50 protein-coding genes (2 of these 50 running past the window's edge) are annotated in these 57,671 nt (G+C 60.2%); 30 read left to right on the top strand and 20 right to left on the bottom strand.

Annotated elements, in window-relative coordinates:
* Positions 1–223: the 5' end (the start) of an ABCB family ABC transporter ATP-binding protein/permease gene (locus ACYVIA_RS16125; RefSeq protein WP_460842536.1), read on the bottom strand. The gene continues 1,622 nt to the left of window position 1, outside the view; 223 of the gene's 1,845 nt are visible here — the first part of the coding sequence; its start codon is at positions 221–223; its stop codon lies off the left edge, out of view.
* A gap of 394 nt (positions 224–617) precedes the next feature.
* Between ACYVIA_RS16125 and ACYVIA_RS16120 the strand changes: the two genes are divergently transcribed.
* From ACYVIA_RS16120 to ACYVIA_RS16085, 8 genes are all read left to right on the top strand, one after another.
* On the top strand, positions 618–1,829 hold the full coding sequence (locus ACYVIA_RS16120; RefSeq protein ID WP_460842534.1) for an Hsp20 family protein: 1,212 nt from the start codon (positions 618–620) through the stop codon (positions 1,827–1,829).
* A 135-nt stretch (positions 1,830–1,964) separates the two neighbouring features.
* Complete coding sequence (locus ACYVIA_RS16115; RefSeq protein WP_460842532.1) at positions 1,965–2,237, top strand: hypothetical protein; 273 nt, start codon at positions 1,965–1,967, stop codon at positions 2,235–2,237.
* A gap of 318 nt (positions 2,238–2,555) precedes the next feature.
* The gene (locus ACYVIA_RS16110; RefSeq protein ID WP_460842530.1) at positions 2,556–4,286 is read left to right on the top strand and encodes a carbamoyltransferase family protein; all 1,731 of its coding nucleotides are present in this window, start codon (positions 2,556–2,558) and stop codon (positions 4,284–4,286) included.
* Positions 4,283–5,389 carry a glycosyltransferase family 9 protein gene (locus ACYVIA_RS16105; RefSeq protein ID WP_460842528.1) on the top strand — a complete coding sequence of 369 codons (1,107 nt, stop codon included), beginning with the start codon at positions 4,283–4,285 and terminating at the stop codon, positions 5,387–5,389. Before ACYVIA_RS16110 ends, ACYVIA_RS16105 begins: the two co-directional genes overlap by 4 nt.
* On the top strand, positions 5,386–6,465 hold the full coding sequence (locus tag ACYVIA_RS16100) for a UDP-glucuronic acid decarboxylase family protein (RefSeq protein WP_460842526.1): 1,080 nt from the start codon (positions 5,386–5,388) through the stop codon (positions 6,463–6,465). Before ACYVIA_RS16105 ends, ACYVIA_RS16100 begins: the two co-directional genes overlap by 4 nt.
* Positions 6,462–6,686 (top strand): hypothetical protein, encoded by a 225-nt coding sequence (locus ACYVIA_RS16095; RefSeq protein ID WP_460842524.1) that lies wholly within the window; start codon positions 6,462–6,464, stop codon positions 6,684–6,686. The genes ACYVIA_RS16100 and ACYVIA_RS16095 overlap by 4 nt, the downstream gene beginning before the upstream one ends.
* Before the next feature lie 337 nt (positions 6,687–7,023).
* On the top strand, positions 7,024–7,683 hold the full coding sequence (locus ACYVIA_RS16090) for a dienelactone hydrolase family protein (RefSeq protein ID WP_460842522.1): 660 nt from the start codon (positions 7,024–7,026) through the stop codon (positions 7,681–7,683).
* A gap of 189 nt (positions 7,684–7,872) precedes the next feature.
* Positions 7,873–8,208: a BON domain-containing protein gene (locus ACYVIA_RS16085; protein WP_460842520.1), complete on the top strand. Its 336-nt coding sequence runs from the start codon at positions 7,873–7,875 to the stop codon at positions 8,206–8,208.
* A gap of 70 nt (positions 8,209–8,278) precedes the next feature.
* On the opposite strand, the gene ACYVIA_RS16080 is transcribed toward ACYVIA_RS16085, so the two are convergent.
* A complete protein-coding gene (locus ACYVIA_RS16080; RefSeq protein WP_460842560.1) occupies positions 8,279–8,587 on the bottom strand; it encodes a 2Fe-2S iron-sulfur cluster-binding protein in 309 nt (102 codons plus the stop codon).
* A gap of 79 nt (positions 8,588–8,666) precedes the next feature.
* On the bottom strand, positions 8,667–9,236 hold the full coding sequence (locus tag ACYVIA_RS16075; RefSeq protein WP_460842518.1) for a hypothetical protein: 570 nt from the start codon (positions 9,234–9,236) through the stop codon (positions 8,667–8,669).
* A 420-nt stretch (positions 9,237–9,656) separates the two neighbouring features.
* Here ACYVIA_RS16075 and ACYVIA_RS16070 point away from each other — a divergent pair, with 420 nt between their 5' ends.
* From ACYVIA_RS16070 to ACYVIA_RS16020, 11 genes are read left to right on the top strand one after another with little or no spacing between them, the layout of a single operon-like run.
* Positions 9,657–10,223: an acyl carrier protein gene (locus ACYVIA_RS16070; RefSeq protein WP_460842516.1), complete on the top strand. Its 567-nt coding sequence runs from the start codon at positions 9,657–9,659 to the stop codon at positions 10,221–10,223.
* Between the two features lie 6 nt (positions 10,224–10,229).
* Complete coding sequence (locus ACYVIA_RS16065) at positions 10,230–11,507, top strand: beta-ketoacyl-[acyl-carrier-protein] synthase family protein (protein WP_460842515.1); 1,278 nt, start codon at positions 10,230–10,232, stop codon at positions 11,505–11,507.
* Positions 11,508–11,524: 17 nt separating this feature from the next.
* Positions 11,525–12,652 carry a beta-ketoacyl synthase N-terminal-like domain-containing protein gene (locus tag ACYVIA_RS16060; protein WP_460842513.1) on the top strand — a complete coding sequence of 376 codons (1,128 nt, stop codon included), beginning with the start codon at positions 11,525–11,527 and terminating at the stop codon, positions 12,650–12,652.
* Positions 12,649–13,932, top strand: coding sequence for a beta-ketoacyl-[acyl-carrier-protein] synthase family protein (locus ACYVIA_RS16055; protein ID WP_460842511.1), 1,284 nt, complete (start codon positions 12,649–12,651; stop codon positions 13,930–13,932). The genes ACYVIA_RS16060 and ACYVIA_RS16055 overlap by 4 nt, the downstream gene beginning before the upstream one ends.
* Complete coding sequence (locus tag ACYVIA_RS16050; RefSeq protein ID WP_460842510.1) at positions 13,929–15,215, top strand: beta-ketoacyl synthase N-terminal-like domain-containing protein; 1,287 nt, start codon at positions 13,929–13,931, stop codon at positions 15,213–15,215. Before ACYVIA_RS16055 ends, ACYVIA_RS16050 begins: the two co-directional genes overlap by 4 nt.
* A gap of 16 nt (positions 15,216–15,231) precedes the next feature.
* Entirely contained in the window at positions 15,232–18,123 is a 2,892-nt protein-coding gene (locus tag ACYVIA_RS16045) for an aminotransferase class III-fold pyridoxal phosphate-dependent enzyme (protein WP_460842508.1), read from the top strand.
* 8 nt (positions 18,124–18,131) lie between these two features.
* The gene (locus ACYVIA_RS16040) at positions 18,132–18,887 is read left to right on the top strand and encodes a 3-oxoacyl-ACP reductase family protein (protein ID WP_460842506.1); all 756 of its coding nucleotides are present in this window, start codon (positions 18,132–18,134) and stop codon (positions 18,885–18,887) included.
* A 13-nt stretch (positions 18,888–18,900) separates the two neighbouring features.
* Entirely contained in the window at positions 18,901–19,671 is a 771-nt protein-coding gene (locus tag ACYVIA_RS16035) for an SDR family NAD(P)-dependent oxidoreductase (protein ID WP_460842504.1), read from the top strand.
* Entirely contained in the window at positions 19,659–20,930 is a 1,272-nt protein-coding gene (locus ACYVIA_RS16030; RefSeq protein WP_460842502.1) for a DUF1302 family protein, read from the top strand. The genes ACYVIA_RS16035 and ACYVIA_RS16030 overlap by 13 nt, the downstream gene beginning before the upstream one ends.
* Before the next feature lie 53 nt (positions 20,931–20,983).
* Entirely contained in the window at positions 20,984–21,808 is an 825-nt protein-coding gene (locus ACYVIA_RS16025) for an outer membrane lipoprotein-sorting protein (RefSeq protein ID WP_460842500.1), read from the top strand.
* Positions 21,783–24,383, top strand: coding sequence for an efflux RND transporter permease subunit (locus tag ACYVIA_RS16020; protein WP_460842498.1), 2,601 nt, complete (start codon positions 21,783–21,785; stop codon positions 24,381–24,383). The genes ACYVIA_RS16025 and ACYVIA_RS16020 overlap by 26 nt, the downstream gene beginning before the upstream one ends.
* Before the next feature lie 130 nt (positions 24,384–24,513).
* On the opposite strand, the gene ACYVIA_RS16015 is transcribed toward ACYVIA_RS16020, so the two are convergent.
* The 5 genes from ACYVIA_RS16015 to ACYVIA_RS15995 all read right to left on the bottom strand — a co-directional run bounded on the left by ACYVIA_RS16015 (position 24,514) and on the right by ACYVIA_RS15995 (position 29,493).
* Entirely contained in the window at positions 24,514–25,014 is a 501-nt protein-coding gene (locus ACYVIA_RS16015; protein WP_460842496.1) for a GNAT family N-acetyltransferase, read from the bottom strand.
* A 153-nt stretch (positions 25,015–25,167) separates the two neighbouring features.
* Positions 25,168–25,941 carry an N-formylglutamate amidohydrolase gene (locus ACYVIA_RS16010; protein ID WP_460842557.1) on the bottom strand — a complete coding sequence of 258 codons (774 nt, stop codon included), beginning with the start codon at positions 25,939–25,941 and terminating at the stop codon, positions 25,168–25,170.
* A gap of 95 nt (positions 25,942–26,036) precedes the next feature.
* Positions 26,037–27,305: a carboxylate-amine ligase gene (locus ACYVIA_RS16005; RefSeq protein WP_460842493.1), complete on the bottom strand. Its 1,269-nt coding sequence runs from the start codon at positions 27,303–27,305 to the stop codon at positions 26,037–26,039.
* On the bottom strand, positions 27,302–28,762 hold the full coding sequence (locus tag ACYVIA_RS16000) for a RimK family protein (protein WP_460842490.1): 1,461 nt from the start codon (positions 28,760–28,762) through the stop codon (positions 27,302–27,304). The genes ACYVIA_RS16005 and ACYVIA_RS16000 overlap by 4 nt, the downstream gene beginning before the upstream one ends.
* Positions 28,759–29,493 carry a cysteine peptidase family C39 domain-containing protein gene (locus tag ACYVIA_RS15995; RefSeq protein WP_460842488.1) on the bottom strand — a complete coding sequence of 245 codons (735 nt, stop codon included), beginning with the start codon at positions 29,491–29,493 and terminating at the stop codon, positions 28,759–28,761. The genes ACYVIA_RS16000 and ACYVIA_RS15995 overlap by 4 nt, the downstream gene beginning before the upstream one ends.
* 427 nt (positions 29,494–29,920) lie before the next feature.
* On the opposite strand from ACYVIA_RS15995, the gene ACYVIA_RS15990 reads away from it, so the two are divergent.
* On the top strand, positions 29,921–30,769 hold the full coding sequence (locus tag ACYVIA_RS15990) for a hypothetical protein (RefSeq protein ID WP_460842486.1): 849 nt from the start codon (positions 29,921–29,923) through the stop codon (positions 30,767–30,769).
* A 155-nt stretch (positions 30,770–30,924) separates the two neighbouring features.
* On the top strand, positions 30,925–32,067 hold the full coding sequence (locus ACYVIA_RS15985) for an AI-2E family transporter (RefSeq protein ID WP_460842483.1): 1,143 nt from the start codon (positions 30,925–30,927) through the stop codon (positions 32,065–32,067).
* A gap of 311 nt (positions 32,068–32,378) precedes the next feature.
* Here the strand turns inward: ACYVIA_RS15985 and ACYVIA_RS15980 are convergent, their stop codons facing one another.
* From ACYVIA_RS15980 to ACYVIA_RS15965, 4 genes are all read right to left on the bottom strand, one after another.
* The gene (locus ACYVIA_RS15980) at positions 32,379–32,561 is read right to left on the bottom strand and encodes an entericidin A/B family lipoprotein (protein WP_460842481.1); all 183 of its coding nucleotides are present in this window, start codon (positions 32,559–32,561) and stop codon (positions 32,379–32,381) included.
* 92 nt (positions 32,562–32,653) lie between these two features.
* Complete coding sequence (locus ACYVIA_RS15975; protein ID WP_460842479.1) at positions 32,654–33,109, bottom strand: hypothetical protein; 456 nt, start codon at positions 33,107–33,109, stop codon at positions 32,654–32,656.
* The gene (locus ACYVIA_RS15970) at positions 33,106–33,474 is read right to left on the bottom strand and encodes a phage holin family protein (RefSeq protein ID WP_460842477.1); all 369 of its coding nucleotides are present in this window, start codon (positions 33,472–33,474) and stop codon (positions 33,106–33,108) included. Before ACYVIA_RS15970 ends, ACYVIA_RS15975 begins: the two co-directional genes overlap by 4 nt.
* A gap of 60 nt (positions 33,475–33,534) precedes the next feature.
* A complete protein-coding gene (locus ACYVIA_RS15965; RefSeq protein ID WP_460842475.1) occupies positions 33,535–33,936 on the bottom strand; it encodes a glycine zipper domain-containing protein in 402 nt (133 codons plus the stop codon).
* A 496-nt stretch (positions 33,937–34,432) separates the two neighbouring features.
* Between ACYVIA_RS15965 and ACYVIA_RS15960 the strand changes: the two genes are divergently transcribed.
* The gene (locus ACYVIA_RS15960; RefSeq protein ID WP_460842473.1) at positions 34,433–35,614 is read left to right on the top strand and encodes a PilT/PilU family type 4a pilus ATPase; all 1,182 of its coding nucleotides are present in this window, start codon (positions 34,433–34,435) and stop codon (positions 35,612–35,614) included.
* 204 nt (positions 35,615–35,818) lie between these two features.
* Positions 35,819–37,933, top strand: coding sequence for a sensor domain-containing protein (locus ACYVIA_RS15955; protein ID WP_460842471.1), 2,115 nt, complete (start codon positions 35,819–35,821; stop codon positions 37,931–37,933).
* A 552-nt stretch (positions 37,934–38,485) separates the two neighbouring features.
* Here ACYVIA_RS15955 and ACYVIA_RS15950 read toward each other — a convergent pair.
* From ACYVIA_RS15950 to ACYVIA_RS15935, 4 genes are all read right to left on the bottom strand, one after another.
* On the bottom strand, positions 38,486–38,953 hold the full coding sequence (locus ACYVIA_RS15950) for a hypothetical protein (RefSeq protein ID WP_460842469.1): 468 nt from the start codon (positions 38,951–38,953) through the stop codon (positions 38,486–38,488).
* Between the two features lies 1 nt (position 38,954).
* Positions 38,955–39,692: a hypothetical protein gene (locus ACYVIA_RS15945; RefSeq protein ID WP_460842467.1), complete on the bottom strand. Its 738-nt coding sequence runs from the start codon at positions 39,690–39,692 to the stop codon at positions 38,955–38,957.
* Positions 39,693–39,882: 190 nt separating this feature from the next.
* Positions 39,883–40,677 (bottom strand): hypothetical protein, encoded by a 795-nt coding sequence (locus ACYVIA_RS15940; protein ID WP_460842465.1) that lies wholly within the window; start codon positions 40,675–40,677, stop codon positions 39,883–39,885.
* Between the two features lie 110 nt (positions 40,678–40,787).
* Positions 40,788–41,348 carry a DUF6160 family protein gene (locus ACYVIA_RS15935; RefSeq protein ID WP_460842464.1) on the bottom strand — a complete coding sequence of 187 codons (561 nt, stop codon included), beginning with the start codon at positions 41,346–41,348 and terminating at the stop codon, positions 40,788–40,790.
* Between the two features lie 572 nt (positions 41,349–41,920).
* On the opposite strand from ACYVIA_RS15935, the gene ACYVIA_RS15930 reads away from it, so the two are divergent.
* The 7 genes from ACYVIA_RS15930 to ACYVIA_RS15900 all read left to right on the top strand — a co-directional run bounded on the left by ACYVIA_RS15930 (position 41,921) and on the right by ACYVIA_RS15900 (position 52,165).
* Positions 41,921–44,638: a LuxR C-terminal-related transcriptional regulator gene (locus ACYVIA_RS15930; RefSeq protein WP_460842462.1), complete on the top strand. Its 2,718-nt coding sequence runs from the start codon at positions 41,921–41,923 to the stop codon at positions 44,636–44,638.
* 323 nt (positions 44,639–44,961) lie between these two features.
* Positions 44,962–45,837, top strand: a complete 876-nt coding sequence (locus ACYVIA_RS15925; protein ID WP_460842460.1) for a C39 family peptidase — start codon at positions 44,962–44,964, stop codon at positions 45,835–45,837.
* A gap of 53 nt (positions 45,838–45,890) precedes the next feature.
* On the top strand, positions 45,891–46,910 hold the full coding sequence (locus ACYVIA_RS15920) for a transporter (protein WP_460842457.1): 1,020 nt from the start codon (positions 45,891–45,893) through the stop codon (positions 46,908–46,910).
* A 15-nt stretch (positions 46,911–46,925) separates the two neighbouring features.
* Entirely contained in the window at positions 46,926–48,569 is a 1,644-nt protein-coding gene (locus tag ACYVIA_RS15915) for an OmpP1/FadL family transporter (protein WP_460842456.1), read from the top strand.
* A 67-nt stretch (positions 48,570–48,636) separates the two neighbouring features.
* The gene (locus tag ACYVIA_RS15910; protein ID WP_460842453.1) at positions 48,637–49,200 is read left to right on the top strand and encodes a DUF2059 domain-containing protein; all 564 of its coding nucleotides are present in this window, start codon (positions 48,637–48,639) and stop codon (positions 49,198–49,200) included.
* A 160-nt stretch (positions 49,201–49,360) separates the two neighbouring features.
* The gene (locus ACYVIA_RS15905; protein WP_460842451.1) at positions 49,361–50,443 is read left to right on the top strand and encodes an AraC family transcriptional regulator; all 1,083 of its coding nucleotides are present in this window, start codon (positions 49,361–49,363) and stop codon (positions 50,441–50,443) included.
* Positions 50,444–50,707: 264 nt separating this feature from the next.
* Positions 50,708–52,165 (top strand): tyrosinase family protein, encoded by a 1,458-nt coding sequence (locus ACYVIA_RS15900; protein ID WP_460842449.1) that lies wholly within the window; start codon positions 50,708–50,710, stop codon positions 52,163–52,165.
* 139 nt (positions 52,166–52,304) lie between these two features.
* Here ACYVIA_RS15900 and ACYVIA_RS15895 read toward each other — a convergent pair whose 3' ends face one another.
* The 4 genes from ACYVIA_RS15895 to ACYVIA_RS15880 all read right to left on the bottom strand — a co-directional run.
* Positions 52,305–53,426, bottom strand: a complete 1,122-nt coding sequence (locus ACYVIA_RS15895; protein ID WP_460842448.1) for a DUF294 nucleotidyltransferase-like domain-containing protein — start codon at positions 53,424–53,426, stop codon at positions 52,305–52,307.
* A gap of 18 nt (positions 53,427–53,444) precedes the next feature.
* Positions 53,445–55,598 carry a 3'-5' exonuclease gene (locus tag ACYVIA_RS15890; protein ID WP_460842446.1) on the bottom strand — a complete coding sequence of 718 codons (2,154 nt, stop codon included), beginning with the start codon at positions 55,596–55,598 and terminating at the stop codon, positions 53,445–53,447.
* Between the two features lie 114 nt (positions 55,599–55,712).
* Positions 55,713–57,377, bottom strand: a complete 1,665-nt coding sequence (locus ACYVIA_RS15885; RefSeq protein WP_460842445.1) for a cation acetate symporter — start codon at positions 57,375–57,377, stop codon at positions 55,713–55,715.
* Positions 57,377–57,671 carry the 3' portion of a DUF485 domain-containing protein gene (locus ACYVIA_RS15880; RefSeq protein ID WP_460842443.1) on the bottom strand. It continues 11 nt past the right edge of the window, so the window shows 295 of its 306 coding nt (coding positions 12–306); its start codon lies beyond the right edge, outside the window — the gene reads right to left on this strand; it ends in the stop codon at positions 57,377–57,379. Before ACYVIA_RS15880 ends, ACYVIA_RS15885 begins: the two co-directional genes overlap by 1 nt.

Genomic DNA, 57,671 nt, shown 5'->3' with positions numbered 1-57,671 from the left:
CGGGGCGCGACAGTTCGTCGACGATACGCTTGAGCGCCAGCGGTACGGAGACGACAGCGACTTTAGCCAGAACAAGGAAAATGACCGCGGCGGCAATGCGCCAGCGGAACGTGGACACGACTTGCCACAGGTCGTGCATGACAGACGCGGTACCGGAGCTGGCAGCGCTTGCGGCGTTGGTGTTTGTATTTCCGCTTTCTGTGGCGGCTTTTTCTTCACGCATCGGGGCGAAATCCTTTCCTGCTGCACGGGGCTTGCGGCGTGTGGAGCACGGGTGCGCGCAGCCGCACGGGCAGCTGTAATCTTTACTCCAACCAGTTGCAAAAACTGCTGGACTTGCATGCAAGAAAAGCGGGCATGCTGCCGTAGGTTTGAACCCGTACCCGCCGCCGTCTATCCTGAGGGAGGGCGCCGGGCCTGCAGTTCGGCATTCCAGTGGTATGGAAGTTGCAGACAGCCGCTCGCCAACGCATTCGCATCTTGCCGGCATGCAGCACACCGCAAGACCTTCATTAGCACTATTTATTCCACCGCAATGATCCCTGTTGCTGCCCGTCGGCCATCGATGATGGAGCCGGCGCATGCCGCTTTTGCAAAGAGGAAAAAGGAGAACCAGGATGGCAAGAATCGAACAGACAATTGAAGTCAACGCGCCGGTGCACGCCGCGTACAACCAGTTGACCCGGTTCGAGCAGTACCCCCGCTTTATCGATGATGTGCAGGAGGTGCGCCAGCTCGACGACAAGCACCTGCACTGGCACACGAAGGCAGGCGACCTCGACTTGGAATGGGATGCCGAGATCACGGAGCAGGTCCCCGACCGCTGCATTGCGTGGCGCACCACCAGCGGCCCGCATTACGAGGGAAAGATCGAGCTGAAACCCACGGAGCAGGACCGCACCCAGGTCACGCTGACAATGGAGTGCGATACGCGGCAGCAATTGCTTGCGCAACATGGCGACGCCGAGGATGCGCTCAGCCAGCGCACGGTGCATGACCTGGCGCGCTTCAAGAAATTCATTGAAAAGCTGGTGTCGGGCAAGGGCGAGGAAAGCCGGGCAGGTTCGCACACCGGCAAGCCAGCAAGCATGGGTTCCGGCGAGGAGCGCACCACCGGTGAAATGATCGGCAAGGCAATCGGGCAGACCGCCAGCGAGCGGCAGGAGGCGGCGCAGTCCGCCGGAATCGCGCAAGGCGGCCAACGCAACCGCCTGCAGCGGGCCGGACAGGCGGACAGCGTGGGTGAACAGGAAGGGCAGGACAGTTCGTCCGGACAGCGCGGGCAGTCTGACCGGCCTGGCCAGCCCGGCCAGCCAATCGGTGCCGATCTCGCGGCACGCATGCCGTGGCTGCCCGGTCTGCTGCAGGCGTGGAACGAGCCCTTTGGAATGATGCGCAGGATGACGGAAGAGATGGACCAGCTGATCCATCAGTACATCGGCCGTCCGCTCAACGACGCACGCCTGCGCGCCACATCAGCGACCTCGGCCACCGGCTGGACGCCGCCGATCGAAGTCGCGCAGCGCAACAGGAAGTTCGTGGTCTGCGCCGAGTTGCCGGGTGTCAGGCGCGAGGATGTGCAGGTCGAGGTCCAGCACGATCGCGTGACGATCGAAGGAGACCGGCGGCAGGAGCCGATGCACGAAGCAGGAGAATACCGGCGCTCAGAGCGCTCCTACGGCCACTTCTATCGCGTCATCGCGCTGCCGCCCGGCGCCGATCCGGACGCCGCCTCTGCATCGCTGAAGGATGGTGTGCTCGAAATCACCGTGCCGGTGCCGGGCAACACCCGGCAGGGCAGGCGGCTCGATATCGAGGTCGCGGGATAACGGCCACGCCACAAGGCAGTGTTGTACTGAAAAGACGTGCGCTGCGCGGGATGCAGCGCAGCGCACGATTGGACGTGCAATGCCGGCCGCCATCCATCCGGCGGCTGGCACGGCACAGTAAATGAAGGAGGAACAATGGGCACCGACATGGTGGGATGGGCCAGTGCATTCGTTCTGGTGATGACCATTTCGCGGCAGGTCTACTCGCAGTGGCGCAGCGGCAGCGTAGAAGGCGTGTCGAAATGGCTGTTCATCGGACAGATAACGGCGTCAGTCGGTTTTACCGTCTACAGCTACCTGGTGGAGAACTGGGTTTTTGTCTTCGCGAATTTCTTCATCCTCCTGACTGCGGTGGCAGGGCAGTTCGTGTATTTGCGCAACAAGAGAAAGGCGGGCACAGGGAAGTAAAAAGTACAGCGGGCGTTTTTTCTTATTTACATGGCGGTGTAAGACTTACTGCGGACCCGGCTTGGCCCGTATACGGTCGGGAAAGGCGCTCCGACACATCGGGATTCCACGGGGCCGCAGTTGCGGTGGCCAACTCGCGCCGGCTTTACATGCCGTTGCGACAGGTACAACGTTTGCTTAGTCGTTTTTGCAAGCCTGTATCCCTGCTGGAACGCCTTATCGAGTGCTGCCTGTAACCACAGCCTGGCAACTGCCTGCCAACTGGCCGGCAACGGTGCCGCCATTGTCGAACCGCCATTCTTCCCGGGAGGAGAAAACGTGTACACGTTAGGAATCAACGCCGCCTATCACGATTGTTCCGCCTGCCTGGTGCGCGATGGCGAAGTGATCGCCGCTGCGGAGGAAGAGCGCTTTACGCGCGTCAAGCACGGCAAGCGGCCGGTCCCCTTCACCACCTGGCAACTCCCGTTTCATGCGATCGATTACTGCCTGAAGGAGGCGGGCATCATGCTGGCCGATGTGCAGCATGTTGCCTATTCCTACGATCCGAAGCTGCTGCTCGGCCAGCATGTCGGCGAGGCGATGATACAGATTCCGCTCGAGCCGTCGGCCCATGCCTCCGGCGAGTGGCTGTCGCCCTGGGATCCGCTGTTCCTGTCGTATATCGTGAATGCGCCGCGGCAGCTGGCAAGCGGTGCACCGCATCACCTGAAGAAGCGCTTTCGCGGCGTGCGGCATGACGGACCCTACCAATGGCATTTCGTCGAGCACCATCTCGCGCATGAAGCCAGCGCCTGCCTCGCCGCGCCTTTCGAAGAATGCGCAGTGCTGTCCATGGACGGCCGCGGCGAACGGGCGACCACCAGCTACGGTTATTACCAGGACCGGCGCTACAAGCGCATCAAGCAGGTCAACCTGCCGCATTCGCTTGGCCTGCTGTACGAAGCCGTGACGGATTACCTCGGCTTCCTGCACTCGTCCGATGAGTACAAGGTGATGGCACTGGCGTCATTCGGCAAGCCGGTGTACGCGCCGCTGCTGCGCGAGGTGCTGCGCTACACGGGCGATGGCGACTATGAGGTCTCGCCTGCGCAATGGGACAAGCTGTTCGGCCCGGCGCGCGAGAGGGGGGCGGACTTCACGCAGAAACACATGGATATCGCCTCCTCGCTGCAGATCGTGCTGGAAGAGACGGTGCTGAAGATGGCCGACTGGCTGCACCAGCAGACCGGCGCCGAGAACCTGGCGATGGCCGGCGGCGTTGCGCTGAACTGCGTGATGAATGCGCGCGTGCGCGACCGTGGGCCGTTCAAGAACGTGTGGGTGCAGCCGGCCGCCGGCGATGCCGGCACATCCCTCGGCGCGGCGTTGTGGATCGACACGCAGGAAGCGCGCAAGAGCAGCGGCATCACGAAAGGCCACTGGCGCATGGAGCATGCCTTCCTCGGCCCGGCCTACGACGAAGCGGAAATCGAATCCTTCCTGCAGATGAGCAAGCTGCGCTACCGGCGTGCCGACAACCTCGCGTCCGAGGTCGCCGACCTGCTGTTGCAGAACAAGGTGATCGGCTGGTTCCAGGGGCGCATGGAGTTCGGCCCGCGCGCACTGGGTGCGCGCTCCATCCTCGCGTCGCCGCTGGACGCGGACATGCAGCACCGCCTCAATCACATCAAGGACCGCGAGGACTTCCGCCCGGTTGCGCCGGTGGTGCTGGAGGAAGAGGCGGCCAACTGGTTCGTCAACGGCGCAGTGTCGCCGTTCATGGTCTTTGTGTATGACGTGCGACCCGACAAGGCGGACCGCATACCGGCGGTGCGCCATGTGGACGGCACTGCGCGCATCCAGACCATCAACCGCGCGCAGAACCCGGCGTACTATGACCTGCTGAAAGCATTCGGCGAGAAGAGCGGCGTGCCGGTGCTGATCAACACCTCATTCAACACCCGTGGCGAGCCGGTCGTGTGCACCCCGCGCGACGCCGTGGAGTCGTATTGCACCACGCCGCTGGACGCGCTGGCCATCGGCCCCTTCATCCTGGAAAAGCCATGACGGCCGCGTATCCGCTGATGCCGCAGCATGGTCCGTTTGGCGACAAGCCGCCGCGCAAGATCGCCATCTTCCGCGCGCTGCAGCTCGGGGACATGCTGTGCGCCGTGCCGGCCTTGCGCGCCTTGCGGGCAGCCGCGCCGATGGCGCAGATCACGCTGGTCGGCTTGCCGTGGGCGAGCAGCTTCGTCAAGCGCTACGCGCGGTACATCGACAACCTGCTGGTGTTTCCGGGATTTCCCGGCATGCCGGAGCAGCCGTTGCACCTGCATTCGGTGCCGCACTTCCTCGCCGAGGCACAGCGCCAGCGCTTCGACCTCGTGCTGCAAATGCATGGCAACGGCAGCCTGACCAATCCGCTGGTGATGCTGTTCGGCGGCGAGCGCACCGCCGGGTTTTACCGCCCCGGCGATTTCTGCCCCGAGCCGCAAAGCTTCATGCCCTGGGATGAGCGCGCGCATGAAGTGCTGCGCTGCCTCGACCTGATGGAATACCTTGGCGTGCCGGCACAGGGCGACCGGCTGGAATTCCCGCTGACCGAGGCCGACTTCCGTACGCTGCAGCGCAGCCACCTGAGCCTGCCGGCACCCGGTACTTATGTCTGCGTGCATCCGGGCGCACGCATGCCGTCGCGGCGCTGGCTGCCGCAACGCTTCGCCGAAGTGGCGGACCGGCTGGCAGAACGCGGCATGCACATCGTGCTGACCGGTTCGCCCGACGAGGCCGATGTGGTGCGCGCAGTGCAGCGCGCCATGCGCATGCCCGCGCTCGATTTGTCCGGCAAGACCGAGCTGGGCGCGCTGGCCGCATTAATTGCGCAGGCGCGCCTTGTCGTATCCAACGATACCGGGATCTCGCATGTGGCGGCAGCGGTGGCAACACCGAGCGTCATCGTCGCCTGCGGCTCGGATCCGAAGCGCTGGGCGCCGCTCGACCGCGGACGCCACCATGTGATCAGCGCGATGGTGGATTGCCGCCCGTGCATGCACCGCGAATGCCCGACCGCCCATGAGTGCGCGCAGGACGTGCCGGCGGAGAAGGTCGCCTTCATGGCTGCCCGCCTGCTGGACAACATCTCCCATCCCCTCCCGGAAATGCAGCTATGAAAGATACCGGCAGCAAGCGCATTCTCGTCACCGGCGGCGCCGGCTTCCTCGGCTCGCACTTATGCGAATACCTGCTGGCGCAAGGTCATGATGTCTTGTGCGTCGACAACTTCTACACCGGCCGCAAGCGCAACATCGCGCACATGCTCGCGCACCCCGGCTTCGAACTGATGCGGCATGACGTGACCTTCCCGCTGTATGTGGAGGTGGACGAGATCTATAACTTGGCTTGTCCCGCGTCCCCCGTGCATTACCAGAACGATCCGGTGCAGACGACCAAGACCAGTGTGCATGGCGCCATCAACATGCTGGGTCTGGCCAAGCGCGTGAAGGCGCGCATTCTGCAGGCATCGACGAGCGAAGTGTATGGCGACCCGCAGGTGCATCCGCAGACCGAACCTTACTGGGGCCATGTCAACCCGATCGGCGTGCGCTCCTGTTACGACGAGGGAAAACGTTGCGCGGAAACGCTGTTCATGGATTACCGCCGGCAACACAACCTCACCGTAAAGATCGCGCGCATCTTCAATACCTATGGCCCGCGCATGCATCCCAATGACGGGCGCGTCGTGTCCAACTTCATCATGCAGGCGCTTTCCGGCCAGCCGATCACGATCTATGGCGACGGCTCCCAGACCCGCTCCTTCTGCTATGTCGATGACATGGTGGCGGCATTCGAGCGCCTGATGCAGACGCCGCACGCATTCTGCGGCCCGGTCAACCTCGGCAACCCGGTGGAGTACACCATGCTGGAGTTGGCAGAACGCATCATCGCGCTTTCCGGCTCCCGTTCTGCCATTGTCTTTCGTCCATTGCCCAGCGACGACCCGGTGCGCCGCCGCCCCGACATTTCCCTTGCGCGGACAGTCCTCAACTGGGAGCCCCGCGTTTCGCTTGATGAAGGCCTGGAGCGGACCATCGCCTATTTCCGCCAGCTCCGCGCAAGCGCGATCAGCGCAGCGGATGCCGACGAAGCGCAGGAACAGGGTTTGCATGTACACCCCGTGCCGCAGCCTGCGCTTGGCAGCGGAGCCTGGCGAGAGAAGGCCGAACACATCCGAAGGGGACCATCATGAAGCGAAGCGGTATACGGTTTCCAACATGCCTGAAAGGCGGCAGGCTGCCGCTGCTGGCGGCTGCAGTCGTGCTGCTGGGCGCCTGCAACAAGAATCCTGCGGATCCCGGCGGACCGCCGTCTGCACCGCCACGTCCGATTACCTTCGGCGGCGGCGAGGTGATCACCTCGCAACTGGACCTGCCGGCACGCCCGGTCGCTCCTCCTCCCGGAGAGATGTGATCCCGGATGCTCTTCATGTATGCCGGACATCCGGTGGCATGGAGCTTGCGTTGGCCCTGCCTGTATTAACCTCCCACACTCGCACGATGACTGATGGATGCCTGGTGTTTGCCCGCGCTCGCATGCAATGCGTCACTGAGCGTCGTTGTTTCACCTCCGCGTGGCGCACGCGGCCGCCGGACGCGGCGCGGCGAATCTTCAGCCGGCGATGCCGTTGCGCTTGCATGAGCCGGCATTGCACAGCTTTCTTTTCTTGTCATCGTTGCCGTCGCAGGCGTTTGCAGCGCCCGCGAGGCGAGTTGTCGGGTCATGCAGGCGTGGCGCCTGCCGGAGACAGATGATGGTATCAGCGATGCATATCGAACCATTGAGGATCGATGCAGGCAAGATGGAAATGGACGGCATGCTGTGGCTGCCGGCCGAACAAACCGGCGTGATTGTGTTCGCCAACGGCAGTACAGGAAGCCGCGTAAAACCGCCGAATGACTATGTCGCCAGCGTGTTGCGCAATGCGCGTCTCGGTACGCTCTGGCTGGACCTGTTATCGCCGCAGGAGGTCGGTAGCCAGGGACGGCCGGACGTCGACATGCTGACAGAGCGCCTCGGTGCCGCATGCGACTGGCTGCGGCAGAATGCAACAACGCGTGAATTGCCGATCGGGCTGTTCGGCGCGAGCTACGGCGCAGCTGCCGCTTTGCAACTGGCGGCGGCGCGCGGACGCGCGATTGCAGCGCTTGTGTTGCGCGGCGCTCGTCCGGACCTGGCCGGCAACGGCACGCTCGGCAAGGTCAGTGCACCGACCCTGCTGATCGTCGGCGGGCTGGACGAGAGCCTGATCGGGACGAACCGGGCGGCCTATGCGGCATTGCGCTGCAAGAAGCGGTTTGAAATCATACCGGGCGCAACGCACTCGTTCGAAGAACCGGGCGCCCCGGAAGTGGTGGCGCGGCTTGCGCGCGGCTGGTTTCTTCAGCATGCGGACACTGCGCATATCTGAACGCATTAGGCAACACGCCGCGGGCATCGATGTAAAACGGTTTGCGTACAAGCGAAATATTTACACTCGCCCGCCTGGACATCTGGAAGCTTTTAGCCGCGATCGACACGGATGCATTTGCTGCAATGTGAGCAGCAAGCTCATCCAGATCGTTTCATCCAACCTTCAATCGTGCCTGGAAAGACAACCATGAAAACAACCCGACGTCCCGCCTTGTGCCTGTCCCTGATCCTGTCCGCATTGCTGGCTGCCGGTTGCAGCAGCATGTACGGCACCAACGCGGACGGTTCGAAGAAAGCCACCGGCCAGGTCATTGACGATGCCACGATCACGTCGAAAGTGAAGACCGCCTTGCTGGCAGATTCCGACGTCAGCGGCCTGAAGATCAATGTCGACACCGCCGATGGCGTCGTCAAGCTCAAGGGCGAGGTCAAGACCATGGCCCTGCGCAAGAAAGCGGAATCGATTGCAAAAGGTGTGGATGGCGTGAAAAAGGTAGACAACCAGCTGGTCATCACCGGCTGACACCAGCTGACGTCATGAAAATTGCCTGACGAAAATCAAACGGTCCGGACGGATCGGGTGCGGTAGAGGCTTATGCCGGCTTCAGCAGGCGCGCGCCCGGAACATGGATGACGACGTCCGATTCGGGAAGGGCCACGCATGGCAAGATGTACCCGTCGCGCTTCTCCTCCGGACTGAGCCCCGGCCATTCGATGTTGTAACGGACACGGCCGCTGACGAGGGCGCACATGCAGGTGCGGCAGGTGCCGTTCCGGCAGGACGCTGGCAGATCGATGCCGGCGTCGCGTGCGGCCGACAGCAGCGACGCCGAACCGGGGGCATCAAACGCTATGCCGCCGGGCTGGATGACAACGGAAAAGGTGGCGTGCTTGGTGGTCATCTGTTGCGAGAAATCTCGGATCTTGCCCGCATGGCGGCTGCGGCTTGTGAATGCGAGTTGCGCCATGCGGGCTGAAGAGCTACTCCATCACCACGACGCTTCGGGTGTGCGGATCGAAGGTGGCGATCTCCTTCACGCGTCCCGCATCGTCAAACATCACCTGGAATTCGGCGAAGCTGCTTAACCAGAAACGCCATACCTTCGCATCGAGGTTCGGGTTTTCGCTGCTGACCGGATAACCGACGGACATGATCACCTGTTCGCGCGTCATGCCCGGACGGACGCGTGCCGTCTTGATCGCCTCACGCACTTTTTCCGGATAGCCCGCGATTTTTGCCTTGGGATCCGTCGCCACGATATACCGCTGCGCGAAAGCATCCATGCTCAGGTCGCGGCTGTAATCGTTGCCGATTGCCTGCGTGTCCCCCTCAAGCTCGACATAGACGCGAAAGCGTCCGTAATCCGCTCCTTTCACGGGTGTACCGACGGGGATCATGCGCTTGCCGGCTTCGGCGTAGTTGATATCGCTGATCCAGCTGCCATCGGTGCGCATGTTGCAGCAGAGAAATCCTTCCGAGATTGGTTGAGCGTGCACTTGTGCAGCCAAGGCTGCCGCGAGCGCGCTGCTCAGGGCGAGACGAACGAACATGAGAGCTCCCTTCTTTCTGGTTGTTGATTCTTCTTGTGTGTCTTTTTCTGATCTTCTGTTTCTGCAGCGCCTTATCGGCCACTCTGGGCCATGCTGGGCCACGCCGGCGGCGCGCTGCCGATTATACAAGCCCGCCATCGCCCTCCCCGCAGAAGGACTACAGAGCGGGAAGGGCATTGCTTGGCGGCGGGAGATTCAAGCGCTCCGGCCATCACGGAGCGAGGTTTTTTCGGCCGACCTGAAACCGACTTTCAAAGTGTGGTTATTGTTAGTTAAGAAACATTTCTTGATTGAATTAATGCAATTTAGTCAATATAATCGCGCTCCGTTAATGCAATTTTGATAACTTTCGTGGCAGTTGCAGCGGCTTCCGGCAGGAATCAAACCGCAGGTATTTCTTTCAATCACTTCAGGAACCCCATGAATAACCCGTTTACTCCCGCCGAAATGGTAACCACCGTTACCGATGTTCTTGCTACTGTGCTCGGCCTCACTCCAGAAGAAATCTCCGAAGACAGCGCCATCGCCGATGACCTTGGCGCCGATTCGCTCGATTTCGTCGATCTCAATGCGACGCTGGAAAAGCGCCTGAACATCGCATTGGCCAAAAAGGGGGCACTCGACCACGCCGAGAAAATTTCTGGTCGGCAAGATCTGTTCTATAACGCCAAGACCGGCCTGACGGCGGAAGGCGTCGAACTGCTGAAGAACAGCCTGTCGCAGTACACGCAGCTCCAGACCGGCATGACCGTCCACGACATCTTCAACGTGACCACGGTGAAGAACGTCGCCAACCTGTGCCACGCCCTGTTCGATTACCTTCCGTCCGCCTGCCCGGAGTGCGGCCACCAGGAGGCAAAGCTGTCTGCTGCCGGCAAGGTGGTGTGCGGCGGCTGCAGCGCCGGATTGCGCCCGGTACATGGCGACGAGGCACAGGTGCTGAGCATCTCGCAATATCTCCAAGAAAAATCCCTGAAGGCAGCCTGACCCGCGATGCGCAACGAAGTCGTCGTCACCGGCGTTGGCGTCATCTGCAGTCAGGCGAACTCGCCGCAAGAACTGTTCGCCCGCCTGAAGAACAAGCAATCCTCGGTTCGCAATCATCCTCAATACGCTGCGTACGGGCTGCCCGGTCCGGCATGTGCGTATATTGACGAAGAAGTGTGGCGCCAGCTTGAGGCCGCCCAGGCCGGACGGTTCGCCTATCCGCTCGGCCCGCAGGCGCGGCTTGCCGTCTGCGCGGCGGAGCAGGCCGTTGCGGAGAGCGGCATCGACCTCGGTGCCGTCGAGCGCAAGGGATTGTTCGTCGCATCGAACAAATTCACGCTCACCGGCGAGGACCTGCTTTCGCTGGGCCGGCACTACGAGCCGGACACCGACCGCATTGACCTGGACGGCTTCCTGCGCAAGGAAAGTCACGACGCCTCAGCGCATTTCCACAAGCGCCAGGATGTCGCGGCACTGGCGCTGGCGGAGTGCTACGGTTTCGATGACTTCGTGATGACGCCGGGCGATGCCTGTGCCGCCGGCGGAATTGCAGTCGGCACCGGATATCGTCACATCATGCATGGCGAGCTCGACCTTGCATTGGTTGGCGGCACGGAAGCGATGTGCAATTACGTGCCGTTGATCGCGTTCTCTGCGCTCGGCGCACTCTCGTCGGTCGCCACCGATCAGCCGGAAACCGTCAGCCGGCCGTTCGATAAGAATCGCAGCGGCTTCGTGATGGGCGAAGGAAGCGCTTTCCTGGTGCTCGAATCGCTCGAACATGCAAAGCGCCGCGGCGCCGCGATCCTGGCGCGCATCAGCGGGTTTTCCAAACAGGCCGAGGCATGGCGCATCACCGCGAGCCCGCCGGACGGCTCGCAATACGCGCGCTGCATCCATGCGGCAATTGCCGATGCCGGGCTCGCTGCGGACGCGATCGACCACATCAACGCGCATGGCACATCGACACCGAACAACGACGCCTGCGAAAGTGCGGCGATCCGTCGCGTGTTCGCGGACCGCACATCAACCATTCCAGTGACGTCGAATAAATCCGCACTTGGCCACTCCCTGGCCGCAAGCGGTGCCATCGAGGCGGTGCTGTCGGTCATGTCGCTTCGTGAGCAGATGCTTCTTCCCACCTTGAACTTCGAGGAGCCGGATGCCGGCACGGACGGGCTGGACATCGTTCGCGAGGCCCGGCCGGAAGGCATCAACCACATCCTGTCGAATTCTTTCGGATTCGGCGGCGAAAACTGCGCGCTGGTGATTAGCAAGACCTGACCAATTTTTCCCATCGAATGAAACGTACTGTCTATATAGAAGACGGCGGGGCCTGCTGCGCCGCCGGAGAACGGATCGAGGCCATCTGGCGCCACCTCGCGTCGGGTACGCGGGTCCTTTCCGACCTGCCTTGTCCCGCGTTCGCAGGCTGGCCATGGCCACGAGTGTTCACCATGGAAGAGCCGTCCGCCGCCGAACTCGACGTCGACCGCAAGCTGTTGCGGACGATGGAAAAGCAGGCAAAGCTCGCACTGCGCGGTGCCGGCCTGGCGCTGCGGGATTCTGCGCTGTTTGGCGTGTACGAGAAGAGCCGCATCGGCCTCTATCTCGGCACGCCGACCGTTGATGAACCGGTGCCGACATGGTCTTCACTCGAAGCGCTGCACGAAGGCGGGCAGGAGGCCAGCCTGTCCGAGGTCTTCCTGCGCGAGACGCCGCCCTTCACCGGCCTGTCACAGCTCAACAGCAGCGCATGCGCGCACATCGCTGGCACGTTCGGCATGACCGGCGCAATGGGCGCCTATTCGCCGTTCGCCGATGCCGGCCTGCAGGCCGTGATCGAGGCAGCGCTGTCAATCACCAGCGGCGAGAATGATGTCGCACTCGCCGGCGGCGTTAGCCCGAAGATCAATCCGATGCTTGTGCTGCAGTACGACCATTTTGGCTGGACTGCAGACGAGGAACGCATTCCGGGTGAAGGTGCGGCATTCATCCTGCTTGACGGCAGCGGAAGGGGAAAGCGCCGCATCCGCCTGTCCGGCTATGCGCGCGGGTTTTCAACCGGCGGGCAAGGGCAGCGCGGCGTATTGCAGCGCGCATTCGACATGGCCGGCATCTCCGCTGGTGACCTCGGCTGGATCCTGACCTGCGACGGCGGCGACCATGGTGTCCTCCAGTCCTTGTATGGCGGAGCGTCGCTCCCGCTGGGTGGCTGCCAGGACGCCACTGGCGCGCTCGGCCCTGCGCAACCCATCCTCAACCTTCTCCTCGCGCAGCATGGCATGCGTGAAAACAAGCGGCTCTTGCGTGGACAGTCCGGAAGCCCCCATTCGGAACAGGACGCATGCATCAACCATGCACTCATCACCGCTGTCGGCCCGGAAGGGCAATACGTGGCGGTCATTCTTTCAACGGAGCGCACATGACACAACGCGTGGTCGTCACCGGGCTCGGCATTGTCTGCGGGCTGGGCTTTGACTGGGAAACATTCTGGAACGCGCTGGTCGCGGGCGAATCCGCGATACGCCGCTGGCAGGTGGACAGTGCGGTCGGCTTTCCGGTGCAGTATGCGGCACCGGTCGATGATGCCGCATTCGCGCAAGAGATAGCGGATATGCCCGAATTGCGTCAGCCGATGGAGCGCCGCAGCCGTTTCGGCCTGCTTGCCGCGCATCGTGCATTGCGCGATGCAGGTCTCGCCGCGCAAGGCAGCCGCATCGGCGTCGCCGTGGGATCCGGTGTGCCGGAGCGGAGTGCCGCCGACATGATGCTTGCCCTTGGCGAGGACGGCCCGCGATGGGATCGTCTGTATGCGCGGCGAGGTGAGCGCGATCCTTCACTACGCAACGGCAATGATCATCTCGCGGCTCTGATCGCCCGTCGCCACGGCGTTCTCGGGCCGGTAATGAACTTCAGTACCGCCTGCGCCGGCGCCGCGCATGCGATCGGCAGTGGCTTCCGCATGATCCGCAACGGCGAAGTCGACTGCATGGTGGCCGGTGGCGCGGACTCGGTGCTCAACCTGCCGACCATGGTTGGCCTCAACCTCCTCGGCGCACCGTCGACATCGGAAAAGCATGGCGACAGATTGTGCCGCCCGTTCGACATCGAGCGCAGCGGCTTTGTCGCGGCCGAAGGAGCGGGCATCATTGTGCTGGAGAGCGAGGAACATGCGCGCCGGCGTGGCGCCCGCATCTACGCGGAGATCTGCGGCTTCGGCAGCTCGCTGGATGCCTACCGCATCACCGCGCCCCATCCGGAAGGTGTCGGCGCCGCGCTCGCCATGCAAAAGGCATTGCGGGATGCCGACATGCTTCCCAGAGAGGTCGGTTATATCAATGCCCACGGAACCTCTACCCATCTGAACGACACGGCGGAGACCAAGGCGATCAGGAACGTATTCGCGGACGACGAACACTATCGCAAGCTGGTCGTCAACGCGAACAAATCGCAGATCGGCCACCTGATTGCCGCCGCGGGAGCACCGGAATTCATCGCCACTGCGCTTGCGCTGAAACATGGCGTCGTGCCGCCGACACTCAACCTCGATGATCCCGATCCCGAGTGCGATCTCGACTATGTTCCGCATCGCGCGCGGGAAGTGCGTCTGAATGCGGCGTTGTCCAACTCGTTCGGTTTCGGCGGGTTGAATGCATCACTTGCATTGCGCCGCTATGCCGGCAGCCAGCAGGAGCAACGGCAATGAGCCCGACGTCCGACAACGCCGTCGTCATTACCGGCGCCGGATGCGTGCTGCCGGGATGTAACACCACCGAGGAGTTCTGGCAGCGGCTGCTGACGGCGGACAGCGCCATCACGCCATACCGCGACGCGCACATCGACAGCAGCCTCATCCCTTGCTTTGGTGCGATTTCGCAGGAGCAGCGCGCAATGGCCAGCGAGGCGGTGCCGTTCAAGTTGCGTCGCTACAGTGCGCCGACCGCGCAGTGGGCAGTCAAGGCAGCGCGGGAGGCGCTTGCGCAGGCGGGGTTGGACCTGCAACAGGTTCCGGAAGACCGCAGGGGACTGTTTACGGCGCAAGGCGATTTCACTTTCCCGTCGACGCCGTCGTTCGCCCGCGGCATTGCTGGTGCACAGGAGAAGCGATCCCTTGACCTCGTGACGCTGACCAACGAGTGCATGCACCTGCGTGGCGTCGATCCGTTCATGGCGATCAAGTGCCTTGCAAACAATGTCCTCGCGATTGCCAGCCTGAGCTTCGAAATGCGCGGTGATGCTGCCGCCTTTGTGCAGGACGACAGCGCCATTCCCGCTGCGTTGCGCAGCGCAGTGTTCAGCCTGCAGCAGGGGTATTCCGACATGGCGCTGCTGCTCTTCGCGGGGAGCTATAACGAAGCGCTCACGCTGGCGGAGCTGTACAGGCTGGAATACCTGAGCGCATGCAACGACGGTGCCGCCTCTCTTCGACCGTTCGACCTGCGACGGGACGGCACGATTCCCGGCGAGGGGGCCATCGCGCTGGTACTTGAAACGGCCAGCCATGCACGGCGGCGCCATGCCTTGCCCTTGGCACAGGTCCGGGGCATCGGCAATGCCATCGATGCGCCTGCCAGGCCGGCTGGTGTCGACGCCTACCAGCGCTGCGTGCGCCCGGCGCTCGCTGCCGCAGGCGTCGGCCTCGACGACATCGATGTCATCGTCGCTTCTGGCAAGGGCAGTTATCAGCACGACCACCGCGAGGCGGCCAGGCTGGTGGCCTTGCAGGACAGCATCGCGATGCTGCCGGTGACCTGCGCCACGGCGATCACCGGGACGGTGCCGGCCTGTCCGACGCAATGGCTGGCCGCACTCGGCATCCTGCAAACAGGTGTGGTGCCCCACGTCGCGCATCTTGAACAGTCGCTGGAGCCGCGCCTGGACCTGGTCCGCGACGTACCGCGACAAACTCCCTCGCGGCATGTGCTCGCGCTCGACGCAGGATTTGCGGGCAGCCATTCCGCCGTGCTTTTTTCACATTCGCTAGCCTGATTGATACAAGGTTTCCATGTCTTACTACCAACAACACGTCAAAAGCCATCTTTCCGAGATATTTACCGCGCTCGGACTGGATGTTGCCTACACCCGCGCCGCGGGCAACACCTTGTACTATCGCGACCGCAAGGGCGACGAAGTGCCCGTGCTCGACCTGCTCGGCGGCTACGGGGCGCTGATCTTCGGGCACAACCATCCGCGCATCAATGCCGCCGCGCAGCAGCTGATCGACCACCAGGTCCCGGTGCATGCGCAATTCTCGCTGCGTGAGCGTGCCGGTGAACTTGCGCACCGGCTCAATCAGATTTTCCGTCGCGAACTCGGCGGCACCGACGATTTCAATGTGACGTTCGCCAACAGCGGGGCAGAGGCGATCGAGGCGGCGATCAAGCATGCCGAGCTGGAACGGGTGCTGAAGCTGGAAGAGCTGCTCGAAGAGATCACCCTCAATATCGAACGCGTGCGCCGGGCGATCCGGCAGGGTGAGGCAGCGATTCCGGAAAACATCTACAGCCATGGCCCGCTCCGGGAGAAGGTTTTCGATGTGCGCAACTTCGACGACCTGATCGTCGGCCTCATCAACCACAATTCCGACCAGCTGGTGAAAAGACCGGTTTTCCTTGTGCTGGAAAAATCCTTCCACGGCAAGCTGATCGGGAGCGTTCAGCTCACCTATAACAAGAACTTCCGCCGCCCCTTCCAGTACTTCGGACTTAAGACGCGATTCGTGTCACCTTCCGACCCCGATCAGCTGCAGCGTGTGGTCGACGAAGAGCGCTTGTACCTGTATGACCTCGACGTGCAGGACGGCGTAGTGCGCATCGTGGAGCGCGAACTCCCGATCTTCGCGGCTTTCCTGGTCGAGCCGATCCAGGGCGAGGGCGGCGTGCATATGCTCAAACCGACCTTCGCGCAACTGATCCGCAAAACCTGCAACGAACTTGGCTGCCCGCTCATCCTCGATGAAATCCAGAGCGGCATGGGCCGTACCGGCACTTTCCTTGCCAGTACACAGATCCCGCTGAAGGGGGATTACTACACATTGTCGAAGTCCCTCGGTGGCGGCATAGCCAAGATTTCCGCGACGCTGATCAGGAAGGGTCGCTTGCGCAAGGAATTCGGCCTGATCCACAGTTCGACCTTTGCCGAAGACGATTTCTCCGCCGGCGTCGCATTGCAGGTGCTGGACATGATGGAGGAAGACAATGGCCGCGCCTACCGCCTGGTGCAGGAAAGCAGTGCGAAGCTGTTCGCTGCGCTGGACAGGGTCAGGCAGGCCTATCCGGACGTCATCAAGGAGGTGCGCGGAAAAGGCCTGTTCATCGGCGTCGAGTTCCATAGCCAGAAGGACGCAAGCTCCACCATCATCCGCGGTACGTCGTACAGTGACTCGTTCGGTTACATGATGTCCGGCTATCTGTTGCGCGAGGAACGGATTCGCATCGCCCCGCCTGGCAGCGCGCCGAATGTGCTGCGCATTGAACCGTCGATGTACCTCACCGACGCCGACATCGCGCACGTGGAGCAGGCGTTCGGCCGCCTGTGCGAGATCGTCCGCAAGCAGGATGCGCTGCATCTTGTATTCCCGCTGACCGATTCGTCGCGCCGCAAGCCGCGCAGCGAGGTTCTCGACTTCCGTGATGCGTTCCCGCCGCAGCCGCAGGCATCCAGCCAGTTCCGCGGGACGCGGCCGGTGCGCAAGGTGGCATTCATCAATCACCTGATTACGCCGGACTTCCTGTGCCAGGTCGATCCGTCACTGAAGGAACTCAGTTCCGAGGAATTGCGCCAGTTTGTCCTGAAAATGTCGCCGAACAAGAAGGCCGCACCTTATGCGCCGGTGCGCATCCATTCTCCGCTTGGCAGCGCGGTGGACTTCATCCTGTACCCGCTTTGCGTGTCTTCGGAGCAAATGGGGACGTATCTTGCCGAGGGCAACCTGGACAAGATCCGTGACGAGGTCGAGGACAGGGTGAATGCCGCGCTGGAAGATGGCTGCGAGATCGCCGGCCTTGGCATGTACACCTCCATCGTCACCAACAACTGCACGTCCCTGCGGGTGCCCGACATGGCGCTCACCTCCGGCAACGCGCTGACGGTCGCCATGGCACTCCAGGCGATCGACAAGGCGGTGACGGATGCGAGGCTCAACATGGAACAGATGACGGTCGCCGTGGTCGGAGCTGCCGGGAACATCGCGTCGACTTACGCATCGCTGCTGAGCGAACGGACGACGCGCATCATCTTGCTGGGAAGCGAGCGCGAAGGATCGCTGAATCGCCTGCACAAGACCGCACATGCGATTTATGACGATGCCTGGCAGGATATCTGTTTCCTGCCGCGCGAGCGGCTTGGCGTACTTGCCCGCCGTCTGCTCGATGAAAGCCTGGTGCAGGAATGGCTGGAGCGCGGTAGCGCGCCCAGGCGCGATTGCGGCCGCCAGATTGCTCAACACTTGCGCGAGCGTTACGGCGCCGACCCGTACCTGCAGGTATCCACGGACCGTGCCCTGATCCGCGAAGGGCATATCGTGCTGTGCGCAGCGAACAGTCCCGAGCCGTTCCTGACGGCGGAAGACTTCCGTGAAGGGGCGATCATCTGTGATATTGCCGTCCCGAACAATGTCGCACCCGACGTGCCTGCGAACCGCCCGGATCTCGTTTATCAGCAGGGTGGCATCGTCGCCACGCCAAACGGCGAGAGCCTGCATCCCGGCGCGCGCGCCTTCCTGAAGTCCGGCCAGCTGTTTGCCTGCATGGCAGAGACAGTGATTCTCGGCCTGTCCGGTTTCAATCGCCACTACTCCTATGGCCCGATCTCCAAGCAACAGGTGAGCGAGATCGCCGCGCTGGCACGTGCGCACGGTTTCAGCCTGGCTGAATCGAAAACCGGAAATTCCTTGTGAGGCCATCCATGACGACCATGACACTAGAAAACCAGGTAGCGCTCGTCACCGGTGCCAGCCGCGGCATCGGGCGCGAGATTGCGCGCATCTTTGCAGAGCAGGGCGCAGACGTTGCAATCAACTATCGTGGCGACGAAGCAGCCGCACGCGAGACAGCTGCTGCCGTCGAGCAGTGGGGCCGGCGGGCGCTGTTAATCCGCGCCGATGTCTCCGATCCGGCGCAGGCCGACGCCATGGTTGCCGGCGTGCTGGAAAGCTTCGGGCGTATCGACATCCTCGTCAACAATGCCGGCATCACCAGAGACAACCTGCTCGCAAGCATGGAGCCCGATGACATTGAAGCCGTGATCCGGACCAATCTCCTCGGCGTGATCTATCCGACGCAGGCGGTTACCCGGGCGATGATGCGGCAGCGATCCGGCCGCATTGTCAACATTTCGTCTTCGGCGGCAAGCAAGCCAGGGCGGGGACAGTCCAACTACGCTGCGGCCAAGGGCGGCGTCGAAGCGTTCACCAAGGCGATGGCAGTCGAGCTCGCGCCGCGCAACGTACTGGTCAACGCGGTCGCGCCCGGCGTGATCGTTACCGACATGTCGGAGCAGATCCGCAGGCATGGCGAGGATGAAATCATGTCGCGCCTGCTGCTCAAACGCTATGCGGAACCACGCGAAGTCGCGGAAGCAGTGCTGTTCCTTGCCAGTCCGACCAACCGTTACCTGACCGGCGAGATATTGCATCTCGACGGCGGATTGAAAATGGCATAGGGCGGCAATGGAATTGCGTCATAAAAATGCACTGGTCTCCGGCGCGGGAAATGGCATCGGTGCCGCAACTGCACGATGGCTGCATGAGAACAAGATCGGCGGACTGGTCCTGCTCGACCTGTCCGCACAGGCCATCGAAAGCCTTGCCGAGGAGCTGCGCCGTGGAGAGGATCCACCGCGCGTTTTCTGTTGCGCCGCTGATATCTCCAACCGCGCCGGTGTGCACTCTGCGCTGCAGCCGGCACTCGCGGAGCTTGGCCGCATCGATTTGCTGGTCAACAGCGCGGGCATTGCCGACGAGAACGAGCCGGAGCAGGAAGATATCTGGCATCGCGTCCTGAACGTCAACCTGAACGGCACCTATCACGTCACGCTGGAGGCGCTTGCAGCCATGCCGGATGGGGGACGCATTGTCAATGTGTCCTCCGTTCTCGGACGCGCCGGCAAGCGCCGCAATACTGCCTATTGCACATCCAAGCATGCGCTGCTCGGCTTTACCAAGAGCCTCGCGCTGGATCTCGCCCCGCGCCGGATTACGGTCAATGCCGTTCTCCCCGCATGGATCGACACGCCGATGTTGCGCCACGAAGTGGCGCTGCAGGCGGACAGCCTCGGATTGCCTGCCGAGCAATTGCTGCGCAATGCGCGCAAGCAGATTCCGCTGCGGCGCTTCCTCGCGGCGAAGGAGGTGGCGTCCCTGATCGGCTTCCTCGCATCCGACGATGCCGCAGGAATCACCGCACAGAGCTATACCATCGATGGAGGCTTCACATGCGGCGTGTAAACCTCCTCTGCATCCTTCTATCCCTTGCGGCGCCGGCAGCCGCACTGGAGCTGAATGCCGACATCTCCGCCGGCTATGCAGGCCACCTGCATTCCACCGATCCGCGTACGACCGAGCGCGGCATGAAGCTGCAGGGCAAGCTCACGCACGACGAACAACACTTCGGCATTCGCGCCGAAGGCCGCTTGCGCTGGAACGACGCCTACCGGAGCGACGCCTACAGTGAGGTTGCACGCGACGCCTACCGCTTCAGCGGCGACTGGCGGGAACTGTATGCCACGTCGTACGTCGGCGGATGGAATGTCTCGTTGGGCTTGCAGCAGGTGGTGTGGGGCAAGGCGGACAACCTGCGTGTGGTCGATCAGGTCAACCCGGTGGACTTGCGGGAATTCGTGCTCCCGGACCTGAACGACTACCGCAAGCCGGTGATGATGCTGCGCGGCGTGCGCATGCTCGGCGACTGGAGCCTCGAGATGCTGTACCTGCCGCGCTTCAAGCCGACATCGTTTGCAAAGCCGGGGAGTGAATACGACATCCCTCTGCTCGACCCGCAAACGCTGCAATCCGTGCTGCTCCTCCCTGAAAAACGTCCCTCAAATCGCTTCAGCAACGGCGAAGTCGGCATGCACCTGTCCCGCAGCTTCGAGGCACTGGACCTGAGCCTGTTTGCGTTTCATACCTGGGACGACAATCCGGTCTACCGCACGATCATGCTCGCGGATGCCGCGGGCAATCCGGTTCCTGCCCTGCAGGCGGAATACAGGCGACAGTTCATGACCGGGCTTTCCGCCGCGCGCGCGATCGGACACGGCATGGTGATTCGCGCCGAACTCGCCTACGTGCCGAACTATGCCTACATGGTCAGTTCCGGAAGCGCGGACGGCCTGGCCGAAAGCGCGACACTGACCGGCCTGGTCGGTCTCGACTACAACTGGCGCGACTGGCTGCTCGCGGTGCAGACCAGTGACCGCTACATCGAGGACTGGAACCGCGCCTACGCAGTTCGCAAGCATGCGCAGGTTGTCACCTTCTCCGCGACGGGAAGCTCTTTGTCCGGGCGGCTGGACTCACGCATTGCCTATACGACCTTCCCTGACAGTCGCGACGGCAACTGGCTGCAACTGAAAAGCACCTGGAAGCCTGACGACAACTGGGCCTATTCCGCAGGTATCGATCTGTTTGGCGGACCACGGGAAGGTCTCTTCGGGCAGTTCCGTGACAAGGACCGGCTGTGGCTGGAGGTCAAGCGCCGCTTCTGATTCTGATTCAACCGCCTTCCACGTTTATCCAATTCATCTAAAAGGACTCACGCATGAAATACAGGCAGTTAATGCGGCTGGGCGCCAGCCTCTTCCTGGCACTGGCGACATCCGCCGGCGCGACCACATTGAGCGCAGACCAGATCCTCGAGAGGGTCCGTAACCGCCCCGACGGCACGGACATTTACTCGGACGTCAACATGGTGCTGACGGAAAGCAATGGCAAGACGCGTACGCGCGACCTGATCTTCCTGGAGCGGGACTACGGGAAGGATGAAAAGCTGACGCTCTACTTCACCGGGCCGGCAGAGGTCAAAAGTGTTGCACTGCAGGCCGTCAACTACGACGAAGCCGTCGACAAGGAGGACGAGCAATGGATGTACTTGCCCGCCTTCCGCCAGGTGCGACGCATTTCCGCGACCGACAAGCGCGGTTCCTTCATGGGCAGCCAGTTTGCCTACATTGATCTCGACCGGCTGCGCGTGACCGACTATATGCAGAAGCTCCTGGGGGAAGAAAAGGTGATGGACCGCGACTGCTTTGTGATCGAACGCATCCCGGCGTCCGAAAAGATCATCAACAAGACCGGCTATTACAAGACCCGCGTGTGGGTCGACAAGGAACGCTTCATTGTCCTCAAGCAGACTTACTTCGACGCGCGCGGCGTGCAGTTCAAGCAATTGACGGTGAAGAAGCTGGAAAAGATCCAGGACATCTGGACCGTGACAGAGAGCGAGATGCAGGATTTCGTCAACCAGCGCAGCTCCACCCTCCATTTCAACAATTCCCGCTACAACACCGGGCTGGGCGACCAGCTGTTCCAACAAAACATCATGAAAACTGGAGTAAACCGTGGAAACCTACCTGCGCTTCGTTGACCGCTGGTCGAAGCTGATCCTGGCCGTGCTCGGCCTGGTCACCGTGTTCTTTGTCCTCCAGCTTGGCAAGCTGACGAATGACAGCAACCCTTATCTCCTGTCCGAGTCGCATCCGGCCCGCAAGCCGATCCTCGACATGCAGAAAGAGTTTTCCGGGACCTACGATGCGGCGTTGATTGCGCTGTACAACAAGGACGGCGTGTTCAACCGCGACACGCTCGACGCCGTGCTCGACATGACACAGGCGGCGCGCCGCATCATTCTCGTCAACGACGACGACAAGGCGTATCTGACGGCGCTGGGCGAGCGGTACGGCGCACAGCATCCGTCCTTCAAGGCAGCGGTCGACGGCATTCTGGAAGGCGGCCTGGAGCAGAACGATTACTTTGCAGCGCAACAGCTGCAGGAACTCGCAGGAACCGTGGAACTGTCGCAGGCCGAGCGCGCCTTCCTGTCGTACTTTCCGCACCGCCTGAACCCGGTAAAGGAAATGGCCGGTCTGGCAGCCAGCGACAACATCCTTTCGCGTGACGGCACGCTGCATGTGACCAAGAGCCTGCGCGACAAAACGACTTCGCCGGAGCAGATCCGGACGGAGATCCTGAACAATGAAATGATGCTCAACAGCGTCGTCTCCAGGGATGGAACGGTCGCGCTGATCACCATCGAGTTTGCGATCAAGCAGGATGATGCGGATGGCCAGGTCCGCGGCTACGATGCGCTGCGCACGATTGTGGACGACTACCGCAAGGCGCACCCGGAGCTGAAGGATGAGGTGTATATCGCCGGCGTCCCCATCTTCATGGCGGAGCAGAAGAAGCTGACCGACCGCGACCTCGCCACGCTGTTTCCGCTGGTGATTGCCGTGGTGGGGGCGATCCTGATCGGCTTTTTCCGCAAACCGCTCGGCTTTGTGCTGCCGATGCTGAATGTCGTGATGTGCACCATCTGGACGCTCGGGATGATGAGCGTGCTCCGCGTTCCCATGGATCTCATCACCAGCACCTTGCCGGTATTCCTGATCACGATCTGCGGCGCGGATGCCATCCACATGATGAATGAGTACTACACGCAGAAGGGAACCGGGATTGCGACGAAGGAAGCGGTCAAGCGGACGCTGCGGGAAATGCTCTCGCCGATCGTGCTGACAACGGTGACCACGGTTGCCGGCTTCCTGTTCTCGACATCGACCAACATTTCCAGCATCCAGTCCTTCGGCCTGTTCATGGCGGTCGGCCTTATCAGCGCGCAGATCATCTCGCTGCTGCTGATCCCGGCGTGGCTGAACCTCATGGGCGGCAGCAGGATTACCGTGAATGCGCCGGGCAAACAGCAGGGCGAGTGGCTTGGCATGGCACTGGCCGCCATGTTCGGCCTGCTGATCCGCAACCGGAAACCGGTGCTGGCGGGTTTCCTTGCGCTGATGGCGGGTTGTGCCTTCCTGATGACGCGCATCGTGGTCGAGGATGCCGGATCGAACTACTTTGCCGAGAACAACGAGTTCCGCAAGGCGGACGAATTCGTCAACACGCATATTGCCGGCACCAGCCCCGGATGGATTCGGATCGAGGGCGACAAGCCCAATTCCGTGATGACGACCGAGACGCTGGCCTTCATCGACAAGCTGGACCAGTTCCTACTGTCGCAGCCTAATGTCACCTATACCTATTCTCTGGCGACCTATGTCAAGCGCATGCATCTTGCATTGAACGACATGAATCCCGAGTACAACCGCTTGCCCAACGCAACGGAATCGATCCGCAGTACGGATGTCGCCACGGGCAAGCCGACGGTGGAACAGGTCGACGGCAACGAGCTAGTGTCGCAGCTGGTGCTGATGTATGAAAACGGCGGCGGCAATGACCTGAACAACGTGCTCGCACGCGACTTCTCCAAGGCAGCGACCCTATTTACGATGAATACCACCCGGGCGAGTGAGTACAAGATATTGCTTGCCAGCCTGGAACAGTGGCTGCAGGCGAACAAGCCCGTGCATCTGAAAGTCAGTGTGGCCGGCACGCCGGTGATCTGGTCGGGCGTGCTCGACGAAATCATCAAGGGGCAGTTCGTCAGCTTTATCCTGGCATTTTCCGCGGTGTGCGTGGTGCTCGTTGTCTGGCTGCGTTCGGTACGGGAAGGCATCCTTGCGGCACTGCCGCTGGCAGCGACCATGGTGGCTTATTACGGCGTGATGGCACTGCTCGGGATTGAGCTGAATATTGGCACGGCACTGATCTCGTTCATTGTGGTCGGCATTGTCGATTACTCCGTGCATTACCTGCAGCGGATCAAGTCACGCCTTGCTACCGGCGACACCCTCGATCATTCCTTGCTGTATGCGATCCGCCATTCCGGCATGTCGATCGCGTTCAACGTGGCGGTGTTTTCGCTCGGATTCCTGACCCTGCTGTTTTCGGAATTCAAGCCGATTGCGTATCTCGGCGGGCTGGTCGCGCTGGCCCTGTTCATCAGCGGTTTCATGTCGTTGTTCCTGATCTCGATGCTTGCGCCGTTCTTCCTGAAAGAGGAGCCCACGACAAAGCTCGCGCCCGGCATCCAGACGGCGGAAAGCTGAATTCACTCCGGCCGCAAAGGTTGCGGCCGGATGGCCATCTGCCTGCGCCGGATGAGGTATCAAGATCGAGCCGCGCCTCTTTCGGGCGCGGTTTTTTTCTTGTCTCTGCCGTTATGGGATATCCCGGCTCTCAACCCAGCTGGCAAACGAGATAGGCGGGTTTGCCTGGGTAGGTGTCGAGATGCTTTCGTTGCGGGTCTTCCAGGGAATCGCATGTCGCATATCCATGCCTGAACCAGAACGGCAGCGAATCCTGGATGGACACCAGGGAAGAGTAAGGAAGGCCGTTCCGCTGGGCCATGGTCAATGCCGCTTGCACCAGCCTTGTGCCGACATTCCGGCCGGCGGCCCGGCGGGACACGGCAAGGTCATGAAGGTACAGGCTGTTGGGCGTATCGGACGGCACAAAGCCGCTTCCCAGCGGGGTCACCTTCCCAAGTTCGGATAGATAGCCCACCAAGTACGCGCATACTCCGTGCTCGTCCTCCGCCACCCAGGCAGTGTCAGGCGATGACACCAGGCGTGCACGGATGGTTGCTTCGCACTCGATCGCGTCGGCGCTGTAGCATTCGCTCTGGATCGAAATGACAAAGGGGAGATCGGCCGTTGACATGGGGCGGATGGTCGGCATTGCTTTGATTTCTTTGCAGTGAGTGACATGAAGGATAGGCAACAGACGCTTATCCATGCGGGAAGCATCTGTCGATGACGAGCGCGGTTCCATGCATAGGCTCCGCCGCATCGACCGCAGTATATCGGAGCAAGTGCTAGTTTCAACAGCCTGCTAAACCGGAACGGACCGCGTTGCAGCAGCTGACGCACGGACCGGGATGTGATGCGCTGCTTCCCTGGAAACCGGTACCGCGTCATGAAACGCCTCGATGATGGCGTTGCGTACCTGACGCCAGTGATCGCCGCGCGCCAGGACGTGTTTCTGGTTGACCTCCAGCTCGATGCCAAGATAGGCGTGAGGGGGAAAGCGGCGGCGCAGATAAACCGTGAAGCCGTCGGAAATGCCGGTGTACGGATAGTTCATGCGCGTCTTCAGCGTCCGGGCATACACCTTTAATGCGGTTTGCCAGCGGCGGCACAAGCTGGCTTCCGAAAGACGGGACGGGTCGTACAGGAGTCCGATATCGGCATTGCGCACTTCGCCGTTCAGTTCCGGGGTGAAGCTGTGGCAGGAAATGTGGACCACGCGCGCACCGCAAGCAACGGCCTGCGTGATCTGTGTCTCGACCTTGGTGCGGTAGGGCTGGTAATACCGCTTGAAAATTTCCTGTTTGATGTCGTTCGGGGCGTCGCGCGTCGCCTCGGAGTAGAGCTTCGGATGACTGGGGGAGCGGTTGAGCTCGATCAGCAAACGGCTGATGGTCGACGCGACGAGCGGCGCGGACAAGGCGGCAGCAAGCTCGCGTGCAACGCGCAGGGCACCAACGTCGTATCCGCGATGCGTGCGCAAAAACGCCTCCCGCCCGCGAAAGAAATCATGGTAGCGGGATGGAACGCGGTTGCCGCCATGTTCACAGGTGATCAGGAAAAAGTTTTTCGTCTCCACGGTCGTCAAGGTCTTTCAGCATCGCGGTTCAGCACCACATTGAGCGCCGTCTTTCAACATGCAGGGAACGCCGCGATGGCGTTCATCTAGCCCTGTCAAACCTGCCCTTCAAACATGCGTCCTTCCTGCAGGCAGTCGGAGAGTTCGCGGTACACCGCATGCAGCTGCGGACGGGAATAGTCGCTGCCAACCGCCTGCAGGATTCGCCGTGCGAGTGTTCCCTTGCGTAATATCGTCTGCAACGGAGTGCGCCAGCGCGCGGTCTCGTAATCATTCTCTTCCATCATCCGCTCGACAAGGCATTCCCACAATTCTTCGGCACGGCAGCACCGCCCGGGAAAGCCGAGCAGCCGCAGGTAATCGGCGTTGTCCAGCACAGTCTGATCGGCGTCGCGTATACAGTCCTGCAGGATCGCGGCCAGTGTGTTGGTTGGCATCTCCTGCTGTTCTACCAGCGGCGCCTGCCCGGCCTGATAAAGCAGCTTCACCGCTGCGCGCGTGGCTGCGGCCACGGCAAGATCGGCTTGCGGACATTCCTGCGTGTCGATCACGCGGATTTCAATCGCACTGCGGTCGAAGCGCGCGATGGCACCGCGCGAATTCAGCCACTCATGCTGCAATACCCGGTCCGGATCAAATGGCGCAATGTCCTTGTACATGCGCGCCAGGATGCGCTGCTCGTAGTCGGCGCGGCTGGTGATCGTCTCCGGAATCACCATTCCCGCGATGGACGGAATCGAGGGTGCATTGTCGCAATACACGCGCATGCGATAGTCGGCCCAGCCGGTCACGCAACCGTCAGCAATGGGCGAGCTGGCGGCGAGCGCCGGCAGGATGGGCAGCACCAGGCGGACTGCCGCATGCAGACGCGTAAATTCCTCGTCGCCTGCAAAAGGCAGGTTCACGTGCATGCTCTGCAGGTTCGACCAGCCATGGTTGCGGCTGCCGAAGATGGCGTCGTAGGCGCGATAGATAGCCTGGTTGTCATGCGGCCAGAGATGGGTTTCCGTCTGCGGATCCATCCATGGGTGCATTGCGCCTGGCATCAGGCATGCGCCGCGCAGTTCGAGCAAGGTATTGATGTGCCGCACTTCTGCATGGAAGGCACCAGGCAACTCCGACAGCGATGCGACTGGGTGCCGGTTCTTGATCTCGACGAGATGCAGCACCAGTTCGTTCGACCACCCGAGCAGGCCGCGGTCGACTTCATTGCCACTGCTGCCCGGCGTTTCACGGATCAGCCGGTCGGCAATCGGCCGGATCGACAGGCTTTCTCTGTCGACGATCATGTATTCCAGCTCGATGCCGATGCCGTCGAAGGCATGCAGGATCGGTGGCGTCTGCGGTTCTTCCTCGTCGCTCATGGTGCAACACTTCCTCGGCGCGCCTCGATGCGTTTGCGGAACACGCCCATCACTTCGCGATACAACGCATCGCTCAGCACGGCGTCTTCATTGCCGGCATCGACGTTGGGGTTGTCGTTGATTTCGATGACGTAGTACTGGTTGCCGACCTGCTTCAGGTCCACGCCATAGAAACCGTCGCCGATCAGGTTGGCGGCCTGCACCGCAATGCTGACTACCTCGTCCGGCACCTCGCCAACCGACAGCGCCTCGGTGCGGCCTTCGCACATGCGCTGCTGTTCATGCTTGATGATCTGCCAGTGCCCCGGCGCCATATAGTATTTGCAGACGAACAGCGGCCGCTGGTCCAGCACGCCAATGCGCCAGTCGAATCCGGTGGGCAGGAATTCCTGCGCCAGCACCAGATCCGACTCCTTCAGCAGGGCATGGACCTTGGCCGTCAATTCCTGCTCGGACTCGACCTTCATCACGCCCAGCGAAAACGCGCTGTCCGGCTGCTTCAGGATGCAGGGAAAGCCGAGCGTCGCTGCGATCTGGTCGACATTGCCCTTGTGAATGATCAGCGTCTTCGGCGTCGGAATATGGTGCCGTGTCAGCAGCTCGGTCAGGTAGATCTTGTCGGTGCAGCGCAGGATGGAATCCGGATCGTCGATCACCACCATGCCGGCATCGGTCGCCTGGCGTGACAGCTGATAGGTGTAGTGATCGATGCTGGTGGTGTCGCGCAGGAACAGGGCATCGAATTTTTCCAGCCAGCGCGCGTCCTTGGGCGTGATCAGCTCGGCCGTCATGCCCACCGCTTCGGCCGCTTCAAGGAACTTGCGCAATGCGTCCGGGTTGGATGGCGACTCCGCGCGCTGCGGATCGTGCAGGATCGCGAGCGATGGTTTGCGCGCGACGCTGGGGCCGATCTTCTGTTCCTTCAGATGGTCGATCGCGGCCTGCGTGGCAAATTCGCGGTGATGAGCCGGGATGTCGCGCACGCTGCCGGGGTAGATGCTGCACAGATGCCAGCGGTCATTGGCACGCTCGAAGCGGGCGTGCAACACCGGCGTGCGCAGCATCTTGAACAGTTGCTCGCTCAGGTGCGGAAGCTGCTGCACGGCATCGCGGCCGAAATAGATGTTGAGGTCGGCCACCTCATCGGTCGCGCGTGCGAACGAGCAATCGATCAGGTCGCCGAGCTTGTCGGAGAGTTCCGCCACGACGTGGCCGGCATGCAGTTCCTTCATGGCCTGGACGTCGGGCACCGGATGGTGGCCGCGCGCTTCTGCAAGGAGGGAGACGTAGTAGCCGAGGCTTTGGTAGCGATAGGTGCGGCAGAGGTTGAAGACTTTGGTGGATTTGCTGTCCCCGTAGGCGGGGTCCATCAGGTAGGTTTGAGCAGGTATCACGGTGACACCGGGTATGTCGTTAGGCCAATCCTGCGGCTGACTGACGACGAAGAGGATGTTCATGGTACTTCCTGTCGCGGCGGACACCGCGGATGGATGATTAACAGGTTGGCGTCATGCGTCACAATGCCTAGCAGCACCGCATTCACGACCCTGTCCACGCTCAGCCAGTATTCATGCGAGCTGGCGTAGGGATTCTTTTGATACGGATCGACCACCAGCACCTTGCGCCGCTCGCGGTCGTAGCCGGCGATGATGACGAAGTGGCCGGAAGGCAGGCCGCGCACATCATCCGGCTGATCATCGGGGCCATATTCGCGCGGCACCCGATACAGGTAGGTGGAGCTCAGGCCGGTGATGATTGGCAGCCGGCGACGCAGGATGCCGCGAATCAGGTAGCGCGACAGGTCCAGCAGGCGCAGGCGCCCGCCAAGGCTGAGGAATTCCAGATAACCGGTGGTCGCATGTTGCAGGCGGTAATCCATTTTCGTTTCACGCTGCCGTTGCAGGCGATCGGCAATGTCGACACCGGGCTGGGTAAACCAGGTCGGGTCGAACACCGTCAGGTTGTAGGTATAAATGGTCGCACTGTAACCCCTGCGTAGTGCATCGCACGCAAGGAAGACGGCGAAGGTGCCGCCATGCTCGAGCCGGCCGGCACGTTCGATGACGCCAGTCAGCGCCTCCTCGTCGCCCCAGTAGCGGTAGACCGCATGCAGGCAGGTCGGGCCGCAGGTCGTTTCGTCCGGTTGCGGAAGGATCTTGACGGGCAATTGCAGGATCGGATGGGTCACGGGGGTGTGCAGTTGTGATGTCGGAATATTGGTCAGCAGAAAGTCGGTACGTTCAAGCTCAATCCAGGCGGCACGTACGGCTTATGGCGGCAGCTAGCATTTTCGGTGCCAGTGCAGCGCACAATGCGTGCAAACGGAGCTGCCGAATCCATTGCAAAACGACTTCTTGCACCATTTTCCGCTCGATGATTCAACGTGGTTTTAGAGACTTGCCCATCTTGTAAAAGTTTCCATCGCTTGCAGCTCTTTCCCATTAATTGCGGCTACGCGGCACGGCTTGCGCCGCCGGGCCCACGGGCATGAATGATGCATAGGCAAACCTGATCCGTGCGCGGATATGTATTCATATTGCCGTTCGCTCGGCTCGCTTTCGTACTGGTGTACTCGTGTACTTGCATGCTTGCGTTTGCGTCAGGAGATTTCAGAGATGATTGCTTCAAAACGTTTGCTGATCGCATTGGGCATCGTGTCCCACGCCGCCTTGGCACAGGCACAGCCGATGTCGCAGGAACCGCAGCCGCCTGCAGATGTGCAGATGCAGCCGGGCCCGATGTCTCCTTCCTTGCCTGACCGGACGTCGCAACCCGGCATGGCGCCTTCGGAACCGGGATCATCGGGCGCCTCGGACGCCTCGCCGGGAACCTCTTCCAGTTCGTCTTCCGGCACTTCTTCGGATACGCCGAGCGGCGGTGCCGATACGCCCGCAGAGACTCAGGCGGGCACTGTCCCGGATCCTTCTTCCGGCGGAGTCAACGGCATGCAGTCGGAAGCCGGCATGGAGTTGCGCGCAGCATCACCATCGACTGCGGAACTCAAGCCTGTCGTGCAGGGCGACGTGACTTACCTGTGCGGCGGCGTGGGTGAGGACGAGGAAGCCTTCATGAAGCAGGAGGCCAAGGGATATGACCTGATGCTCACTTTCGCAGCACGCAATGGCGCTTATCTTGCCGACGTCAATGTCGACATCGCCGACGCGAAAGGCAATTCGGTCCTGCAGGCGACTTGCGATGGTCCGATCATGCTGGTCGACCTCCCACGCAGCGGAAGCTACCGCGTGAACGCCGATGCCGCAGGCTACACGCTGCAGCAGACCGTGAAGGTTTCAGCGGCAAAGAAGACGCGGCGCAGCGTGGCATCGGCATCGCTCGTCTGGCCGCAGCAGGTTGCGGAAGGCCTGCCGTCATCCGAGACAGCGACCGGCGCCAGTGGTAGTGAGGAGGAGAGCGAGGGCGAGGGCAGCGGCGCATCGGGCAGCAGTGACAGTGGTGTCCGTTGAACATGCCAGCCAGACCGGATTCACGACGTCCACTTACTGCCGCTGACACACTAGCCGCGTCGCCGGCAAACTCCGACACACAAGGGCCGGACGCTTCACAGGATGTGGGCCGCCGCCGACGCTATGCCGATAGGGCCGCCGTGGATAGGGCCGCCGTGGATACGGCCGCCGTGGATACGGCTGCTATCGATAAGGCCGCCGTGGATGCTGCGCGCGCCGCTGCGCGAGAACTGTCACAGGAACTTGATTACCAGTCCCAGCCGGAGCTGAGCGACACGCAGTTCTTCTGGCGCACCGTGCTGGTGATGAGCCTGGTGATTTTCACCGGCATGGTATTGACGCTGATCTGGTATGCGTCCGATGTCTTCCTTGTTCTGTTTGCCGGCATCCTGCTCGCCGTGCTGCTGCGTGCGCCGACGAATTGGCTCGCCGAGAACACCCGGCTGAGCGAGCGTGCTGCGCTCGGCATTTCGATCGGCGCGCTGGTCGCCCTGCTGGCGCTGACGGTGTACATGTTCGCCGTGCCGCTCGCCGAGCAGCTCGGTCAATTGATGGAAAACGTGCCGCAAGGCTTTGCCAGGCTGCGAAAACTCGTGCGGCAATATGAATGGGCGAAGCCCTTCCAGCCCCTCGTGGCGGAACTGGCACGCTTCCGCCTTGATGCCCATTTCCTCGGCCGCGCCGGCTTTCTCCTGACGTCGACCGTGTCCGCCGTTGGCGGTGGAGTGGTCGTGCTCTTCATTGGCATCTACCTTGCCGCACAGCCTCGCCTGTACCAGCGTGGCTTCATGCATCTGCTGCCGAGGACGGGGCGGCCGCGCGCCTACGAAGTGCTGGATGAAATCGGCAGCGTGCTGCGGCGCTGGCTCGTCGGCAGGCTGTTCACGATGGCAGCCGTCGGCGCAGCCGCCAGCATCGGGCTATGGGTGCTTGGCGTGCCGCTGGCCTTCACGCTCGGGATACTGAGCGGCCTTCTGGAATTTGTCTCCTACGTCGGCCCGATCATGGCGGCCATTCCTGCGCTGCTGATCGCCTTTAACGTCGACCCGCTGCTCGCCTTCTACGTGGCCTTGCTGTACGCCGGGATCCAGGCTGCGGAAAACTACCTGCTTACACCACTCGTGGAGCAGCGTGCAGTTGCGCTGCCCCCGGCACTCGTTATTTTTGCGACGCTGCTTCTGGGGGTGCTGGCCGGGCCGCTGGGCGTGATACTTGCATCGCCGCTGACGGCGACCGGCATCGTCGCCGTGAAGCGGCTCTACGTACAGGACGTGGTCGAACAACCGAAGAAAAGCTGACGCCTGCCTGTCCCCTTGCACGCGGACGGTGCGCGAGGCAGGGAGCAAGCGGGGGAGCCTGTGCCGAAAGTCTTGGCAGGCATGACAGGTCAGACGAGAACTTGGAGTGAGGCCCATCAAGGCCAGATCACAACGGCTGGTACGGAAGGGGGCCACAATCCCGCACCAGAACCACTGCCAGGAAGGGCGCCAGAACGGACGCATATTGCGGACGCAAACTGCGGACGCAACAAGTAGCGCCGCAAAAGCAAAAAGCGCGAGCCGGAGCATGTCCGGTCGCGCTTGTGGCGAACTGCGCGAGCAGCGTTCGCTTAGCGGCTGGGGCTGCTTGAGCTTCCGCTGCCTGAAGAATCTCCCTTGCGGGCGCCTTCAGCGGAATTTTGCATCTTTTCCCCGCCGCGTTCGATGTCCTTGCCGACGCCCTTCATCGTATTGCAAGCAGACAAGCCAGCGCTGAACATCAGGATGCTGAGGATGGAGATGACTTTTTTCATGGTCTTATCCTTTCATGTGAACGAACTTGGTTTTTAAACATTGCAATGTTCATGCCCGAATGCTGCAAGGCATGCTCCGGTTGTTGCAACTGCTACTTGGTCCGACCCTGCACGTACGCACCGATCATCGTCAGCAGGCGACCAGCCAGGTCCACATTGGACTGATTGCCCATGACGGTGGTGATTGCCGTTCCACCGGTGGTGACGGTACGCAGAATGCGCTTGGGGCCGATTGCAACCAGGGCAGCAACCCCGGCCGCGACCAGGAACGGATGCTCGGCAAGCACCCGCAGCACCGGATTACGCGGAGTGAGGCTGCGTGTGGCTGCGTATCCCGTTCGGTGATAGGCGTGCATCCTTTCCCCGCCAGGCAGCGCGCCATGCGTCAGCGCATGCGTGGCCGGATAGGGACTTGCCGTGTGCGGCTCGACCAATACGGCATCGTCGAGGTCTGCACCATCCGTCAGCATGCGTCGGTAGCGCTCCCGCCGCGCTTGCATGCGGTCGAGAATGGCCTGCCTTTCCATTTCAAGAGAGTGACCGCTCATATGCTTTCCTTGATGACGTCGATATCGCGCTGCAACTGACTGCGCAGGTTGGTGGTGATCGGCGGCGAACGGAAATGCTTCAGGCACAGGTTGAGGCTGATACCGGCAATGGCGCCGTAGAGGATCACGACGAACCAGGCCGCGAGTGCGCGGTACTCAGTCCCCCAGAAACTGACGATGATCGCCAGCCCGAGGAATACCGTTGCCAGCAAGGCGAACAGGCCAGCGACGGCGAAGCCGGCAATGCGCAGTGCGATCTGGTGCTCGCGGATCTTCATCTCGACCCGCAATAGATCCATGTAATCGCCAAGCCGATCCAGGGTGATGAGGTAGAGCTGTTTGGATTTGTGAAGGGCTGCAAACATGGCGGTATTTCCTATGCAAGGTCGATTGAATCAGTGGCCTGGCCGAGTGGCGGCAGGGCACTAGCGCCGGTTAAACAACAGGCCGAGCAGCAGCCCGGTGCCCACCGCAACGGCGACCGATTGCATGGGTTTGCCCTTCACATACTCGGTCGTGGTCTCCATGCCGCGGTTGAGCTGGCGCGATGCTTCGCTGGCGATGCCCTTGGCGGCGTAACGCATGGTGCTGAATTTCGCCATCATCTGGGCATGCGCCTTGGTCAGTTCGTCGTCGGACATCGTGGAAGAACGGTTGACCAGCGCGTCCAGTTCGTTCTTCAGGCTCGACAGGTCGCTGCGCAGTGCAGCGGCGGTGCGTTGCGTTGCTCCGCTTTTCGCTTCGCTAAACGTCCCCGTGGACTGGGTGGCGGCAGAGGCCTTGTCGCTACCGTTGCCGGTCGTACGGGATGTGAAATCAGTTTCCATGAATCGCTCCTTGACGAGGTTGGTCGAAATCCGCAGTCAAAGTCACTACGGCGCACACGATAAAAACGAGGGACGTATTTTTTGCGCTCCGGCCCCGCCTGCAGCCCCCGGCATGACAGCGGGCAGCAGCAATTCAGCGCGCGAAAAATGCGCTGGCGCTCGTTGGCAACGGACCTCCTTTTTATGGTCTGCCCTTGTGCGGTGCAAACGTTGTGCCAACTGTCCCTCGCGGCCCGGACGCACGGTAATCAGCGCCGGGCAGAGGCAAAGCGGGAACAGTGATGTGCCTGAATGTGTAATCCGGTAAAAAGCGCGCGGCGTTTTTGTACACATTGCATGTAATTCTTGCAACGCGGCTCCGCGATTACGGCGAAGAAAGGTCTTGCGAAATGTATCCGTGCGGAAACATAATTGGACCCGACTTTTCGCCGAGCATGCGCGCGCTGTTCGCGCCTGCGTGTTTCGGCTATTGAAAGATTTGCATTGAAAGGCTTTTATGTCGTCCAGCTTTGGCCCCGATGAGGCCCGTGCCTATATGCATCAGTTGCTGAAGCTGATGCACCAAGCCGGTGGTTCGGACCTGTTCATTTCCGCCGACTTTCCACCCAGCATGAAGCACCAGGGCGCAATGAAGCCCTTGAGCCAGCAGAAGCTGAACGGCGACATCACGAAGAAGTTGGCGCTGTCGCTGATGAATGAAAAACAGCGCACGGAATTCGAGGCTGAGCTGGAATGCAATTTTGCGATTTCGATCCCGAACGTGTGCCGCTTCCGCGTCAATGTCTTCGTCCAGCAGCAGCAGACGGGCATGGTAATCCGCACCATCGCCGCCGAGATCCCGAGCTTCGAGAAGCTGCAACTGCCGGAGATCCTCAAAGACGTGATCATGACCAAGCGCGGTCTCGTGCTGGTCGTCGGCGGCACTGGGTCCGGCAAGTCGACCACGCTGGCGGCCATGATTGACCACCGCAATGCGAGCTCTTCCGGCCACATCATCACGGTGGAGGATCCGGTCGAGTATGTCCACAAGAACAAGTCCTGCCTGATCACGCATCGCGAGGTCGGCGTGGATACGCATTCCTGGCACCACGCGCTGAAGAACACGCTGCGCCAGGCGCCGGACGTGATCCTGATCGGCGAGATCCGCGATACCGAGACGATGGAGCACGCCATTGCCTTTGCCGAGACAGGGCATCTGTGCCTCGGCACGTTGCATGCCAATAACGCCAACCAGACCATCGACCGCATCATCAACTTCTTCCCCGAGGAGCGCCGCGCGCAATTGCTCGGCGACCTGTCGTCCAACCTGCGGGCCATCGTATCGCAGCGCCTCGTGCGCACGGAGGACGGCAAGGGCCGCAAGGCCGCGATCGAAATCCTGATGAACACGCCGACGATCGCAGAACAGATCCTGAAAGGCCAGTTCCACGGCATCAAGGAAACCATGGCGAAGTCGCGCGAGCTCGGCATGTGCACCTTCGACCAGGCATTGTTCGACCTGTACAACGCCGGCCACATCAGCTACGACGAAGCCATCCGCAATGCCGACTCTGCCAACGAGCTGCGCCTGCAGATCAAGCTGCGGGGTACGCGGGGCGCGGCCGGCGAGGGCGGTGCCGGCGGGCTCAACCTCGTGATGGACGCGGAAAAGGAAGAGGAAGCGGCAGAAGCAAAGTAATTCTGCCGGCCTCAGGTACCAGGCAGCCGCGCCGGCTGCCGGTCCGTTCTCAAATGACTGCGACCCGTTCCTGCTTTCTCTCGCCAATTCACGCCTGCGCTTGCGGGTGCGTTTTGCAATTGGTCCGGTAATGGCGGCATCGCTTAGGCATTACGTGGGCATCGCTTAGGCGTCGACTGTAAGCAGCCTGATTTTTATTGATTCATGCACAAACCACTTACCCGTGCCGCCGGTTCATTGACCGAAAGCCCGACGCTGGCGCAACAGCGTTTCGAATCCCTGGTCAACAGCATTGAAGGCATCGTCTGGGAATCAGACCCGGTGACCTTCTGCTTCAGCTTTGTCAGCGCGCATGCCGAGCGCATCCTCGGCTATCCCGTCGAAGCGTGGTACGAGGAAGGCTTTTGGGCTGCCCATGTCCATCCCGACGACCGTGACGAGACTGCGCGTTTTTGTTCCGAGCAAATTGAACTTGGCGCAAACCATACGTCCGAGTACCGGATGCGCGCGAAAGACGGACGTATTGTCTGGCTCAGGGATTCTGTCAGCGTCTCTATGCGCGATGGGCATCCGGTACTGCTGCGCGGCATCATGGTCGACATTACGGAGCTCAAGCGCGCCGAAGAAGCGTTGCGCCTGTCCGCCACGGTATTCGAAAACAGCGCGCAGGGCATTGCGATCATGGATGCCGAACGACACATCCTGAAAGTCAACAATGCCTTCTGCGCCATCACCGGCTACCGAGAAGAGGAAGTCATCGGCCGCCGGCACGGCATCTTCCTGCCGGAATCCGAGGACAAGGCGCCGGATAAAGCCCTGGATAAGACCATGTGGCAGGCGGTTGAAGAACAGGGGTTCTGGAGCGGCGAAATCACCACCCGCCGCAAGTCAGGCGACGACTTCTCGGAACAGCTCTCCCTGCGCCAGGTGCGCGATGCGGACGGCAAGGTGACAAACTACATCGGCATCTTTAGCGACGTTTCTCATGCCAAGGCAGCGCAGGACGAGATTGCGCGCCTGTCGTACTTTGACGGCCTGACAGGTTTGCCGAACAGGGCCTTGCTGCACGACCGCCTCCAGCATGCCTTGCTGAAAGCAGGGCATCATCACCATCGCGTCGCCTTGCTCGCCATCGATGTGAACCGTCTGGCGCATATCAATGAAGTGCTGGGGCATCACATCGGGGACCGCCTGCTGGTCGCGGTGGCGGATCGCCTGCGCACACTGATGAGCGACTCCGATACCGTGTCCCGGCACATCGGCGATGAATTCACCGTCGTGCTGGAGGAGCTGGACGACGCACAGTCGGCTGCCGGACTGGCGGAGCGCGTCCTGGCGGACCTCGGCCGCAGCTTCATGCTGGAAGGCCATGAAGTGCGTGTGAGTGCGAGTATCGGCATCAGCATTTATCCGGAAGACGGGGAGACGCCACAACTCTTGCTCAAACATGCAGACGTTGCGCTGCATCACGCCAAAGACAGCGGAGAGGGCAGCATCCAGTTCTTCCGCGAAGAGATGAACCGCGCTTCGGTCGAGCGTCTTCAGATCGAGAGCAATCTGCGTCATGCATTGCAGCGGCAGGAGTTCCACCTGGTGTACCAGCCGCAAGTGGATCTTGGCAGCGGCCGTGTCACCGGCATGGAAGCGCTGGTTCGCTGGCGGCATCCGACGCTGGGGATGGTGTCGCCCGCGCGCTTCATTCCGATTGCGGAGGAGACGGGGCATATTGCCGAAATCGGCTTGTGGGTTCTGCGTGAAGCATGCCGTCAGACGCAGGCATGGCATGCACTCGGCTATTCAGACCTGCAGGTGGCCGTCAATGTGTCCGCCCGCCAGTTCCGGCAGGAGGATTTTTCATCGCGGGTCAAGCAGGCACTGCAGGAAACCGGCTTGCCTGCCAAATATCTTGAACTGGAATTAACCGAGAGCATGATCATGCAACGGCCGGAACATGTGATTGGCGTGATGTCTGAACTGCGGCAGCTAGGCGTGACGTTCTCGATCGATGATTTCGGCACTGGCTATTCCAGTCTCTCGCAACTTAAGCGCTTCCCCATCGATAAACTGAAGATCGATCGGTCGTTCACGCAGGATATCGGCAGTGATGCCAACGGATCGGCGATTACTTGCGCGATCATCGCCCTTGGCAACAGCATGCATCTGCGAGTCGTGGCGGAAGGGGTGGAGACTCGCGAGCAGGAACGTTTTCTCATCGAAAACGGCTGCCACAGCATGCAAGGCTATCTCTTTAGCCGGCCGGTTGCGGCCGACGACATCTCCAATCTATTGAGGCTTCATTCCTCACGCGGATCCAATTGATCGAAAAATGCGGTCAGCAAGTCCGCAAGGTGCCCGGTGAGTCCCGACGATGTGGAGCCAGTCAGGATGAACGCGCCTCAAGGCTACGCTGAACAAGTCTCGGAATGGCACGCGCCTGAATTCGGGATGGGGCACAAGGCACAAGGACAAGGCACAAGCTGCAGCCATGGCGGGACCATGGCGAGGATGTGCAATGCCGCGTACCGCCCGAAGTCAGGATGCGCGGCGCGCGGCCTTGTTCTGCGTAGCCCTTAGGGCTTTTTTAACCTGACCGTATGCGCCTCGCCGGCCGCAGCCAAGGTCGGGCGGGGACGCCGAGTCCGAGAAGCGCAGTTGTACGTGAGATATGGCGAGCATCGCCGGCTCGTGATTGGGTGCGGCCGGCGAAATGCGGCCGGCGAGGCGCGTACGGTTAGGGGAAAAATGCTCTATGCCGCGTTTGACAAGCTACTGCGCGGCCCGGATTGATGTCTGAGGTGCTCGGCGTACCAGTCGTACGCGTGCGCTCCTCGACACCACTCCGAACCGCTCGCTACACTTGTCAAACACAGCCTAGTGTGCCCAGAACCTCATTTGTCCCTGCATGGAAAGATTGCCGTCAATGTTGAAGCTGCCAATGCTGCCGCTGACGGGCGCAGCCGGATCAATCTGGGCGCTGATTGAGTCAACGCCGAAATCGGTGAACCTGAGGTGGGTCGGCAAGGTCAGCGCAACATAGTCGCCGCCGTCCGGCTTCTTCTCAATGTCGATGCCCAGTGCAAACATGTCGATCTTGCCGTGCATATTCTGGAATACCAGATAAGTCGAGTCGCCATTCCCATCTTTGAAGCCCCATGTCCGGCGGTTCGGAGTCATGCCGGGAATGGATGGATCATTTAGCACAAGATGCACAGCAATGCCCACGCCATCACCGCCGGTGACTTGCGCCAGTTCGGCGTCATCCAATGGGAGCGGTGCTTGCGCCGACGCTTCGACATGGAGACACAACGCGATCATCACCGCAAGCAGTTTTCTGAGCATCTCAGGGCCTCACGTTGACGTCCAGATACTGGATCTGGATTGAGCCGATACGACTGGAACCAAGATCCAGATTGCCCGTGACATCACTGCGGAAAGAGATATTGTCGATCTGCAGAGTGCCCTGCGGTGCACCATTGGCATCCGGCCAATCGATACCGAAATGCATGCGCGGGTTGCCGTTGACGTCCCTGACCGCATTGAAAATGCCCGGCTGGGCGTTCACATCGGCGATTCGCCATGGCGTGTTCAGCAAGTTCCCGCTACTGTCGACGGCGCCGATATGGATGCCGCTGATATTCATTTGCTCGGTAACGCCGACCGGGTCGGCCAAAGTAATGTCGTCGCGCCCGCGCGGACGCAGCAAAATGTTGCCTACATCCATGCGCAACCCCATGCCGAAAGCCACGCCATCACCGACGCGCGGCGTCGTCCATTGAATGCCCCCTCCGTAGAATGTCGTGTCCTTGACGACAATGCTGCCACCATCAAACGCGATACCGTCAGCGTTTACCCCCCAGTCAAATGCCGCTTGCCAGCGCTTTAGCCCATTCGCGTTTTCAGGAAAGGCGAGCGTAACGATGTCAGCCATGCCGGGTGGGCCTTCAATGATGTCGAGGCGGTACGGATCGCCAAAGGGATTGGCCGGATCGTCAGAACGTGAGAGAAACGGATTGCTGATGAATGCGCTAGCCGTTGACGGCGACGGGGCGATATAGGTGAATCGCGCATCGCCCGACATCGAAAAATTGGAAAGGTCAAAGCTCAAGCCGTCGCGCCCCTGCACGGAAGACAGGGAAGCGTCGCTCATCGGCACCATGCCTTCAGCGAAGGCAGGACCCGAGTGGCAGCACAAGGCCAACGTGCCGCACAGGCCCAACAGTGCATCACGGGCCGGGCGCAAACCATTTTTCAGGAGCGACTGCATCTTGTCAGCGGACCAGCGGCAAGTTCGGTGGTACAACGCCGTTGACACTGATGGCGCTTAGCCTGTCGCGCCAATTCAGCCAGAAGCCCTGCTGCGCCATGTCGGGCATTTGCGTCATGCCGGCTGGCGTCTGGAACTGCACGCCAGTCTTCAGTACGGAAATCCAGAAATCGCGGCTCGGACCACTGGCGTCGCCGGCGCGTACGCCGCCGAGTTGGGCAAAATTGAGACAGGTACCGGTGCAGCTACCATCCCATCGCCGGCCGCCGCCCGGATCGGTACGCGAGTCCAGCATGCCGGCTGCGCCCCCGTCAACGAGCATCGAACCACTGAGCGTTGCGAGCTTCAGTCCTATGTCCCCGGAAATGGTGTCGAATCCCAGACGCATGCCAACAACCTCGCGTGTCGCGGCATCTCCGACATTGCGGTAGACGAATTCAATATAAGGGTTCGTGATATGCACCAGGCGCTGCGCGTCGGTGCCGTCGCTGCGTCCGAACTGGAACAGCGGGATGTCGATGTCTGCGCCCGTGCCATTGCGCGTCGCGTAGTTGTATTCGCCCAAGCGGATATTCTGAAGGTTCGCATTCAGCGTGACATCGGCTCCAAAGGCGATGCGTGTGAAATCGAATCCGCCGCTGCTGCTGTTCGAGAGGTCCAGGAAGCCCTGACCGTGGGCAGCCGAGAGCTCTTGCTCGGATAGCGGGCGAAGTTGTCCCCAGGCTTGGCCAGCGCACAGCATCATGGCTGCTGCGGCTCCCAGTGAAGCGAGTCCAGCGCGAATCAGGCTCATAGTCATGAAATGGAACTGGGTGCTACTGCGTCAGAGACACAACCCCCGGCTTGCGCCGGGGGATGCGAAGATACATCGAGTCAAACTTTAAACTCTAGCCCCAAGGGGGCCGGAGATTAGTGAGCCCAGATGTAGACTTTGGTGCCTTGCAACTGGATGTCGTTCATAGCGATCGAGCCATAGGAAGCCGTGGAGCCGCCCATGCGGATTGCTGCAACGGACATGTCCAGGGCTGCGTTAGGTTGCAGTTCGATTTCCGGAATTGCGATCTTGACGACGTCACCACCCGGGTAGAACGCTGCCAGAGCTGCGCCTTGAGCTGCAGGATCAACAGCGTCGGCAATCTCAGTGACACCCAGAACGGTCGGGTTGAACACGTCGCTCAGGAAGGAAGCGTTGCTGATGATGTCCATCGTTACACCGATGGTGCCGGTGAAGGCGATGTTATTGAAGCTGATCGAACCGCCACCCAAACCGGTGGTTGCGTCGACAGCATCAGTATCGGTATAGACGAAGGAACCGACACGGATGTTCAGATCAGCAGCGATCGACACACCGTCCTGGCCGCTGACTTGGCTCAGGGACTCATCTTGCATCGGGGTCATTGCGGAAGCGGCGAATGCGCATACGGACAGAGCAGCGGCAACAGCGGTCTTCTTGATCAGTTGCAGTTTCATATAATAGTCTCCAAATTAGGTAAGGAATTTCTCAAAAAGGATTCTTTGTTACACCCGCCAATGCCGCTCCATGTTTCTTTTGAAAACACTTCATGGTGCTCAGCTGTTGATATCAGCGCCAGCCGAGCGTCGGATCTGGCTTGTACGGCTCTTAATATTTAAGCAATACTAAGAGCCTTCATAGTAAGACAAGAACTCCCACGGGCCAGCCCCTTCAGGGTGACCAGCGAAGCCAAACAATTGGCCGCATAAGCCAAGTGATTACTTGCATTTCTCCTCAGCAATGTTGTGTGTCAATTGGCAAGGTCGCTGCCGACGCTACTGCCCGCTTATTCCTCGTTAGCTTCCGCCTAGCAAATTAGAAGCGGCTCTCTATTGCTTTGATGGCAATCTTGTGTGACCTTAATTTCCCTTCGTCACGCGAAGAGAATGCGGGCGGAAATAGCCTGTTACCTTCCCCCTCTTATATGGTGACTTGATTGGCAGCCATTCCTCAAAAGGCTTGGGAAAGATCGGCAGTCCTGCGAAGTCTTCCCTCCAAGTTCCGGCCTCCCTCATTGGGAGCGCATTTCGTGCCGCGCGAGCGTGTCATCGAGCGGATTCGGCATGCAGGGAATGCCAAGCTGGTGCTGGTACAGGCGCCGGCAGGGTTCGGAACCACTTCCTTATTGCGCCACGTCTACGATTTGTTCAGTGCGAGTGGGTGCGCCATCGCATGGCTGACGCTTGATGCCGGCGATAACGATCTCGACCGGTTCATGAATTGCCTTAATCAGGCCTTCACGTATTTGAACCAGAGCGTCTCCTCCCATTTCACGAGCATCGGTGCACGCGAATTTCTGCGGTTGCGTGACGAGTCGGCTTTTGATCCGGCCGCTGCCATTGCCTCTACGCCATTGCCGTTCATGCTGATCCTCGACGAGTTTGAGCATCTGCAGAATCCTGCAACGGTTGCGATCGTGCAGCAGATGGTTGAGCTTCTCGGCCCGCAGCAAAGGATCGTGATCGGTTCGCGTGAGCAGACAGGCTTGAGTGTTGGTCGCTTGCGTGCGCGCCAGCAATTGCTTGAGATCGATGCCTCGCAATTGCGATTCAGCCTGGATGAGACGACGCGGTTCCTATGTGAAAAACGTCAGCTGAAGCTTGACGGACAGGATATCGAGACGCTGCACCAAGTGACGGACGGATGGGCTGCGGCATTGTGGCTGGCGTCCTTGGCGCTGGAAGATCATGACGATCCCAAGCGTTTCATCCGCACCTTCTCCGGTTCAAATACAGTGGTGGCGTCGTATCTGGCAGAAGATGTGCTGTCGCAGAAACCCCGGCACCTGCAGGAGTTCATTCTTCAGACCAGCATATTGCATAAATTTTGCGCAGAGAGCTGCAACGCGATTACGGGGCGTGATGACAGTGCGAGACTACTTCATGAGATCGAGCGCTCCAACATGTTCATGAGCGCGCTGGACGAGCAGCGGCAGTGGTTCAGCTACCACCCGTTGTTTGCCGGTTTCCTACGTGCTCAGCTCGACCGCCAGTCGCCCGGGCTGGCTTCCTTGCTGCATCGGCGCGCAGCGCAGTGGTATGCCGAGCAGAAACGGCCCACGCACGCCATCGATCATGCCATTGCTTCCGGCGATCAAGTGTTGACACTTAAGTTGTTAAGCCAGAACGCCGAGGCTCTTTTTCTGCAGGGGCGGGTACGTGTGCTGGTGCGTTGGTTCGATACCCTGGATCGTTCAAGCCTGCTTGCGTATCCGAAGCTGATGTCCGTCTACGCATGGTCGCTGACTCATATCAACCGCAGCGAGGAGGCGCTGGCGCTCCTTGAGACCATGACGGGCGCAGAGGGGGCTTCGCCTATTCCTCATCCCACTTGTCACGTGCTAAGGACCTTCAGCCTGGTGATGCTGGATCGTATCGAGCTGACTGCACCGATGTGGGAAGATCCGCAAATCCTCAGCAGTGCGAACAAGGAGCCGCTGTTGCGCAGCATGCTGATGATTGGATGTGCATATTACTACGCAACCGTTGGACGGTACCAGGATGCGCGCCTTCTTCTCGATCAGGCGACGCAGGAGCATCCCGCTGTCGGGCCTTTGTTCAGTATCGCCGTGGCAGGATATGTGCGCGGAATGCTGGATTTGCTGCAGGGCCATTTGCGCGCTGCCTGTGCGCGCCTGCTTGCCTTGATCGGTGATGAAACGCAGCGTCGCCTGCGCACCGGAGGGAACGCCCGCTTCGGTCCTTTGATCGGCATCGAATCCGGGCGCCCCGAGCGTCATGGGGCCGACACCGGGTTCGCCAGCGTCTACCTCGCCGAGGTCTTGTATGAAATGGATTCGCTCAAGGAGGCGAAGCGCCTGTTGAAGTTGTATCTGCCCCTGGTGAAAGATGCCGGCATTCCTGACCAATTGATTTCCAGCCACGTGATCTACGCGCGCATCCTGCGTGCCGAGGGGCGAAAAAACGATGCGTTGCAGACGCTGCTGGAGTTGGAGCAGCTCGGAATGCAACGTCGGTTGCCGCGGATTGTAGATAGTGCACGCCTCGAGCAGGCGCGCGGAGCCATTCTGGACGGCGACCTCGAAACCGCGAAAGCCATGATGGCACTTGTCGGCAGCGCGCCTTCGTGGCAGCGCCGTGATTTGCAGATGGTTGCGAACGATATCGAGACGCCTGCATTGAGCCAGTGCCGCCTGCAGCTGCAGTGTGGGCAAGCCGTGGCGGCCTTGCCCGTGCTGAAAGAGATCCTGCAGGATGCGCATACGCGCGGGCGAGTACGGTATGCGTTGCGTGTAAAAATCCTTTATGCATTGGCGCTATCGCATTCAGGGCAGCGCAATCCCGCGTTGAGGACGGTGAGGGAAACGCTTCAGGATGCGATGACAGAAGGTTTCGTACGGGTCTTCAAGGATGAGGGAAGCGCGCTGTTCGGCCTGATCCGTGAAATGCTGGAAGGAATGAAGGATCTATCGAATCCGGAGAACACTGCCCTTCGGGTGTTTGCCGAAAAGATTGTCCAATCGTCCAGGCATCCCAGCCTCCCGACCGCTAACGATCTACCTTTGATTCCGGTGCAGCCCACGTCGCTGGATAGCGAACTCACCACGCGGGAACTCGACGTACTGATGTTGCTCGCGCAAGGTTATGGAAACCAGGTCATTGCAGAGAAACTGTTCGTGTCTGTCACGACGGTCAAAACCCATCTGCGTAACATCAACATCAAGCTTGGTACACACACCCGTACCGAAGCAATTTCCATCGCGCGCAAGAGAGCAATTATTTCTTGATGGAATTTTTCTCACGCTGAAGCAGCGAGACAAGATCCAAGCCCGCCCGCGTTTAACGAGTGCCCGAACGGCGTGTCAATCATTTGGCATCGCCTAATTGCGCATATCAACGCAATCCACGCCGCCTCCTTTTTTTGTTTCTCATAAAAAACTTTTTGTGAAACATCGCGGCACTGCCCGTTGGGACAGGGGGTTGCTGCATTTTTCTACTCAGCAACTATCTACGCAGAAGCTGTGCGCTTGACGTCGCGCAATAGCAGATCGTCCATTCGGACGAGTTCATCTTAGCAAGTTCCCTCGTACATTTAAGCTCCTTAGCAAGCTTGTTTGCCCGACACAGAATCACTCGACACATCGGGCAGGTTGATCGCGGGAAACATCGCGACGCCAGGCATCATCGGATTTTGAGGAGACAACATGAAGGGATTGAACATATGTTCATGATCTTGCTTGGTGCCATTGCATTCGTGATTGGTGGAAGCGCTGTGACTTCGCTGCGAGAGCCACTTGATCGTCCCCCCGGACAATTTGAACTGAAGCAGTCTGTTGCAGGTGGTGGTTCTGTTACCGAAGCTGTGCGGATTGAGCCGCACTCGGAACTGAAGTTTCGCAATATCGTTCGGCAAGCGTTTGATTACAGCTGCGGATCGGCGGCGTTGGTGACTTTGTTGAATTACCACCTCGGACTCAGCATTACCGAACAGCAGGCGATGGAAGGTATGCTTGAACGCGGCGAAACCGAAAAGATCATTGCGCGCCGCGGTTTCTCGCTGCTCGACATGAAACGCTATGTGGCGTCACTGGGCGTGGAGGGTGCGGGCTTCCGAGCCGAAGTAAAAGACCTGCTGACACTCGAACATCCTGCCATCGTCCCGATCGACTATGCAGGTTTCAAGCATTTCGTGGTGTTTCGCGGCGTGCGCGACGATCTCGTGTACCTCGCTGATCCCTCTGCCGGAAATATCGTCATTTCCGTCCACGAATTTGCATCCCTGTGGGACCGCAATACGCTGTTTCTTCTCTATCCCCCAAAGAACCGGCCAGTGCTTGGAAAGCTCGCACTGACCGACCAGGAGCTCGGCGTGTTTGACACAGACCGCCTGAACGACCAGGTCAATCTTCAGCCGCTGGGAAACGCTTACCTGATGGAGCGTGCTCTCAATTCAGGCAATGGTGGCGTGTATCTGCACAGACAGTAATCGTGCAGCCCGAAAGTGGGCACGCCATTACATCCAACTAACAGGGAGTCGACATGAAAATTCATCCACTGCTCGGAGTCATTGCTGCTGCACTCGCATTGCCCGCCTATGCACAACAGACTGGCGCACCTGCTTCTGCCGAAAACTCCGCCGGCACGGCTGCAGCACGTGACGCGCTGAAGCAGCAAGAAGGGGACACCGATCAAACGACGCTCCTCAAGCAGACGCTTACTGCGGTCGACAAACAGTATTCTCTGATCAAGCGAGGCCGGCTCCAGACAACGTATGACTTCAATTATTCCTATGTGGGGCAGGAGAGGATCAATGCCGATGTAACCAACGGTGAGCTCACGCTGTTCAATATCGTGAATGACAGCTCCCACACGATCACGAATACGGTTTCTGTTGACTACGGCGTACGCGACAACCTCACTGGCAGCATGAGCATTCCGCTGGTGTCGAAGTACTCGGAGAACCCTGCGTTTGATGGGCTGTCGCACTCGGTTGGCGACCTTGGTTTCGGCGCCCGCTGGCAGCCGTTTGAGGTCAAGCGCGGTCGCCCGTCCATGACGTTCACCGGTAATGTGCGACTGCCTACCGGGAAAAGCCCGTTCAAGGTCGTTGCAGACCAAGGGCTGGCAACCGGATCGGGCGTCACGACGTTTACCGGCGGTTTCAATCTGAATCACATCGTTGATCCGGTAGCGCTGTTTGGCTCGATGAATCTGTCGTACAGCTTGTCGGCTGACGACCTCAAGCAAAATCGGAATGGCCTCATCCTGACCAAGGTGGAGCCGGGCATGAGCTTTGGCTTTGGCATCGGCTTTGCCTATGCCTTGTCCTACGGGATCACCACCTCAGTCTCGCTCCAGGAAACGATTGCTGCAGGAACAAAGCTCTACTTCAGTAATGGCGCAACTGCAAAGACAAAGACGCAGACATCGGCCGTGCTGAACTTCGGGCTTGGCTACCGCGTATCGCCTAAGACGACAGTCAACATCACTGCTGGCGTTGGCCTCACGGACGATTCGCCGAACTTCTCCATCGGCCTGAGTTTGCCTCTGGCGTTCTAACGGGAAGGGGCCGCCATGGAATTTTGCTCGATGGGACGTGCAAGGCACCGATGGCCGAAAGTCGGTCTGCTGGCGGCCGTATTCTCTGTGTGTGCTGCCGGCGTCCACCCGGCGGCTTGGGCGGCTTTGACCGATAACATTGCCGTTGACCCGACCGCAATGTCGCTGGGGAATGCAGTCACTGCAGATCCGCCGGGCGTGAACTCGATCCACTTCAATCCGGCAGGATTGGCACGGATCAAGGGCAACCTCGAGTCCCATAATTTCACGTTTGCTTCGATCCGAACGCATTCCTCGTTCAAGCAAGGTGATAATTTCGGCATCGGCGGCTGGCATGACGATCCCTTGAACGGCACGAGTACCGGTCCGGTGCGCCAGAAAGTCTTCATTCCGGCGTATGGCATGCCGGGCTGGCGGCTTCCGGCCGTTGCATTGGCCACGCTGGGCTTCGCCTTCAACAAACCTGATTCACCGTTCACATTCGGCACGTCGGTTTATCCGACGATGGCAATGAGCGTGGACCGCAGCACTGACCCGAATGATCCTGGCCGCTTTGCCGGCAAGCTCGTCAATATCCAGCGTCTCGTCTATGCGTCTCCGGCGGTCGGGTTCAAAGTGTCCGATACGCTGAGTGTCGGTGCTGCCGTGCCGATTGCGCATGCCTCCATGGTGATGGATACCGACATGCGGATGCCGAACCCCTTGCTGGGCATCGTCGGCAAGATCCAGGAGGGATGGTGCCCGGATAACGGCGGCAACATTCTGGATACGTTTACCGTTGGCCTGTGCGGCGGCGGGGCGGCGGGCAGAATCAACCCTTTCAACAAGGCGGCAAACTTCAACTTCAGCATGACCGCCCCGGTCGATCCCACGATCAACCTCGGTATCCTGTGGGAGCCGGTTGATTGGCTCGGCTTCGGTTTCGCCTACCAGGGCGGTTCAAAAACGAAGTACAGCGGCAAGTACAAGTTCACGACCGAGCCGATGCTGCGCTCATTTGTGCAAGGCCTTAATTCAAGTTTGCTCGGCCCGATCGTCGGCGCCATCCTGGGCATGCCTCAGTCCATCCCGGAAGTGCAAAGCGGGAACATGACGGCGACGATTCCCTTCCCGCACCGCTATCAGGTGGGCGTCAAGTTCAAGCCGGTGAGCTATCTGCAGTTTAACGTCGACGCCAATTACCAGGATTGGGGGCGCTGGGATGTCATGACGTTGGAATTCGACCAGAGCATCAAGCTGCTCGAAATGGCCCGACTGTTCGGCATCGCAGATTCGACCAAGCTGGTAATGCCGCGTGGTTATCGCAAGGTTCTCCATTGGGGTTTCGGTCTGCAGACACAGGTGACCGACAAGCTGGCTTTGCGCTTCGGTTATGAACCCCGCAAGAGCTCGATCCCGAAGGACAAGATTGACCTCATTGCGCCATTGCCCGACACGAAGATTTACAGCTTCGGCTTCAACTACAAACTCGATGGTGGCGCAGATATCAGCGTGGCCGCGAGCTACATGACTGGCGATTACAAGGTCCCGGCCAGGTCCAGCTGCAATATGAACTGCGACAACCTGTTCAACATTGTGTACAACCCGTACGCCGGCTTGGACGTTTCCGGCGGCATTCGTGTGCGGTATCTCGGAATCTCATACAACAAGCCGTTTTAGGCGATTGAGTTCCGGGAAGGGTATCAAACGTCTGATGTGCCTTGATTGACTTTAAAGGAGTATTCCGATGATCAAATCATCCATTGCTGGTTTCCTGCTCGCTGCTGTCACTGTTGCAAACGCCCACGCAGCGCCGCCCGCGCAATCCGGCCAAGCCGCGGCATCGCCGGCAAAGAAAGAGCTCGCCAACAAGATCGTGGAGCTGATGCATATTGAAAACCTGGGCGTGTCGATGCTGCAGGAGCCAGTGGCAAAAGCCATGGGCCAGGCGCGCGTCACGCTGCAGGCCCGTGCACCTGCAGAGCGACATGAAGCCGCCTTGCGTGATATTGCCGAAGATGCGAAGAAGTTCCTGGATGAAGCAGCGCCGATCGTGAAGGGCAGTGCACAGAAGCATATTCCCGCAACGGTCATTCCCTTGTTGGCGGAACGCTTTACGGAGGATGAACTGCGTCAGATTATTGCGATGCTGGAGTCGCCGGTAAAGAAGAAGTTTGAAGCAATCGTTCCGGATATTCAGAAATCGTTGGGAGAAAAGATCGCGAGCGACACCCGGGCCACGATTGATCCCAAGATGGAAGGCCTGACACAGCGCATCGGTATGCGCCTGCGCACCGCTGTCACTCCCTGATATGTCGTTAGCTATGTCTTCAGTCGTGTCATCGCAGGATGGGCGTTATGCCCTCCATGCATGACAAATGCACGTTCATCGAGAGGAAAACATGACATATTCGTCGGCGATCGATTTGGTACGTGGCATCAAAGCCCGTCTCGCGAATTTTGGATTTGACATGGACTCGCTGTCCAGACAAGTCGGTCTGGACGAAAGCGACTGCATTGCGGACGACGCATTGACGCTGTCGGACAAGCTCAGTCATTTATGGGAAGTGGTCACGCAAGCCTCGGGCGATCCTTTGCTGGGACTGAAAGTGGCTTCTCCGCAGCCCTTGGACAAGTCTGGCCTGATGGGGCACATCATGCGGGCCTCGCCGGACGTCAAGACTGCCATCGAAAACCTTGTCCGCTACACACCGCTGGTATCGCCTGCGGTGAACAGCACGCTGGAGCGATCTGGCGACCGGACACGCGTTGCGCTTCACTTGCCCGGTGGCCAACGCCGCGTGCCGCAGCAGCATTACGACTTCGTGTGGTGCCTTGTGCTGCGTACATTGCGCGAGGCGGCCAACCGCCCGGATCTGAAACCTGTGCTGGTCACGTTCGCATTCCCGAAGCCCGAGAAGGATCAGGCGTACAGGGAGGCATTTGGATGTGAAGTGTTGTTCGGCATGACGGACAACACCATGGAATTCGCCGACGCCGACCTGGTATCGCCGATTCAGACGGCAAATCCGATGGCAGCGGACTGGGCATTGCGCATGCTTGCGGATCTCGCCCAGTCGCAGCGCAACTGGACGCTACGGATGCTGGCCAAGCTGGAGCAGACCCAGCGTCCCAGCACCAGCTTCAGTGCAAAGGTGCAATGTCTGCTGGCCAGCATGCTTGCGAAGGGTGAGCCGCAGCGTGAACAGGTCGCAAAGCAACTGATGGTCAGCGAGCGTACGCTTCAACGCAGGCTTTCAGAAGAAGGGACCAATTTCACCAAACTGGTAGATGACACCCGTCGCGAGATGGCGCAGCAGTACCTGAGCAAGGGCGAACTGTCGCTCAAGAAACTCAGCTTCCAGCTGGGCTTTTCTGATCCGAGCGCTTTTTGTCGCGCATGCAAACGATGGTTTGGCCGCTCGCCCAAGCAGCTTCAGCAGGGAACCGTGGCGCTGGACCTGGCAATCGCATCGCCCGGACAGCAAGGAGAGGCGGCGGCGTCCGGAGGGATGAAAAAAGCAGAGGGCGCGTTTTACTTCAAGGCGAGTTGATGCCGATGTCATTCAACTTGCTGAAGGCCTTTGGATGCTCGACGAAACTTGGAATGGACGAGGGTAGCGGAAGGAGACGATGGAGGGACGTGAAGTTGGGCATTACGCCTACGATGAGCTAGCCGCATATGATGCATGGAAATCTCTTTTATTTTTCGCAAAACCCTTGCAGATATTGCGTCGTGGGTACTATTCAGAGGTATATAAATAGCAAAAATAATTTTTATACCTCCTCCGGAGCTATCTAACGTCTCAGGAGTACTCATGTCTGCAAAAAGAATTAACAGGCGGGACTTTGTTAAAACGTCCCTGTCTGCGTTAGCTGTTTCGTCGATTCCTGCTCCCTTCGCCTTTTCCCAAACTACCATTCGTTTCCGCCCCGAGTGGCGGGAGTTCAGGGCAAGCCCAAACTACTCGTCCTTCATTGATGCGATCCGCATTATGCGTGCCAACACCAATGGGAACGACAGGTCGAGCCTTCGGTACTGGAGCAATTCCCACATCAATTACTGCCCCCACGACGTTGCGTACTTCCTTGCATGGCATCGAGGGTATCTTTTCTATTTCGAGGAACAGCTTCGTATCGTTTCGGGGAACAGCAATCTTGTGCTTCCCTATTGGGACTATTATAGGTATCCAACCATTCCGCCGGAATTTACGGATCCGGCAAGCGGCAATCCATTGTATGTGCGACGAGTTAACACGAATGTCTACAATGCCCTGTCGCTAGCTCCGTTTGGTCCAACGGTATGGAATTTCGAAAGGGGGCGATCTAACGCCTTCGAGCCTCAGATCGAATCACGGCCGCACAATCCTGTGCACAACATCATCGGCGGCGTCATGACAACGCTGGAGTCACCGATGGACCCGATCTTCTACCTGCATCATGCAAATATCGATCGTCTCTGGCATGCATGGGCAATGCCAGACGGAAAAGGTATTCCATGGGTGAACTCGCCTTATTGGACCGGAAGTTTTACTTACGGGCCGAATCTCACAATACGGCGGTCGCAGTGTTACCACCCCAACCGCGTCGGGACAGACTATGCGGACGTCACGCCGCCGTCATCTCTTCCACCACAAGCAGATGCCGGCCGGATTATGCGGGTACAGGCGCAGCAGGGAGGCGGGAACGGTGTGGGCCGCCCGGCAGCTGGTGACTTCCCCGCCATACCTGCGCGGCCGATAGGTGCAAACCGGCGCTCGCTGGGCGGAGCACGAGGCATTGCCCTGTCGGAGAGGTCAGTCAGTGTGCGTGTCCCTCTGCAGGCCGCCGACGCTCAATCACTCCAGGGTATCGCTGCAGGCGGAGGCAGCCTGCAGTACAAATCGGCGCAGATCGTGCTCGATGATGTCCGTCTCCTCGGTGCCGGCAGGCTGGGGGGGTACTTCTACAAGCTATATCTCAATATGCCGGAGGGGAGTGCCGGAGCGGCCGCACAGGAGAAGTACCTGCTAGGCACGGTTGGTCCATTTGAGATAGCGTCAGCTTCCCATCACGGCAACGGAGCGACGTTAAGGTTCCCGGCGACCGAAACTGTGGCGCGGGCGGTATCCGGTGCACCGCGGGAGCTTACTGTTTCGCTTGTACGCGTTGACGGACAGAACTCACCAAGAGGTCAAGTTGTTTCGGTCGGCGAACTCAGGGTCGAGGTGTCGACTGAAGAGCCTTTCGATACCACCCCGCTGATCCGGAAGCCGGCGAACGAGCCGTACCGTTAACTTCGGTGCGAGGAGCCGCAGCAAGGACGAAAGCCCGACCAAGGTCGGGCTTTTTCGTTTTCACGAAGAAGCGTTGAAAAGGGCATTGGACTGCACGCAGCAGTTCACCTTGTGAGCGCGTCTTTTGCTCGTGGCGGCTTCAATAGATGTTGGCGCTGCCCGGGTAGTCGAGGGCCAGCCGGTGCTGCAATGCCTTTGCTTTTCGAAGTGCGTCAATCAGGCTGGAGCGATCAGCGCGCGACAGCTTTGCCGGCTCGACGAGGTTGTGCATTTTCTGGCCATGGCGATAGCTCTGCTGCTGGTTTTTCAGGCGAAGCTGCTGGATAAAGTAGAACGCCTTGATCCACTGTTCCACGTCACCGGGGTGTAACCGGTGTGCCTTGATGGCAAGGCGAAAGCGCTCCGCCGTGTTGCTTTCATGGGCGCCGCACGCGAGGCCGTAAATGCGGGCCGCATCGATGAAAAGGGTGGCAGCATTGAGCTTGAGGTCGATCGTGCCGCTTTGCGCGCCTTCTTTCTCGACATTGATCCTGCCGAAAAAGCCAAGCGGCACCGGCCGCTGTAACGCATTGGCCGCCATCTGAAACAGGAAGCGGCTGTTCGTCGACGCTTCCCGCGCAAGCCAGTCTGTCAGTTCTTCGGCCAGTTCGTGGGCACCGTGCAAGGGACGCAAGTCAAAGAAGATGCTTGCGTTGAGCAATGCCTGCGGATCGCCCTCGATAATCCAGTTGCGAAAGCGCTCCTTCCATTCCATCAGGCTGAGACACCATTGCGGATTGCTGGCCATGACTTGTCCGGTGCATAAAGGAAAGCCGCAGGTATCCAGTGCGTCGTTGATGCGTCCTGCCAGCGGTAAAAGCAACGTACGGACAGTATCGGGCGCAAGTTCGGAGGTGAAGATAATGCCGTTGTCCTGATCGCTGGACAGGGTTTGTTCCTGTCGGCCTTCACTGCCCAGGGAAATCCAGCACCAGTTCACGCCGCTCATTGCCGCATCCGCGGAAACGACTTCGATCACGCGGCGCGTCAGCAAATCGTTCAGCATCGAAATCAGCTGCGTCATCGGCTCGGCGGCCTGCACTTCTTCGACAAGATGATGGACGAGTGTCTGGATTTCGTCAGCCGAACGCCGCAGGCTGGCAATCTCGTTCGCCGCAGAGATGCTGGAAAGCGCCTGCTGCAACGCCATGCTGAACAGGCGCCCTGCCGGCGAGTCCGGATTCAACAGGGAGTCCGGCCACAATTTGATTGTCTCGTGCATAGAGAGGAAGCTCTTCACTCAATAGCGAAGGCGTGCGTACGCTGTCTGCTGTACCGCTTCGCGTGCCTGCTTCAGGGTAAAGATGCCTTTCTCGGCAAGCAAGGGCAGCATCTTCAGGAACACTTCACCCGTAACCAAGGTGTCGCCCAGCGCAGTGTGGCGGCCGACGACATCGACGCCGAAACGCTGCGCGATTGCATCCAGCGAGTGGTCCTTCTGATGCGGATGAACAACCTGGGACAGCAGCAGCGTGTCGAGCACGGGCTGGCTGAAACGCACGCCGGTCTGCGCTTCCTTCATCTGCAGGAACTTCATGTCGAACGCGGCGTTATGGGCGATAAGCACGGTGTCCTGCGCAAAGCGATGGAACTGCGGTAGCACTTTTTCGATGCGCGGACGGCCTTTGAGCATCGCATCTGTGATGCCATGGACGGCGGTCGACTCGGGGCTCACCAGCATGCCGGGTTGCACCAGCTGGTCGAAGCTTTCCTGCGCCAGCAGGCGGCCATTGACGATGCGCAGCGCGCCGATGGAGATGATTTCGTCGCCGCCGGACGGGTTCAGGCCTGTGGTCTCGGTATCGAAGACGGTGAAGCTGAGCTGGGCAAGGGGACGCTCATCCAGCGCGGTTTCCCAGGAGGCCTGGCGGAACAGATCAAAGTCGTAGAATTCAGGCCGTCCGCGCGGCTTGACCGCCAGGTTGAGCGGTGCGCGCGGCTCCGCAAGCGGCAGTGGGACGCGGTAACTTGACCTCGCATTCGGCGCATCAAATACGTACGTTGCTTCACCGTCCTTGCTCCCGAATACGGAAGACATCGTCCGGCTCTCCTTCCCGAAGGCCAGCGGAAGCGGCTCGGTTTCCCACAGGCGCAGCGCGCTGGCAGGAAGCGCAGAGCCATGCCAGCGCAGTTCGAGATACGCCTGGCCGCCATCGCGCATCAGCCTCAGCCCGAGCACGTCTGCGTGTTGCCCCTCTATCAGCCGATGGACCAAGTGGGAGAGTGCCGCAATGAACGCATAGCTGTCGACTTTTACCCAAAGGTCGCCATCGACTTCGTCCTGCGCATCGTCGGCGAAGTCGACCGCGTCGATCCGGCGCTTGAGCAGCGACAGAAGATCCTTGCCGCGCATTTCTTCCTGATGCCATCGACGGATCATGTCGCTGGCATTCTGATGCGCGGTGATTTCAATGCGTCGCGCGAGACGCTTCGATTCGTCGATGATGGCGGCAATGCACTGTTGCCGCTCTTCTTCAATCATGTCAGGAAAGTCCTGCATGTTCTCGGCAATGCCGAACACATTGTCCAGCGTTGTACTGACGTCATGCGCCAGCAGCTGTTGAAGCGCGTCGCGCTGTTTGTCTGCCTCGACGGCCCGCGTGATGTCCTCAAGCGTCAGCACGAAGCCGTTCAGCATGCGAAAACTATCGAGGACAGGCGCCATTTGCGCCCGAACGATCTGGCCCTGCCCAAGGGTAGTAACAAAGCCGGCCACCGCATTGGCATTGTCGGTCGGGTACTGCATCTGGTACTGGATCTGCTCCAGTGCATGAATGATCAGGCTGCGGTCGAGCACGGCAAACAGCGACCTGCCGAGGCCGACGACCGATCCGCTCGAGCCATTGCCCTGTCCGGCATCGAGCAACTGTCGTGCGCGCGTGTTGTAGAGAAGGATCGTGCCTTCGATGTTGCACACCAAAACGCTCTGCGCCAGCTCCGACATCAGCGCGGCGAGACGGTTCTTTTCTTCCGCCAGCGCGCGGTGTGCATTGTCGATCTTTGTCTCGACATCCTCATGCAGCTGCTGCAGCGTGGCGGCGACTTTATTGAGTTTCATGCCCAGCTCGCGTACTTCTCGTGCGCCTTCCGGCGCGATGCGGTGAGCAGGGTTGCTTGTGAGCAGAATGGCTTCTTCGGCGAGGCGCGCCATCGGATCGAGATAACGGTCGATCAGGAACTTGAGTGCCGTGCCTTGAGCCGTAATCAGCATCAGCGAAAGAAGCGCGAACAGCCCGATGCGCTGCGACAGCAGCTGATCGAGCAGCGCGCGCTGCGGCGCGTCGAGATCGATGCGGACGGCGAGGAAGAATGCGCCGACAATCGCCACCTGCGTGGCGAACAGGAGCGCCAGAATCAACCAGAAGCGGTACCTGCTAAATACTTTACGAATCATTCGGCATTCGGTGAATCAAGTCTTTCGATAAACATCGGGATGCGTTGCCTCTCCCGGCGCCCCATGAAAAAAGCCCCGGGAATCGCTCCCCGGGGCTTTTTCGGTCAAACATGATTAGTGACCGGACGCGGCGGCCGCACCAATGCCGGTTTCGGAGCGCACCTTCTGCGCTTCGTAACCCAGCTGGTCCTGGCGGGCCCGCTCGCTGTTGTCGAGGATCGAGAACAGCCAGATACCGACGAAGCCTGCGGTCATCGAGAACAGGGCAGGCGACGTGTACGGGAAGATCGCTTCCTTGTAGCCGAACACGTCAACCCATACGGACTTCGATACCACGGTCAGACCGACGGCCGTGATCAGGCCGAGGAAGCCGCCGAGCGTCGCGCCGCGTGTCGTGCAGCCTTTCCACAATACCGACATGAACAGTACCGGGAAGTTGGCCGAGGCAGCGATCGCGAATGCCAGCGACACCATGAACGCGATGTTCTGCTTTTCGAACACGATGCCCAGCACCACAGCGATGATGCCGAGGACGATGGTCGTCGCACGGGAAACACGCAGTTCGTTTTCGCTGGTGGCCTGGCCTTTCTTGATGACGGTTGCATACAGGTCATGCGACACAGCCGAAGCACCGGACAGCGTCAAACCTGCCACCACAGCGAGAATCGTGGCGAACGCAACGGCGGAGATGAAGCCGAGGAAGACGTTGCCGCCGACAGCGGTCGCGAGGTGGATAGCGGCCATGTTGTTACCGCCGAGGAGCTTGCCCGCTGCATCCTTGAATTCCGGATTCGTGCTGACCAGAACGATCGCGCCAAAACCGATGATGAAGGTCAGGATGTAGAAGTAAGCGATCCATGTCGTTGCCCAGAACACGGACTTGCGTGCTTCCTTTGCGCTCGGGACGGTGAAGAAGCGCATCAGGATGTGCGGCAGGCCGGCGGTACCGAACATCAGCGCCATGCCGAACGACACGGCAGAGATCGGATCCTTGATGAAGGTGCCCGGGCTCATGATGGACTCGCCCTTCTCATGGATTTCGACCGACTTCGCAAACAGCGCTTCCGGGCTGAAGTTGAACTGCGCCATCACGACGAAGGCCATGAAGGAAGCGCCGGACAGCAGCAGGATCGCCTTGATGATTTGCACCCAGGTCGTCGCCGTCATACCTCCGAACAGCACGTACACCATCATCAGCGTGCCGACCAGGACAACCGCAATCCAGTATTCCAGGCCGAACAGCAGCTTGATCAGCTGGCCTGCACCGACCATCTGTGCGATCAGGTAGAACGCCACCACGACCAGCGTGCCCGAAGCAGCAAACGCACGGATTGGCGTCTGCGAGAAGCGGTATGCAGCAACGTCCGCAAACGTGAAGCGGCCGAGGTTACGCAGGCGTTCCGCCATCAGGAAGGTGATCACCGGCCAGCCGACGAGAAAGCCGATCGAATAAATCAGGCCGTCATAACCGTTCAGGAACACTGCAGCGGAAATGCCGAGGAAGGACGCGGCCGACATGTAGTCGCCGGCAATTGCGAGACCGTTCTGAAAGCCGGTGATGCCACCGCCCGCCGTATAGAAGTCGGCTGCAGATTTCGTCTTTGCCGCAGCCCACTTGGTAATGAACAGCGTGAAGATCACGAACACGCCGAACATGGAGATTGCAGTCCAGTTCGTCGCCTGCTTTTCAGCCTGGCCGAGGTCGGCGCCTGCTGCGTATGCAGCACCTGCGGCTGCAAGCAGAGCCAGGGCGGAAAGAGTGTGCTTGAGGGCCCGCATTACATCACCTCCTTGCGGATCTCGGCGGTGAGCTCGTCGAACTCGCCATTCGCACGACGCACGTAGATTCCGGTAATGACGACCGTGAACACGATCACGAACAGGCCGATCGGAATGCCCCAGGTCGTCACGCCTGCGCCAACCTTCGCGCCCAGCAGCTCCTTGTTGAATGCCACCAGCAGGATGTAGCCGTAATACGCAATCATCATCACCAGCGTCAGCATCCATCCGTAAGAGGAACGAGTGGCAACCAGCTTCTGGTATTTCGGATTGGATTTGATTTTATGAACAACG

The organism is Noviherbaspirillum agri (assembly GCF_054780595.1).
The sequence above is the reverse complement of the archived record's forward strand: the minus strand, read 5'-3'. Positions and strand labels throughout refer to the sequence as shown.

Bases quoted from the DNA above. Each gene is read 5' to 3' on its own strand.
- ACYVIA_RS15885 (WP_460842445.1), bottom strand. From the start codon at position 57,377: ATGCGGGCCCTCAAGCACACTCTTTCCGCCCTGGCTCTGCTTGCAGCC.
- ACYVIA_RS16050 (WP_460842510.1), top strand. From the start codon at position 13,929: ATGAGCCCGACGTCCGACAACGCCGTCGTCATTACCGGCGCCGGATGC.
- ACYVIA_RS16090 (WP_460842522.1), top strand. From the start codon at position 7,024: ATGATGGTATCAGCGATGCATATCGAACCATTGAGGATCGATGCAGGC.
- ACYVIA_RS16075 (WP_460842518.1), bottom strand. From the start codon at position 9,236: ATGTTCGTTCGTCTCGCCCTGAGCAGCGCGCTCGCGGCAGCCTTGGCT.
- ACYVIA_RS16095 (WP_460842524.1), top strand. From the start codon at position 6,462: ATGAAGCGAAGCGGTATACGGTTTCCAACATGCCTGAAAGGCGGCAGG.
- ACYVIA_RS15895 (WP_460842448.1), bottom strand. From the start codon at position 53,426: ATGCACGAGACAATCAAATTGTGGCCGGACTCCCTGTTGAATCCGGAC.
- ACYVIA_RS15980 (WP_460842481.1), bottom strand. From the start codon at position 32,561: ATGAAAAAAGTCATCTCCATCCTCAGCATCCTGATGTTCAGCGCTGGC.
- ACYVIA_RS16085 (WP_460842520.1), top strand. From the start codon at position 7,873: ATGAAAACAACCCGACGTCCCGCCTTGTGCCTGTCCCTGATCCTGTCC.
- ACYVIA_RS15970 (WP_460842477.1), bottom strand. From the start codon at position 33,474: ATGTTTGCAGCCCTTCACAAATCCAAACAGCTCTACCTCATCACCCTG.
- ACYVIA_RS16065 (WP_460842515.1), top strand. From the start codon at position 10,230: ATGCGCAACGAAGTCGTCGTCACCGGCGTTGGCGTCATCTGCAGTCAG.
- ACYVIA_RS16000 (WP_460842490.1), bottom strand. From the start codon at position 28,762: ATGAACATCCTCTTCGTCGTCAGTCAGCCGCAGGATTGGCCTAACGAC.
- ACYVIA_RS15935 (WP_460842464.1), bottom strand. From the start codon at position 41,348: ATGAAACTGCAACTGATCAAGAAGACCGCTGTTGCCGCTGCTCTGTCC.
- ACYVIA_RS16080 (WP_460842560.1), bottom strand. From the start codon at position 8,587: ATGACCACCAAGCACGCCACCTTTTCCGTTGTCATCCAGCCCGGCGGC.
- ACYVIA_RS16025 (WP_460842500.1), top strand. From the start codon at position 20,984: ATGAAATACAGGCAGTTAATGCGGCTGGGCGCCAGCCTCTTCCTGGCA.
- ACYVIA_RS15960 (WP_460842473.1), top strand. From the start codon at position 34,433: ATGTCGTCCAGCTTTGGCCCCGATGAGGCCCGTGCCTATATGCATCAG.
- ACYVIA_RS15945 (WP_460842467.1), bottom strand. From the start codon at position 39,692: ATGTCGGGCGATGCGCGATTCACCTATATCGCCCCGTCGCCGTCAACG.
- ACYVIA_RS16120 (WP_460842534.1), top strand. From the start codon at position 618: ATGGCAAGAATCGAACAGACAATTGAAGTCAACGCGCCGGTGCACGCC.
- ACYVIA_RS15965 (WP_460842475.1), bottom strand. From the start codon at position 33,936: ATGGAAACTGATTTCACATCCCGTACGACCGGCAACGGTAGCGACAAG.
- ACYVIA_RS15940 (WP_460842465.1), bottom strand. From the start codon at position 40,677: ATGACTATGAGCCTGATTCGCGCTGGACTCGCTTCACTGGGAGCCGCA.
- ACYVIA_RS15900 (WP_460842449.1), top strand. From the start codon at position 50,708: ATGTCTGCAAAAAGAATTAACAGGCGGGACTTTGTTAAAACGTCCCTG.
- ACYVIA_RS16040 (WP_460842506.1), top strand. From the start codon at position 18,132: ATGACGACCATGACACTAGAAAACCAGGTAGCGCTCGTCACCGGTGCC.
- ACYVIA_RS16045 (WP_460842508.1), top strand. From the start codon at position 15,232: ATGTCTTACTACCAACAACACGTCAAAAGCCATCTTTCCGAGATATTT.
- ACYVIA_RS15975 (WP_460842479.1), bottom strand. From the start codon at position 33,109: ATGAGCGGTCACTCTCTTGAAATGGAAAGGCAGGCCATTCTCGACCGC.
- ACYVIA_RS15990 (WP_460842486.1), top strand. From the start codon at position 29,921: ATGATTGCTTCAAAACGTTTGCTGATCGCATTGGGCATCGTGTCCCAC.
- ACYVIA_RS16055 (WP_460842511.1), top strand. From the start codon at position 12,649: ATGACACAACGCGTGGTCGTCACCGGGCTCGGCATTGTCTGCGGGCTG.
- ACYVIA_RS16100 (WP_460842526.1), top strand. From the start codon at position 5,386: ATGAAAGATACCGGCAGCAAGCGCATTCTCGTCACCGGCGGCGCCGGC.
- ACYVIA_RS15920 (WP_460842457.1), top strand. From the start codon at position 45,891: ATGAAAATTCATCCACTGCTCGGAGTCATTGCTGCTGCACTCGCATTG.
- ACYVIA_RS15955 (WP_460842471.1), top strand. From the start codon at position 35,819: ATGCACAAACCACTTACCCGTGCCGCCGGTTCATTGACCGAAAGCCCG.
- ACYVIA_RS16105 (WP_460842528.1), top strand. From the start codon at position 4,283: ATGACGGCCGCGTATCCGCTGATGCCGCAGCATGGTCCGTTTGGCGAC.
- ACYVIA_RS16030 (WP_460842502.1), top strand. From the start codon at position 19,659: ATGCGGCGTGTAAACCTCCTCTGCATCCTTCTATCCCTTGCGGCGCCG.
- ACYVIA_RS15915 (WP_460842456.1), top strand. From the start codon at position 46,926: ATGGAATTTTGCTCGATGGGACGTGCAAGGCACCGATGGCCGAAAGTC.
- ACYVIA_RS16060 (WP_460842513.1), top strand. From the start codon at position 11,525: ATGAAACGTACTGTCTATATAGAAGACGGCGGGGCCTGCTGCGCCGCC.
- ACYVIA_RS15950 (WP_460842469.1), bottom strand. From the start codon at position 38,953: ATGCTCAGAAAACTGCTTGCGGTGATGATCGCGTTGTGTCTCCATGTC.
- ACYVIA_RS16115 (WP_460842532.1), top strand. From the start codon at position 1,965: ATGGGCACCGACATGGTGGGATGGGCCAGTGCATTCGTTCTGGTGATG.
- ACYVIA_RS16005 (WP_460842493.1), bottom strand. From the start codon at position 27,305: ATGAGCGACGAGGAAGAACCGCAGACGCCACCGATCCTGCATGCCTTC.
- ACYVIA_RS15910 (WP_460842453.1), top strand. From the start codon at position 48,637: ATGATCAAATCATCCATTGCTGGTTTCCTGCTCGCTGCTGTCACTGTT.
- ACYVIA_RS15890 (WP_460842446.1), bottom strand. From the start codon at position 55,598: ATGATTCGTAAAGTATTTAGCAGGTACCGCTTCTGGTTGATTCTGGCG.
- ACYVIA_RS16015 (WP_460842496.1), bottom strand. From the start codon at position 25,014: ATGCCGACCATCCGCCCCATGTCAACGGCCGATCTCCCCTTTGTCATT.
- ACYVIA_RS16070 (WP_460842516.1), top strand. From the start codon at position 9,657: ATGAATAACCCGTTTACTCCCGCCGAAATGGTAACCACCGTTACCGAT.
- ACYVIA_RS15905 (WP_460842451.1), top strand. From the start codon at position 49,361: ATGGACTCGCTGTCCAGACAAGTCGGTCTGGACGAAAGCGACTGCATT.